The organism is Rahnella sp. Larv3_ips, assembly GCF_003697865.1.
In the GTDB taxonomy this organism is placed as follows: domain Bacteria; phylum Pseudomonadota; class Gammaproteobacteria; order Enterobacterales; family Enterobacteriaceae; genus Rahnella; species Rahnella rivi.
This window is the reverse complement of record NZ_MJIB01000004.1, coordinates 326,483-384,153: the sequence shown is the minus strand read 5'-3', so window position 1 is coordinate 384,153 and position 57,671 is coordinate 326,483. Positions and strand designations below refer to the sequence as shown.

53 protein-coding genes and 1 other annotated feature (1 of these 54 cut by a window edge) are annotated in these 57,671 nt (G+C 48.7%); of the genes, 15 read left to right on the top strand and 38 right to left on the bottom strand.

Annotation, left to right across the window (positions count from 1 at the left end; all coding sequences use genetic code 11):
• The 5 genes from ED901_RS04185 to ED901_RS04165 all read right to left on the bottom strand — a co-directional run.
• On the bottom strand, positions 1-55 hold the 5' portion of the coding sequence (locus tag ED901_RS04185) for a methyl-accepting chemotaxis protein (RefSeq protein ID WP_122094981.1). The gene continues 1,616 nt to the left of window position 1, outside the view; the window shows 55 of its 1,671 coding nt (coding positions 1-55); it begins with the start codon at positions 53-55; the stop codon falls past the left edge of the window.
• A 68-nt stretch (positions 56-123) separates the two neighbouring features.
• Complete coding sequence (locus ED901_RS04180) at positions 124-1,818, bottom strand: methyl-accepting chemotaxis protein (RefSeq protein WP_122094979.1); 1,695 nt, start codon at positions 1,816-1,818, stop codon at positions 124-126.
• 192 nt (positions 1,819-2,010) lie between these two features.
• On the bottom strand, positions 2,011-2,604 hold the full coding sequence (locus ED901_RS04175; RefSeq protein WP_122094977.1) for a hypothetical protein: 594 nt from the start codon (positions 2,602-2,604) through the stop codon (positions 2,011-2,013).
• A gap of 8 nt (positions 2,605-2,612) precedes the next feature.
• Entirely contained in the window at positions 2,613-2,909 is a 297-nt protein-coding gene (locus ED901_RS04170) for a hypothetical protein (protein ID WP_122094975.1), read from the bottom strand.
• 197 nt (positions 2,910-3,106) lie between these two features.
• Positions 3,107-4,582 (bottom strand): MFS transporter, encoded by a 1,476-nt coding sequence (locus ED901_RS04165; protein ID WP_122094973.1) that lies wholly within the window; start codon positions 4,580-4,582, stop codon positions 3,107-3,109.
• 116 nt (positions 4,583-4,698) lie between these two features.
• Between ED901_RS04165 and ftrA the strand changes: the two genes are divergently transcribed.
• Positions 4,699-5,709, top strand: coding sequence for a transcriptional regulator FtrA (ftrA, locus tag ED901_RS04160; protein WP_122094971.1), 1,011 nt, complete (start codon positions 4,699-4,701; stop codon positions 5,707-5,709).
• 522 nt (positions 5,710-6,231) lie between these two features.
• Positions 6,232-6,522 carry a Bor/Iss family lipoprotein gene (locus tag ED901_RS04155; RefSeq protein ID WP_122094969.1) on the top strand — a complete coding sequence of 97 codons (291 nt, stop codon included), beginning with the start codon at positions 6,232-6,234 and terminating at the stop codon, positions 6,520-6,522.
• Positions 6,523-7,002: 480 nt separating this feature from the next.
• Here the strand turns inward: ED901_RS04155 and cheW are convergent, their stop codons facing one another.
• The 7 genes from cheW to ED901_RS04120 all read right to left on the bottom strand — a co-directional run bounded on the left by cheW (position 7,003) and on the right by ED901_RS04120 (position 14,922).
• Positions 7,003-7,500, bottom strand: coding sequence for a chemotaxis protein CheW (cheW, locus tag ED901_RS04150; protein ID WP_056769601.1), 498 nt, complete (start codon positions 7,498-7,500; stop codon positions 7,003-7,005).
• A 97-nt stretch (positions 7,501-7,597) separates the two neighbouring features.
• The gene (gene cheA, locus ED901_RS04145) at positions 7,598-9,616 is read right to left on the bottom strand and encodes a chemotaxis protein CheA (RefSeq protein ID WP_122094967.1); all 2,019 of its coding nucleotides are present in this window, start codon (positions 9,614-9,616) and stop codon (positions 7,598-7,600) included.
• Positions 9,617-9,620: 4 nt separating this feature from the next.
• A complete protein-coding gene (motB, locus tag ED901_RS04140) occupies positions 9,621-10,775 on the bottom strand; it encodes a flagellar motor protein MotB (RefSeq protein WP_122094965.1) in 1,155 nt (384 codons plus the stop codon).
• Complete coding sequence (gene motA / locus ED901_RS04135) at positions 10,772-11,662, bottom strand: flagellar motor stator protein MotA (RefSeq protein WP_056769595.1); 891 nt, start codon at positions 11,660-11,662, stop codon at positions 10,772-10,774. The genes motB and motA overlap by 4 nt, the downstream gene beginning before the upstream one ends.
• 182 nt (positions 11,663-11,844) lie before the next feature.
• The gene (flhC, locus tag ED901_RS04130; RefSeq protein WP_056769593.1) at positions 11,845-12,453 is read right to left on the bottom strand and encodes a flagellar transcriptional regulator FlhC; all 609 of its coding nucleotides are present in this window, start codon (positions 12,451-12,453) and stop codon (positions 11,845-11,847) included.
• 22 nt (positions 12,454-12,475) lie between these two features.
• Positions 12,476-12,820 (bottom strand): flagellar transcriptional regulator FlhD, encoded by a 345-nt coding sequence (flhD, locus tag ED901_RS04125; protein ID WP_056769592.1) that lies wholly within the window; start codon positions 12,818-12,820, stop codon positions 12,476-12,478.
• 1,277 nt (positions 12,821-14,097) lie between these two features.
• The gene (locus ED901_RS04120; protein WP_122094963.1) at positions 14,098-14,922 is read right to left on the bottom strand and encodes an SDR family oxidoreductase; all 825 of its coding nucleotides are present in this window, start codon (positions 14,920-14,922) and stop codon (positions 14,098-14,100) included.
• 327 nt (positions 14,923-15,249) lie between these two features.
• Positions 15,250-15,371, top strand: a sequence feature (His leader region).
• 95 nt (positions 15,372-15,466) lie between these two features.
• Between ED901_RS04120 and hisG the strand changes: the two genes are divergently transcribed.
• Genes hisG through hisIE form a run of 8 tightly spaced genes read left to right on the top strand, consistent with a single transcriptional unit; the run spans position 15,467 to position 22,616 of the window.
• Positions 15,467-16,366 carry an ATP phosphoribosyltransferase gene (hisG, locus tag ED901_RS04115; RefSeq protein ID WP_056769589.1) on the top strand — a complete coding sequence of 300 codons (900 nt, stop codon included), beginning with the start codon at positions 15,467-15,469 and terminating at the stop codon, positions 16,364-16,366.
• A gap of 4 nt (positions 16,367-16,370) precedes the next feature.
• Positions 16,371-17,687 (top strand): histidinol dehydrogenase, encoded by a 1,317-nt coding sequence (gene hisD / locus ED901_RS04110; RefSeq protein ID WP_056769587.1) that lies wholly within the window; start codon positions 16,371-16,373, stop codon positions 17,685-17,687.
• The gene (gene hisC, locus ED901_RS04105; protein ID WP_122094961.1) at positions 17,684-18,811 is read left to right on the top strand and encodes a histidinol-phosphate transaminase; all 1,128 of its coding nucleotides are present in this window, start codon (positions 17,684-17,686) and stop codon (positions 18,809-18,811) included. Before hisD ends, hisC begins: the two co-directional genes overlap by 4 nt.
• A gap of 14 nt (positions 18,812-18,825) precedes the next feature.
• Positions 18,826-19,890, top strand: a complete 1,065-nt coding sequence (gene hisB / locus ED901_RS04100; RefSeq protein ID WP_371414295.1) for a bifunctional histidinol-phosphatase/imidazoleglycerol-phosphate dehydratase HisB — start codon at positions 18,826-18,828, stop codon at positions 19,888-19,890.
• Complete coding sequence (gene hisH / locus ED901_RS04095; protein WP_122094960.1) at positions 19,890-20,480, top strand: imidazole glycerol phosphate synthase subunit HisH; 591 nt, start codon at positions 19,890-19,892, stop codon at positions 20,478-20,480. The genes hisB and hisH overlap by 1 nt, the downstream gene beginning before the upstream one ends.
• Positions 20,481-20,485: 5 nt before the next feature.
• Positions 20,486-21,223, top strand: a complete 738-nt coding sequence (gene hisA / locus ED901_RS04090) for a 1-(5-phosphoribosyl)-5-[(5-phosphoribosylamino)methylideneamino]imidazole-4-carboxamide isomerase (RefSeq protein ID WP_122094958.1) — start codon at positions 20,486-20,488, stop codon at positions 21,221-21,223.
• Positions 21,205-21,978 carry an imidazole glycerol phosphate synthase subunit HisF gene (hisF, locus tag ED901_RS04085; RefSeq protein WP_056769579.1) on the top strand — a complete coding sequence of 258 codons (774 nt, stop codon included), beginning with the start codon at positions 21,205-21,207 and terminating at the stop codon, positions 21,976-21,978. Before hisA ends, hisF begins: the two co-directional genes overlap by 19 nt.
• A 23-nt stretch (positions 21,979-22,001) precedes the next feature.
• A complete protein-coding gene (hisIE, locus tag ED901_RS04080; protein WP_122095611.1) occupies positions 22,002-22,616 on the top strand; it encodes a bifunctional phosphoribosyl-AMP cyclohydrolase/phosphoribosyl-ATP diphosphatase HisIE in 615 nt (204 codons plus the stop codon).
• A gap of 68 nt (positions 22,617-22,684) precedes the next feature.
• On the opposite strand, the gene wzzB is transcribed toward hisIE, so the two are convergent.
• The 18 genes from wzzB to galU form a co-directional block, all read right to left on the bottom strand.
• Entirely contained in the window at positions 22,685-23,677 is a 993-nt protein-coding gene (gene wzzB / locus ED901_RS04075) for an LPS O-antigen chain length determinant protein WzzB (RefSeq protein ID WP_122094956.1), read from the bottom strand.
• 194 nt (positions 23,678-23,871) lie between these two features.
• Positions 23,872-25,281 (bottom strand): NADP-dependent phosphogluconate dehydrogenase, encoded by a 1,410-nt coding sequence (gene gndA / locus ED901_RS04070; RefSeq protein ID WP_122094954.1) that lies wholly within the window; start codon positions 25,279-25,281, stop codon positions 23,872-23,874.
• 146 nt (positions 25,282-25,427) lie between these two features.
• Positions 25,428-26,798 (bottom strand): phosphomannomutase CpsG, encoded by a 1,371-nt coding sequence (gene cpsG, locus ED901_RS04065; protein ID WP_122094952.1) that lies wholly within the window; start codon positions 26,796-26,798, stop codon positions 25,428-25,430.
• A 4-nt stretch (positions 26,799-26,802) separates the two neighbouring features.
• On the bottom strand, positions 26,803-27,546 hold the full coding sequence (locus ED901_RS04060; RefSeq protein ID WP_122094950.1) for a glycosyltransferase family 2 protein: 744 nt from the start codon (positions 27,544-27,546) through the stop codon (positions 26,803-26,805).
• Between the two features lie 2 nt (positions 27,547-27,548).
• Positions 27,549-28,964, bottom strand: a complete 1,416-nt coding sequence (locus ED901_RS04055) for a mannose-1-phosphate guanylyltransferase/mannose-6-phosphate isomerase (RefSeq protein WP_122094948.1) — start codon at positions 28,962-28,964, stop codon at positions 27,549-27,551.
• Between the two features lie 7 nt (positions 28,965-28,971).
• A complete protein-coding gene (locus ED901_RS04050) occupies positions 28,972-29,430 on the bottom strand; it encodes a GDP-mannose mannosyl hydrolase (protein WP_122094946.1) in 459 nt (152 codons plus the stop codon).
• A 4-nt stretch (positions 29,431-29,434) separates the two neighbouring features.
• Positions 29,435-30,397, bottom strand: coding sequence for a GDP-L-fucose synthase (locus tag ED901_RS04045; RefSeq protein WP_122094944.1), 963 nt, complete (start codon positions 30,395-30,397; stop codon positions 29,435-29,437).
• A gap of 2 nt (positions 30,398-30,399) precedes the next feature.
• Entirely contained in the window at positions 30,400-31,506 is a 1,107-nt protein-coding gene (gene gmd / locus ED901_RS04040) for a GDP-mannose 4,6-dehydratase (RefSeq protein WP_122094942.1), read from the bottom strand.
• Entirely contained in the window at positions 31,503-32,549 is a 1,047-nt protein-coding gene (locus ED901_RS04035) for a glycosyltransferase family 1 protein (protein ID WP_122094940.1), read from the bottom strand. The genes gmd and ED901_RS04035 overlap by 4 nt, the downstream gene beginning before the upstream one ends.
• 30 nt (positions 32,550-32,579) lie before the next feature.
• Positions 32,580-33,761 (bottom strand): EpsG family protein, encoded by a 1,182-nt coding sequence (locus tag ED901_RS04030; RefSeq protein ID WP_122094939.1) that lies wholly within the window; start codon positions 33,759-33,761, stop codon positions 32,580-32,582.
• The gene (locus ED901_RS04025; protein ID WP_122094937.1) at positions 33,758-34,669 is read right to left on the bottom strand and encodes a glycosyltransferase family 2 protein; all 912 of its coding nucleotides are present in this window, start codon (positions 34,667-34,669) and stop codon (positions 33,758-33,760) included. The genes ED901_RS04030 and ED901_RS04025 overlap by 4 nt, the downstream gene beginning before the upstream one ends.
• Positions 34,656-35,906, bottom strand: coding sequence for a flippase (locus tag ED901_RS04020; RefSeq protein WP_122094935.1), 1,251 nt, complete (start codon positions 35,904-35,906; stop codon positions 34,656-34,658). The genes ED901_RS04025 and ED901_RS04020 overlap by 14 nt, the downstream gene beginning before the upstream one ends.
• A gap of 7 nt (positions 35,907-35,913) precedes the next feature.
• Positions 35,914-36,474, bottom strand: a complete 561-nt coding sequence (gene rfbC, locus ED901_RS04015; RefSeq protein WP_122094933.1) for a dTDP-4-dehydrorhamnose 3,5-epimerase — start codon at positions 36,472-36,474, stop codon at positions 35,914-35,916.
• A 3-nt stretch (positions 36,475-36,477) separates the two neighbouring features.
• The gene (rfbA, locus tag ED901_RS04010; RefSeq protein ID WP_122094931.1) at positions 36,478-37,356 is read right to left on the bottom strand and encodes a glucose-1-phosphate thymidylyltransferase RfbA; all 879 of its coding nucleotides are present in this window, start codon (positions 37,354-37,356) and stop codon (positions 36,478-36,480) included.
• Positions 37,357-37,404: 48 nt separating this feature from the next.
• Complete coding sequence (rfbD, locus tag ED901_RS04005; RefSeq protein ID WP_122094929.1) at positions 37,405-38,304, bottom strand: dTDP-4-dehydrorhamnose reductase; 900 nt, start codon at positions 38,302-38,304, stop codon at positions 37,405-37,407.
• Positions 38,304-39,389 (bottom strand): dTDP-glucose 4,6-dehydratase, encoded by a 1,086-nt coding sequence (gene rfbB / locus ED901_RS04000; protein ID WP_122094927.1) that lies wholly within the window; start codon positions 39,387-39,389, stop codon positions 38,304-38,306. The genes rfbD and rfbB overlap by 1 nt, the downstream gene beginning before the upstream one ends.
• A 54-nt stretch (positions 39,390-39,443) precedes the next feature.
• Complete coding sequence (wecA, locus tag ED901_RS03995; RefSeq protein WP_122094925.1) at positions 39,444-40,484, bottom strand: UDP-N-acetylglucosamine--undecaprenyl-phosphate N-acetylglucosaminephosphotransferase; 1,041 nt, start codon at positions 40,482-40,484, stop codon at positions 39,444-39,446.
• An 891-nt stretch (positions 40,485-41,375) separates the two neighbouring features.
• Entirely contained in the window at positions 41,376-42,263 is an 888-nt protein-coding gene (galU, locus tag ED901_RS03990) for a UTP--glucose-1-phosphate uridylyltransferase GalU (RefSeq protein ID WP_056769545.1), read from the bottom strand.
• Between the two features lie 462 nt (positions 42,264-42,725).
• On the opposite strand from galU, the gene ED901_RS03985 reads away from it, so the two are divergent.
• Positions 42,726-44,315, top strand: a complete 1,590-nt coding sequence (locus ED901_RS03985; protein ID WP_122094923.1) for a TerC family protein — start codon at positions 42,726-42,728, stop codon at positions 44,313-44,315.
• Between the two features lie 59 nt (positions 44,316-44,374).
• On the opposite strand, the gene asmA is transcribed toward ED901_RS03985, so the two are convergent.
• From asmA to apbC, 4 genes are all read right to left on the bottom strand, one after another.
• Positions 44,375-46,225, bottom strand: coding sequence for an outer membrane assembly protein AsmA (gene asmA / locus ED901_RS03980; RefSeq protein ID WP_122094921.1), 1,851 nt, complete (start codon positions 46,223-46,225; stop codon positions 44,375-44,377).
• A gap of 43 nt (positions 46,226-46,268) precedes the next feature.
• The gene (gene dcd / locus ED901_RS03975) at positions 46,269-46,850 is read right to left on the bottom strand and encodes a dCTP deaminase (RefSeq protein ID WP_056769537.1); all 582 of its coding nucleotides are present in this window, start codon (positions 46,848-46,850) and stop codon (positions 46,269-46,271) included.
• Between the two features lie 38 nt (positions 46,851-46,888).
• A complete protein-coding gene (gene udk, locus ED901_RS03970; RefSeq protein ID WP_056769536.1) occupies positions 46,889-47,530 on the bottom strand; it encodes a uridine kinase in 642 nt (213 codons plus the stop codon).
• A 146-nt stretch (positions 47,531-47,676) separates the two neighbouring features.
• Positions 47,677-48,789 (bottom strand): iron-sulfur cluster carrier protein ApbC, encoded by a 1,113-nt coding sequence (gene apbC, locus ED901_RS03965; RefSeq protein ID WP_122094919.1) that lies wholly within the window; start codon positions 48,787-48,789, stop codon positions 47,677-47,679.
• A gap of 161 nt (positions 48,790-48,950) precedes the next feature.
• Between apbC and metG the strand changes: the two genes are divergently transcribed.
• Positions 48,951-50,981, top strand: coding sequence for a methionine--tRNA ligase (metG, locus tag ED901_RS03960; RefSeq protein ID WP_122094918.1), 2,031 nt, complete (start codon positions 48,951-48,953; stop codon positions 50,979-50,981).
• A 43-nt stretch (positions 50,982-51,024) separates the two neighbouring features.
• Here the strand turns inward: metG and ED901_RS03955 are convergent, their stop codons facing one another.
• Positions 51,025-51,297, bottom strand: a complete 273-nt coding sequence (locus ED901_RS03955; protein ID WP_056769531.1) for a DUF1127 domain-containing protein — start codon at positions 51,295-51,297, stop codon at positions 51,025-51,027.
• A 168-nt stretch (positions 51,298-51,465) separates the two neighbouring features.
• Here ED901_RS03955 and ED901_RS03950 point away from each other — a divergent pair, with 168 nt between their 5' ends.
• The 3 genes from ED901_RS03950 (at position 51,466) to ED901_RS03940 (ending at position 54,965) form a co-directional block, all read left to right on the top strand.
• The gene (locus ED901_RS03950; RefSeq protein WP_122094916.1) at positions 51,466-52,884 is read left to right on the top strand and encodes a PLP-dependent aminotransferase family protein; all 1,419 of its coding nucleotides are present in this window, start codon (positions 51,466-51,468) and stop codon (positions 52,882-52,884) included.
• A gap of 239 nt (positions 52,885-53,123) precedes the next feature.
• The gene (locus ED901_RS03945; protein ID WP_162997808.1) at positions 53,124-54,074 is read left to right on the top strand and encodes a hypothetical protein; all 951 of its coding nucleotides are present in this window, start codon (positions 53,124-53,126) and stop codon (positions 54,072-54,074) included.
• A 201-nt stretch (positions 54,075-54,275) separates the two neighbouring features.
• Complete coding sequence (locus ED901_RS03940) at positions 54,276-54,965, top strand: fumarylacetoacetate hydrolase family protein (RefSeq protein ID WP_122094912.1); 690 nt, start codon at positions 54,276-54,278, stop codon at positions 54,963-54,965.
• 20 nt (positions 54,966-54,985) lie between these two features.
• Here ED901_RS03940 and ED901_RS03935 read toward each other — a convergent pair whose 3' ends face one another.
• From ED901_RS03935 to ansP, 3 genes are all read right to left on the bottom strand, one after another.
• The gene (locus ED901_RS03935; protein ID WP_122094910.1) at positions 54,986-55,792 is read right to left on the bottom strand and encodes a hypothetical protein; all 807 of its coding nucleotides are present in this window, start codon (positions 55,790-55,792) and stop codon (positions 54,986-54,988) included.
• A complete protein-coding gene (locus ED901_RS03930) occupies positions 55,792-55,989 on the bottom strand; it encodes a hypothetical protein (RefSeq protein WP_056769520.1) in 198 nt (65 codons plus the stop codon). The genes ED901_RS03935 and ED901_RS03930 overlap by 1 nt, the downstream gene beginning before the upstream one ends.
• A 174-nt stretch (positions 55,990-56,163) precedes the next feature.
• On the bottom strand, positions 56,164-57,645 hold the full coding sequence (ansP, locus tag ED901_RS03925) for an L-asparagine permease (RefSeq protein ID WP_056769517.1): 1,482 nt from the start codon (positions 57,643-57,645) through the stop codon (positions 56,164-56,166).
• Positions 57,646-57,671: the final 26 nt, after the last annotated feature.

Below are 57,671 nucleotides of genomic sequence, written 5' to 3'. Positions count from 1 at the left end.
AAAACACTAACAACAGTAAAAACATGCAGGTGGACACACGGATGTGCTTAAACATGGATAACCTCTTTATGTGCCGGCCCTGACCGGCACAGTATTTCTTATAATTATTGCGATGTACGTGGCTTAAAAAGTTTCCCAGTTTTCAGACAACTTGCTCTGTGCCGCTCCACCTGTACCGGCCTGAGAACCTGACAGGTTCGGAGTCAACAAAGGCAGTCTCGTCGAAGACGAAGTCACCGGGCGCACGCTGTTATTGACGGATTGACTCAGTGTGAATACCGCCACAGATTGCGTCAGCAGGCTCGCCTGCTCTTCCAGCGCCGCCGAGGCGGACGCGGATTCTTCAACCAGTGAGGCGTTCTGCTGCGTCACCCGATCCATTTCGGTAATCGCCTGCGCGACCTGCTCAATCCCGCGGCTCTGCTCGTCAGAGGCCGACGTGATTTCGCCCATGATGTCGGTGACGCGGGTGACCGCATTCACCATGTCGTTCATGGTTTCACCGGCACTTTCTGCCAGTACCGAGCCGGTATTAATGCGGCTGACAGAATCATCAATCAGCCCTTTAATCTCTTTGGCAGCCTGCGCGCTGCGCTGTGCCAGGCTGCGAACTTCGCCCGCCACCACCGCAAAACCGCGCCCTTGCTCACCGGCACGCGCTGCTTCAACCGCGGCGTTCAGTGCCAGAATGTTGGTCTGGAAGGCAATCCCGTCGATCACACCGGTAATGTCAGTGATTTTCTTCGAGCTGCTGGCGATGTCGTTCATGGTATCGACGACGTTGGCCACCACTTTGCCGCCCTTCAGCGCCGTTTCCGATGCGCTCAGCGCCAGCTGGCTGGCCTGACGGGCGTTTTCGGCGTTCTGTTTCACGGTCGCGGTCAACTGCTCCATGCTGGCTGCGGTTTCTTCCAGTGCTGATGCCTGCTCTTCGGTACGCGAAGAGAGATCGCTGTTACCGGCAGAAATTTCGCTCGCGCCGCTGTAAATCGCGTCGGCACCGTGGCGCACGCCGGAGACAGTTCGAATCAGTTCTTCCTGCATGTACTTGAGACTATCGGCAAGCTGGCCGATTTCATTACGGCTTTTCACCACTATTTCGTGTGTCAGATCGCCGGTAGCGATTTTACGGATGGTGACGACGATATTTTTCAGCGGATGGATCAGGATGCGTTGAACGCCGACCCAGGCCAGAATGATGAAAATCGCCAGTACAATCAGTACGGTACCCAGCATCCACATCGCATGCGTGAAAGAACTTTCGCTGACGTGAACCGCCTGGTCATACAAATGGTCGTTCTGATCGATATAGGTCACGAACGCTTTTTCGAAATTGTCCTGATACTGCTGCGTCGGCTGTTCGAAGAAATCGTTGATACGGCCAAGGCCGATCAGCTCGATAAGTTCTGAAAGCGCGTCGTGAAGCACCTGATATTGTTTTTTAGCATCTTCAGCAAACGCCGGGTTCTGGCTGGCATCCGCAGGAATTTTTTGATAATTAGCAAAATGCTGGTCAGCAATTTTCAGATCTTCGGTCGCCGTGTCGATCAGTTCTTTGACCGTCGCGCCGCTGCCCATCTGGTTCGCATCGAGCATGAAACGGATCCCGGCACGGTTGAGCGTGTTACGGGTTTGCAGAAGGTAAATCCAGCTGGCGTTGAATTCCGCCTGCTGTAAACGGATCTGCTGAGAGGTGGTGAAATTGTCTTTGTCCGTCTTTAAGGATTTAAAGAACAGGCCGCCGGATACCAACTGTAAAGCACCGAAGACCATCAGTAAGATCACGATGCCCGTGACCACTTTCATACGGTTAAACATGTTGTTCCTTTTTAAATGAGAATTATCTGGAAGGGTTATCGGCAGAAATGAGGGGAACTTTATGTGAAGGGGATCAGATTTTTTGGCTAACGCAGGGCACCCTCCCCGGCAGGCTTCAGAGGCCCGGCATCGCGAGCGATAAGATCAGAAAGGACGTCAAGGCACAGAGTGTGATTCGGTGGTCTGCGGGAATTACGCCACCGTGGCGACAAAACTTTTTAACAGGGCAATGCGATGCGCATCAGGGCTGACCATCAGGTCATGGTGGATCATCAGCACCACGGCTTTTAATAACTCAGTGGTGGTGTCGATGTGTGACAGCGATTTTAACTTATCGATGTCATTGCCGATTTCACGCCCTTTCAGGGACAGGCGTTTATTGGCCGGACCGCTCGCCAGTTCTGACGTCAGCAAGGTGACCAGCTGCACTGCGGCTTCCGGGTTGGACGCCAGCTGATGAATGTAATATTTCAGCAGTAACGGCACGAAATCGGGGGTGGCGCCTAATTCCGCACTGGCAAGATTTAACAAATCAATCATGTGCGCCGGAACACGGCTTTCCACGGCTTTGCGCTGCAACTGCAGTTGCTTTTTAATCGCGGGCACCGACTGATAAGGGATCACCGCGACGCTGTCGCAGGTCTTACAGACGCCCGCGATAATGTTTTTCACGATGCCGCTGCCGTCATCAAACGGCACATCGCGCAACTGATAGCTGACCATCCTGAAAGCCTCACACACTCCGCATGCGGCTCTTTCTTCATCCCCTACTTTAACAATAATCATATTTTCCCTTAATGATGAACGCTGATGAAAACACTGTTGGGTTCGGCAAAATACCATTTGATGTACCAGTTAACCCCGGCATACCAGAGGGTAATAATGTGGACATCAAGACTGCTGTCTAGATGGTGGCGGCGACCCTGGTAGTGTTGCCCGGTAGCCAGACCGATCACCCTCTCCAGTTCCTGTGACGTCACCTCCCCCGTGCTTAAAAGATTTTTGAGATGAATTTCACGTCTTACCGCAAACCTGACTTGCCCATTCTTTAAACACACGATCACCTTCCCTTTGATCTCTTTGAAACTCATGCCGCCTCAATGTACGCCACGTGTCGTACTTAATCAAATTATCATTTTGCCCACGTCTATTTGCGTGAAGCCCCGTCCCACCGGGCTATCACGCCATAACTCGCAAAAAGATGCTCAGATAAAATGATGAATTTTCAGGCAACTGGAAGGTGTTACGCAAAAACGTGCTGCACGAAATGCAACACGGATATTTACGGTCAGTACGGCTCGCAGGTTGCGCTTTTGCGCCGCCCCCTGACGTTAAACAGCAAATAACTCGCCACTGCCAGCACCCAGACCCCGGCTGCGCCATAGAGCAGAATGCCTGCAAACCCTTGCGTCAGGGCCTGTTCAACCTGCCCGCGGTGCAGAGTTTCAACGGCAGAACCTCCTGCGATACGCCCGGCCAGTGAAGAGATATCTGTTGCCGCTGGCATGGATCCTTTCAGGCTCGCGGCAATTCCCGCCACCAGCAGGCTGCCCATCAGGGCAATGTTGACGGAAAGCGTGATAAGCCGTGCGCTGATATCAATACCCGACGCCATTCCCGCCCGGTTTGCTGCAACGGAACCGGTGGTGGTGTTGGTTACCGGCGTATTGGTCAGCCCGAGAGCGATACCTGCCAGAAGCGCACCTGGCATCAAACTCATGTGATGCACCACGGCGATTTGCATCAGAATGAAACCTGCGCCGATGGCGAATAATCCCAGCGGGATCAGACGTGATGCGCCAAAACGGGTGGTCAGCTTTTCACCCAACGGCGGCATCAGCAACGTGGGCAACGTGTAAGCCAGCAGTGCCAGGCCGGTAGCAACGCTGCCATACCCCAGCCCGGCCTGGTAGTACACCGGCAGGTAAATCATCAGCGGCCAGAAGCTGAAATTCATGCCCACCGATCCCATCAGCGCACCGGAAAATGCCCGCACGCGGAAGACTGAAAAATCGAACATCGGATGCGAATGGCGTTTTTCAATCCAGATGAACAGGGCAGCGCTGACCGCGGTGATCAGCATCACGGCGCGCGCGATGACGCTGTGCCAGCCCAGGCTGCCGCCCTGCGTGATGAGATACGTCGCGCCCATCACCGTCAGCGATAACGTGACAAGCCCGCCGAGATCCAGTTTTTTAGCCTGCGCATCGCGGGATTCCACCACGTTTTTCAGCGCCAGAATCAGCGTCAGTAATGCGATAAACCCGTGTACCAGAAACACCCATTGCCAGCTCAGCCACGCCACTAACATGCCGCCGATGATCGGCCCGAAGCCCAGCCCGAAGCCGAAGGTTATCCCCCAGGCGGCAAATGCGCGGCTGCGTGCTTTCCCTTGCGGAAACTGGGATGACAGTATCGCAATCAGGCAGGTCAGCATCGCGCCGCCGCTCAGCCCTTGTAAAAACCGCCCGACGATGAGCCACGCCGCAGTGGACGCCAGCCCGCACATCAGAGACGTCACCCCGAAGGCGAAAATGCTGATGATGAAAACGCGCTTACGCCCGTATTTGTCCGCCAGTGTACCGGTGGCCATCAGCACTGTGGTGCAGGCCAGCGTGTAGGCATTCATAATCCACTGCAACTCCCTGAAGCTCGCGTGCATCTCCTTTTCGAGCACCGGCAAAATCACCGGCACGCTGGAGATTTCCAGCCCTGACATCAGCGCGGCAAGACAAACCGCCATCAGTGCCAACATGTTTTTCATATCTGGTCCCTGCAAAACGTTAAGAGAGTGCCAGCATGGAAGATTGGCGGCGTGCTGGAAATCCATCCGGATGCCATGTATCGTCAAGATCATGCCAAAATCACCGGTAACCCATCATGCGCATTACTTCCCCTTCTCCGCTCCCTGCCCGCTCGCCCGCGCCCCTGAACCGGCGTCTGGTGTTGCTGGCCTATGAGTGCCTGTGTACGTTCGAGTTCGGTATTGCGGTCGAAGCTTTCGGGCGGGCCGACGATGTTTTTGGTGAGCCTTTGTATGACCTGTGTGTCGCTTCGGTGGAAGAAGGTACTTTCGGCGCGCAGGGCGGCGTCCGGCTGGTGGTCGATGGCGGGCTGGAACTGCTGGAGGATGCAGGTACGATCGTGATCCCCGGCTGGCGAAGTGTTCACGAACCGGCGTCAGAGGCGCTCATCATCGCGTTGCAAAAAGCGCACCGCAACGGCACCCGCATTGTCTCGATCTGCGCAGGCAGCTTTGTGCTCGGCGCAGCCGGACTGCTCGATGGCAAACGCGCTACCGCGCACTGGAACAGTACGGAAATTCTGGCGCAGCGCTTTCCTGAGGTGCAGGTCGAACACGGGATGATTTACGTGGATGAAGGCAGCATTATTACGTCTGCCGGCGGCGCGGCGGGTGTCGATTTGTGTCTGCATCTGATCCGTCGTGATTACGGTATTGAAGTTGCCAACCGCACGGCGCGCCGCATGGTGACGCCGCCGCTGCGTGAAGGCAATCAGGCGCAGCTGATCCGGCAACCCGTTCCACGGCGTCAGACCAAAAATCTCGCCCCGCTGCTGGACGATTTACGCAGTCATCTCAATACCCCGCTGGTGATTGAGCAGCTCGCCGCACAAGCCGGTATGAGCCGCCGGACTTTTCTGCGGCGTTTTCACGATGCAACGGGCACGACGCCCGGCGAATGGATGCTGAGCGTCCGGCTGGAAAAAGCCTGTGCGCTGCTGGAAAACGGCACATTAAGCATTGACCGCGTCGCCGAACAAGCCGGTTTTGGATCACCGGAAACCCTGCGCCATCACTTCCGCCAGCGTCTCGACACCACCCCGACGAAGTGGCGAAAAGCCTTCATCGAAAGGCGCTTGGCGGGCTAACGTGGCAGGCGGTGCCGGGGTTTTTGAGCTGCCTGTGCGGCAGTGAAACGTTCAATTGTGAGGGTTAGGTATTGAACGGCAAAAGATTTACGCTGTTCGGTGGAAAATACCCTCTTTTTTTAGGGGTATTTGTGAGATAAAAATCAATGGGTTAGCGAAGGCACGGAAAAGAAGGTATCGCTGAGAAGTCCTTAATACCCTGTCCCAATCCTTCGCAGGAGAGGCAAAAACGGGTGGGATTTTACAAACGGACTGCCGTCAATCATCATCTGCATAAATGCACCGCGTTTATTATAAATTTGGGATCGGAATATTATTGATTCTCATTTATCTGAAAAATGCAACCTGCTAATAACCTTTACGCTCCGTTAATACAACATATATAAGTCTCAGTCCTCACATAGTTCAACGCCGGGTAAACCATCTGCTTTAATAACTAATAATAGTAAGTGGTCGGATTTGTAAAAAAACTAATAAGTCAGAAGATGTGATTTCACTTCCTTATTATCAATATGAGTTATTATGAAAAAAATAATTATTGCGGCTGTCGCTGCAACGGTATTATCAGGGTGTGCTCAACAGACATTTAACTTAAGGGATGATATTGCAGAACAACCAGCTCATGTCACCAAGCAAGCTTTCTTCGTTAATGGTATTGGGCAGGAACAGACCATAGATGCAGCGAAGATTTGTGGTGGCGCAAATAAAGTTGTTCGTACAGAAGTTCAGGAATCAGGTATGGATGTATTCCTGCATGTTGTAAGCTTAGGTATATATACACCTCGCGAAGCACGCGTTTATTGCGCGAAATAGTTATTAAAGATAATTTTCATTAAAGCCTGCTGTCATTCATATTGATTACCAGCAGGCTCTTTTTAACAACGCAACGAGATTATTATAATAACTCCCTATTCTCCTCAAAAATTTCATTAATTCTCTTTTCATCCAGCTTTAATTATCCGTTAATGTTCCACTGTCTATGGAATTCAGCAATCTTGCCCGGCGGGTATTGGATCATTCGGTCATTTCTGTGAAATTGTTTTTATTTTTAAATCGCGACTGGCGCGTTCAAAAATCTTGCTGAACGGAGCGGCCTGAAGATCGGAGGTTTCAGGGCCGGGGAAAGGAACCGCGCAGCGGCAGGAATTTGCGCCATATACGGCGATTGCAGGACATGACCTTGGTGCCTGCGACTGTGCGAAGAAGAAAAACGCAGGATTGTTAAGGGGCGCGTTTACGCCCCTTAACCCGGTGTGGGCCGGCGCCCACGACCTTGACGTTAATGAACGAAAATCAAATTTTCGTCACGCTATCCACTAACGCCATCTCTTCACTGCTCAGCAGCTTCTCAATATCCACCAGAATCAACATACGGTCACCCAGAGAACCCAACCCGGTCAGGTATTCGGTTGACATGGTCACTGCAAATTCTGGTGCGGGACGGATCTGATCTTGCGTTAACGACAGCACATCGGATACGCCGTCAACCACAATACCCACCACGCGGTTTTCGAAGTTGAGGACGATCACTACGGTGTTTTCATTGTAGATCACATCTTCCTGCGCGAATTTCACCCGCAGATCGAGAATGGGTACGATGACGCCACGCAGGTTGGTGACACCTTTAATGAACGCCGGAGTGTTCGCAATACGGGTGACCTGATCGTAACCGCGGATTTCCTGCACTTTCAGGATATCGATGCCGTATTCTTCGTCGCCCAGGGTAAAGATCAGGAACTCCTGTCCTACCGTTTCGCCCGCAATTTTTGCCACAGTTGCAAGTCCTGCCATGTTGTTCACCTTAAATCAGCCTGAGTTTTTACGCCCGGTGGCCGTCACCTGACGGGCCAGCCACCGGCGGTTTTGCATGCTTTTATTGTTAATCACATCAGGCGGCAGATGCGCCAGTTGCACGCTTGTCACGGTTCAGTGCCTGCAATGCAGACACATCAACAATCAGCGCCACGCTGCCGTCACCCAAAATAGTGGCGGCGGAAATGCCCGGCACTTTGCGATAGTTGCTTTCCAGATTCTTCACCACCACCTGATGCTGACCGATCAGTTGATCAACCAGTAAGGCGTAGCGGCGGCCTGCACTTTGCAGGATCACGACAATGCCCTGAGTGGCTTCAGTTTTCGCGCCTTCAACGTCAAACACGTTGTAGAGCTCGACCAGCGGCAGATATTCTCCGCGCACCTGCAGAACGCGCTCGCCACCGGCCAGCGGGTGCAAATCTTCCGCCAGCGGTTGCAGCGATTCCATCACCGCATTCAGTGGCAGAATGAAGACTTCTTTCCCCACTTTCACCGACATGCCGTCGAGGATCGCCAGCGTCAGTGGCAGCAGGATACGGATGGTGGTGCCTTTGCCTTGCTGGGAATGGATTTCAACGTGACCGCCCATTTCCTGAATATTTCGCTTCACCACGTCCATGCCTACGCCACGGCCTGAGACGTCGGTGACTTTTTCCGCCGTCGAGAAGCCCGGTGCGAAGATCAGCATGCCGACATCTTCGTCACTCATGCTTTCGCTGACGTTCATGCCTTGCGACAGGGCTTTCGCCAGAATACGTTCGCGGTTCAGACCGGCACCGTCATCCACCACTTCGATGCAGATGTTGCCGCCCTGATGCTCCGCAGACAGCGTCAGGTTGCCGGTTGGCGGTTTGCCGTTGGCAACACGCGTTTCCGGCGTTTCGACACCGTGATCGAGGCTGTTGCGCACCAGGTGCGTCAGCGGATCGATAATGCGTTCGATCAGGCTCTTATCCAGTTCGGTAGAGCTGCCGAGCAGGGTCAGTTCGATTTGCTTATTCAGTTTGCTCGCCAGATCACGCACCAGACGCGGGAAGCGGCTGAAAACGTATTCCATCGGCATCATACGAATCGACATCACCGATTCCTGCAAATCACGGGCGTTACGCTCAAGCTGCCCCATGCTGTTGAGCAGGTCGCTGTGCGCCACCGGATCCAGCAGATCGGAACGCTGCGCCAGCATCGACTGGGTGATCACCAGTTCGCCGACCAGGTTGATCAGCTGATCCACTTTCTCGACTGCCACACGGATGCTGGTCGATTCCGGCGCTTTTGGCGCGCGGGCTTTCGGCGGTTCGCTGCTGGGTACCGCCGTCAGGACCGGAGCGGGACGCGCCACAACAGCGGTTGCTGCCGGTTCTGCTACCGCCACCGCTGCCGATGCCGCAACGGCAACCGGTGTGGCCGGAACAGAAGCCTGGGTGAAGCTGATTTGTTCGGGTTCGAGCACGAAACACAGTACCGCGATGATATCGTCTTCGGTCACCGTGGTGACAAGCGTGGCTTCCACGCTGTCTTCGGTCTGTACCGGATCGACGATGTCGCCCAGATTCCCCAGCTCTTCCAGCATCACCGGCACTTCCTGCGGCTTCAGACCGGACAGGCGAACGCGCATCCCGCCTTTGCCCGCCGCAGGGGCTGCCGTTTGTGCAGGTTCGTCAGTGACGACGTGGAGATCCGCTGCCGGCTCCCGCGCTTGCTGCGCGTCGAGCGCCAATTGTCTCAGTGCCGCACAGATGTATTCAAAACTGTCTGCATCGGGATCCCGGGAAGATTTATAGGCGTCCAGTTGCTCCTGCATAATGTCTTTCGTTTCCAAAAACAGGTTGATGATGTCGGTGCTCAGGCTCATTTCTGCGCGTCGCGCACCGTCGAGCAGGTTTTCCAGTAAATGGGTGGTTTCCTGCAGAACCGTAAAGCCAAAGGTCGCTGCTCCGCCTTTAATTGAGTGCGCTGCGCGGAAAATCGCGTTGAGCTGCTCAACGTCGGGCGCTTGCGGATCAAGCAACAACAGGTGTTGCTCCATGTCCGCCAGCAGCTCGTCGGCTTCATCAAAAAACGTCTGATAAAAATCAGTTATATCCATGCTCACGTGATCACCTCTGCTGTGAATCGCGGCTTGTTGATGTGGTCGCAGGTGCCGGACCTGCGGCAGCAGCCGGAGCTGTCGTCGCAGGTTGAGCGTCTGCCGATGTGGTCACAGGCACCTGCGTCTCAATCCTGGTTGCAGGGACTTCTACTACGGTTGGTGCTGATAATTCTGGTGCGGCAACGGCCGGTGCCGGGCTCTGGGTCGGTGCCACGGAAGCTTGCGGTGCCTGAACTTTCGGTGCCAGCGCAGGTGCGGTACTGCGGCCAGGTACTTGTCTTTGCAGCTCGCCCGCGTCACTGATCGTAATCGCTTCGCCCTCGCTGTTTTCCCGCTCAATGGCTTCCTCAGCATGTCTGTTGAGGACCAAAATGCTGATGCGACGGTTGATCGCATCGCCTGCCGGGTGATTTTTGAGTTGCATGGTTGACCCCATGCCCATCACCCGCAGAACTTTTCCTTCGCTCAGGCCGCCGACAATCATTTCACGGCGCGACGCATTGGCGCGGTCGGTGGACAATTCCCAGTTGCTGTAGCCACGTTCACCCTGGGCATACGGCATATCATCGGTATGGCCCGCCAGGCTTATCTTGTTAGGGAAATCATCCAGTACCGGGCCAATCGCCCGCAAAATATCGCGCATGTACGGCTCGACGATGGCGCTGCCGAGCTGAAACATCGGGCGATTCTTGCTGTCGATAATCTGAATGCGTAAACCCTGTTCGGTCAGATTAATCATCAGATGCGGGCGCAAATCTTTTAAACGCGGATCCGATGCCAGCATCGCTTCCAGTTTGTCCTGCAACTTCATCAGATCGCCGGTTTCACGCAGTTCACGGGCATCGCCCTGTGACTGGATCATCTTATGCACTTCGCCGTCCTGCATGGTCGGGTCTGCCCCGCCGCCAGGGATCGGACTGGTGGCATCGCTGCTGCGCGGTCCGCCGGTAATGGCCACCGCCAGCGGCGTACGGAAGTATTCGGCAATCTGTACCAATTCTTTAGGGCTGGAGATCGAAATCAGCCACATCACCAGGAAGAAGGCCATCATCGCTGTCATAAAGTCAGCGTAAGCAATCTTCCATGAACCGCCGTGATGCCCGCCGCCGTGCTTACTCTTTTTCTTACGTACAACAACGATGGGATGGCTCTGATGCTTCATACTTTTTCTTCTTCAGTTTGTTGCTGGTTAGGCGATTTAACCTGACGAACGTGCTCCTCCAGTTCGATAAACGAAGGACGTTCTGAGGTGTAGAGCGTCTTACGGCCAAACTCGACAGCGATCTGCGGGGCATAACCGTTGAGGCTCGACAGCAATGTCACTTTGATGCATTGCATCATTTTGGTGTTTTCAGCACTTTTCTGACGTAACACGCTGGCCAGTGGTGAAATAAACCCGTACGCCAGCAAGATGCCGAGGAAGGTACCGACCATCGCATGGGCAATCAGCGCCCCCAGCTCTGCGGCCGGACGGTCGGCGGCGGCGAGGGTATGAACAATCCCCATCACCGCAGCAACGATCCCGAATGCCGGAAGTGAATCCCCGACCAGCGCCAGACTGTTGGCCGGCACTTCGCTTTCGTGTTCGTAGGTTTCGATCTCTTCATCCATCAGCGCTTCGATTTCAAACGCGTTCATATTGCCGCTGACCATCAGACGTAAGTAGTCAGTCAGATATTCCACTAAATGTTTATCGGCAAGGATGCGCGGATAATTAGCAAAAATGTCGCTTTCAGCGGGATTGTCGATGTCATTTTCCAGCGACAGCATCCCCTGTTGGCGCGACTTGGCTAACAAGCGGTAAAGCAAGGCCATCAAATCCATATACAACGCTTTGTTGTATTTAGACGCGCGGAACAGCTGCGGCAGCGCGCGCAAGGTGGATTTAATCGCTTTACCGTTGTTACCGACAAAGAAGGCACCGATACCGGCACCGCCGATGATCAGCAATTCTGCTGGTTGGTATAACGCGCCCAGTTCCCCGCCGACGAGCATGAAACCGCCAAACACTGAGCCCAGCACCACGATGTAACCTATTATCACTAGCACGATGAATCCTTAATTCGATGTGGTTTTAGGGCGAGGAAAAGCGCACCGCCATGAGCCTGCCGTTTTCTATGCAACCCGGATGATTTGCATAAAAAAAGTGCCAGACAAAGGCTGAGAGATGAGGGGGAAAATAGGGAGCGGTGTTACCACCGCCCGGGCATTCTTACTGCGACCCTGACATCTCAGACTGCGCGCTTGACCTTTTCGTCCAGCTCTTGAGATGTTATATCGGCAACCTGCGGGGAAAGTTTACGTTTTTTTACTGCGCGGGATGGGGGTTGGCAGAGACTGCAAACAAACCCGTGACGGGGCTGGTGTGCATGGGTAATAAATGATCCGTCACAGCAGTTACAGGCAGAAAGCTGCAACATACCGCTGTCCACGAACCGGACCAGCGTCCAGGCGCGGGTCAACGCTAAAATCGGCGCTTCTCCCGGCTGTTCAGGACACTGCTCAAGATACAAACGATAGGCGCTGATCACCGCTTCGACACCATTACAATGCCCGCTCTTCATCAGAAAAGAGTACGCGTTATAAAACATCGAAGAGTGAATGTTTTGTTCCCAGGTCATGAACCAGTCTGTCGAGAATGGCAGCATGCCTTTCGGTGGCGGGCTGCCACGTAATTCTTTGTACAGTTTAATCAGACGGCCACGGCTTAACTGCGTCTCGCTTTCCAGCATCTGCAATCTTGCGCCCAAAGAAATCAGCTCCATGGCGAGCTGAATATCGCGGGCTTCCTGAACAATACTTTTTTCTGCCGGTTTGGCTGGCGTCTCTTTGATTAGCATGTTGCGCCCTTAATAGACATGGCTACGCCCTTTTCTTCATGGCGCCGCTGTCTCTCGCCGCCAGACCTTTAAGCAGGTGGCTCGACAGCAGGATACCGGTGTGGATTTGTTGCAAATCATCTACACGGGATTCCTGGGTCAGGCGTTCGATGGTCTTACTGTCATCAAAGCGGAACTGACAAAGAAGCTGATTCGTTTCAGCTAATTTAACCATTTGTGGCAACGTAAGTTGGCCTAAGGCGTCTGCCATAACGTCGTCAATCCCCAGCCGGAACATCGCGGAGGCTTTCTCGTCATTAATCAAACGCTGTGCCAAAAGTAAATATGACAGGTTGATATCATATATGTGCTTAAGCAATTCGGACATGCTGTTCTACCCCATTACCGATGCCACATTTTTAATGTGGCTGATTGATAGACATATTCCATGCAGCAAGAGTTTTACCCGGCCTGTCAGGGAGTATTTTTTCACTATCAAAACAATTAGTTCATTGGCTGATTAATAAATCTCACGATGACAAATGGATTTATCCCGCGGTATTTACTTCACCGCCAATACAAGTTTGTTCCTGATGTAAACTAAATTAAGTGTGACAATTGCAATGCTAAGTAATCTTCAAACATATCAGTTTTGTTGTACTGGCAGGGTCCGTTGCTGTGATGGCATCTCATTCAGTGAAACGCTTTTACATACATTATTAGGAATAATCTTACTACGACGCAACTCTACCCCTGTTCCCTTTATACATACAATCTAACTGATCACAAATTTTGAATAAAATGTGACGCACATCACACTTTAGAAATTTATTTTATCCTAAAAAGCGCACTTTATCGTAAAAATTTGCGCAGTTTTAACGCAAAAGTAAAAAAGCATCTAAAAACCCTTCCCCAGACTGCCTTTTTTCGCCTTTTTGAGATCAATTTGTACAAAGACCAGCTAAAGCCAAATGATAAGAACATTCACTGATTAAGCATAGCTTGTGCAGTGAAATGTGCTGGTAATTTCCGATAGTGTGATCAATGTGCTATCGCGTTAAAACCCAGTAATTACGCGGTTTGCAGAGGAAGTGTGTTGCGGGATTTTGGTTAAATTTGATTCAAAAGGTTTTGAAAACGTGAACAACTACACGATTTGAAAAGTAAAAAGACAATGAGTGTAAGGGAATGTGTTCAGGGACGGGAAGTCATCCGGTCAGCAGACCAGATTGATAAGCAGATATGATGAAAAGAGGACAATGTCCCGTGCTTCTCTATCGGCAACTCTTCACGAAAACTTTAGTGATTGGGCTTAAAAAAGTGGTTTATTCCGGACAATCGCAAATAAAAAGAGAGTGATTAGGAATATTATTACCTAATCAGCAGCCTGCTCCTCGTAAACCTGCTAACAGAGCATAAAGAACATCTTTCATTACTCCATGAGCATGGGGATTTAATTAACCAGCGAAATAAAGGGTTATTCGCGGGGTTTTATAAATAAAGAAAGCACTGCTTTAACAAAAAACAGGGTTTTGGAGGCGGGAGACTTTCATTCAAAAGCAAAAACGAGGAGGCGGGAGTTAAGGTTCACAAATAAAACCTGCCGCAAAATCCGGCAGGTCATCACATATTATTATTACCCTCAGGGTAATGAAGGATTATCGATTAAAAAGGCATCGTCCGTGGATCGGGATACTGATACTCGAACCCCAGCTCCTTGCAGATACGCTCACCGTCGACGATTTTTCCTTTGGTTGCTGAAGTTTCTTCAGCAAACGTCGGCGCCTCAAGCCCCATCTGGCGGGCCAGCGCCGGGTAAAACTCGGCTTTTGCCGGATGTTTAAGGGCGCACAGATTATAGGTGTGCCCACCCTTTGGCAGACTGAGCAATAAGGTGATGGCGGCGACAACGTCATCCTGATGCACCAGGTTGACGCCATTCTGCCCCCCCTTCACGTCCGTTTTGCCTGCCATGAAGCGCCCCGGATGACGATCGCCCCCCACCAGACCGGCCAGCCGTAACACATCCACCGAGGTATGCGGCAGGCTGTGCAACCAGCTTTCTAATTCTTTCAGCACTTTTCCACTGGAGGTCACCGGCTCAAGGGCGGAACCTTCGCGCACGATGTCGTCCCTTTCACCGTAAACAGACGTGGAACTGGTGAAGATGATGCGTTTTACGTTGTGCGCCAGCGCGCTGTCTGTCAACTGCTGCACGGCCTGGAAGTAAAGCTCGCTGCCTTCGACGGTTCTGCGTGCCGGTAAGGTGATGATCAGCGCATCAACGTTCAGCAGTTTATCCAAATCTTCCGCTTCGCATTCCATCTCCGGGGTGAACACTAACGGATAGCAGTCAATGCCGACCATTCTGGCGGCATCTACACCGTCAGGCGTGGTTTTGCTGCCCACTACGTCGTAGCCTCTGCCCGCCAGCGCCATCGCCAGAGGCATTCCCAGCCAGCCCAATCCAATAATAGAAACCTTTTTCATCTGTTACTCCCTCTGCTCGGTGGCCGATGGTCACCACTGCGCCATCAGCCGTTCGCGTTCTCGCTTCTCTTTATACTAGCCTTTCTCTCCTTATAGATGCGTAAGCTTTTCCAGGAGACTGTGAACAGATCATTCATTTTTTCGATGAAACAGCCCATGAAGATAAGAAAAACTCATCATCCGAAAAAAAGGTTGCGCACTTGCCGCCCGATAGTTTAGTTTTATTGGCAACCGAATTTGATTTGTGTGGCGCAGACTTCGTTATGAATAACGCCGCACCGAATGAACACTCAGAGAGACTGACATGACAAACGTTCTGATTAACCACCATCATCACCATCACCCTGACTAGTCTTGCAGGCGATTGGTGCTGGAAGACTGTCTAGATCTTCCAGTGGAGCAGAACGCAGAGAAAGCCCCCGGAAGAACACTTCCGGGGGCTTTTTTTTTGGCCTAACGAATTGAAGTAAAAGCATTTGTACAAAACTCTGCACACAACATTTACCAAAACATTAAAACTGAAAACAAAGAAATTGAGGTCATCATGCTGGATAAAACACGTTTACGGATAGCAATGCAGAAATCGGGTCGCCTGAGCGATGAGTCACGCGAATTGCTGGCACGCTGCGGGATTAAAATCAATCTGCAGGAACAACGCCTGATCGCCTTCGCAGAAAACATGCCGATCGACATTCTGCGTGTCCGTGATGACGACATTCCGGGGCTGGTAATGGACGGTGTGGTTGATCTGGGCATCATCGGTGAGAACGTGCTGGAAGAAGAGTTGCTGGCACGCCGTGCTCAGGGCGAAGATCCGCGTTATTTCACGCTGCGTCGCCTGGACTTCGGCGGTTGCCGTCTGTCGCTCGCGACCCCGCTTGACGCAGAATACACCGGCCCGCAAAGCCTGCAAAACTCCCGCATCGCCACCTCGTATCCGCACCTGCTCAAGCAATATCTCGACAAACAGGGCGTCGATTTCAAATCCTGTCTGCTGAACGGTTCTGTTGAAGTCGCGCCACGCGCCGGTCTTTCTGATGCAATTTGCGATCTGGTTTCCACCGGCGCCACGCTTGAAGCCAACGGCCTGCGCGAAGTGGAAGTGATTTACCGATCTAAAGCCTGTCTGATCCAGCGCGACGGCGAAATGCCGGAAGCCAAGCAGCAACTCATCGACAAAATGATGACCCGTATTCAGGGCGTCATTCAGGCCCGTGAATCCAAGTACATTATGCTGCACGCGCCAAGTGAGCGTCTGGACGAAATCGTTGCCCTGCTGCCAGGCGCTGAACGCCCGACCATTCTGCCGCTGGCCGGCGATCAGCAACGTGTGGCGATGCACATGGTCAGCAGCGAAACGCTGTTCTGGGAAACCATGGAAAAACTGAAAGCGCTGGGCGCCAGCTCAATTCTGGTTCTGCCAATCGAAAAAATGATGGAGTAATGCCATGCAGCCTAACGCGTTCACTACCCCGATTGACTGGCAGCAATGCGACGAACAACAGCGTCGCGATTTACTGACCCGTCCGGCGATTTCGGCATCCGACCGTATTACCGAATCTGTCAGCGAAATCCTGCGCCGCGTGCGCAGTGAAGGCGACAGTGCGTTGCGCGAGTTTTGCGCCCGCTTTGATAAAACTGAAGTGCAAGAGCTGCGCGTCACTGCGGCACAAATCGAGGCAGCATCCGCGCGTTTAGGCGATGACGTTAAACAGGCAATGGCGCACGCCGTTCGCAATATCGATACGTTCCACCAGGCGCAAAAGCTGTCCATTGTGGACATCGAAACTCAGCCGGGCGTGCGTTGCCAGCAACTGACCCGCCCGATCCAGTCTGTAGGTTTGTACATTCCGGGCGGATCTGCGCCGCTGGTATCCACGGTATTGATGTTAGCGACGCCCGCGCGGATTGCCGGATGCCAGAAAGTGGTGTTGTGCTCGCCGCCACCTGTGGCTGACGAAATTCTTTATGCCGCGAAGCTCTGCGGCGTGGAAGAGGTGTATCAGCTCGGCGGCGCACAGGCGATTGCCGCTCTGGCATTTGGCACAGAAAGCGTGCCACGCGTGGCGAAAATCTTCGGGCCGGGCAATGCCTATGTGACCGAAGCCAAACGTCAGGTCAGCCAGAGTCTGGACGGCGCGGCAATTGATATGCCAGCCGGGCCTTCCGAAGTGCTGGTGATTGCCGACAGCGGCGCGACACCTGACTTTGTCGCCTCTGATTTACTTTCTCAGGCAGAACACGGCCCGGATTCACAGGTCATTTTGCTGACGCCGGACGTTAACATGGCGCAGGCCGTTGGCGAAGCCGTTGAGCGCCAGCTGCAAACGCTGTCCCGCAGCGAGATTGCCCGTCAGGCACTGGCCAGCAGCCGTCTGATTGTCGCGAAAGACATCGCCCAGTGTATTGAAATCAGCAACGCCTACGGCCCGGAACACTTGATTCTGCAAACCCGTGAACCGGAACAGCTGGTTGACAGCATCACCAGCGCAGGTTCGGTGTTCCTCGGCGACTGGTCACCGGAATCGGCGGGCGATTACGCTTCCGGCACCAACCACGTTCTGCCAACTTACGGATACACCGCCACCTGTTCCAGCCTCGGTCTGGCGGATTTCCAGAAACGGATGACCGTTCAGCAGTTAACGCCGGAAGGTTTACTCGGTCTGGCGACCACCATCGAAACCCTGGCGCAGGCGGAGCAACTGACTGCACATAAAAATGCTGTGACACTGCGGGTCAATGCCCTGAAGGAGAAAGGATTATGAGCGATGAAAACACGCTGAGCATTCAGTCTCTGGCACGCCAGAACGTGCGCGAACTGACACCCTATCAGTCCGCCCGACGTCTCGGCGGTAACGGCGATGTCTGGCTTAACGCCAACGAATACGCCATTGCACCGCAGTTCGAACTTACCGCGCAGACCTTCAACCGGTATCCGGAGTGTCAGCCTGCGCTGGTGATCAACCGCTATGCGGCTTACGCCGGTGTTGATCCGGAACAGGTGCTGGTCAGCCGTGGCGCTGACGAAGGCATTGAGCTTTTGATCCGCGCATTCTGTGAGCCGGGCAAAGATGCCATCCTTTATTGTCCGCCAACTTATGGCATGTACAGCGTCAGCGCGGAGACGATTGGCGTGGAAGGCCGTACCGTTGCGGCAAAAGCTGACTGGTCTTTGGATCTTCCGGCAATTGAAGCTGCTCTTGACGGCGTAAAGCTGGTTTATATCTGTAGCCCGAATAACCCGACCGGCAATGTTATCAGCCCGGATGAACTTCGCACTGTATTAGACCTGACCCGTGGCCGCGCCATTGTGGCAATTGATGAAGCCTATATTGAGTTTTGCCCGCAGGCGACAGTCACCGGCTGGTTGCAGGAATATCCGCACCTCGCGGTTTTACGCACGCTTTCCAAAGCCTTTGCACTTGCCGGTCTGCGCTGCGGATTTACGATTGCCAACAGCGAACTGATTGCCTTATTAATGAAAGTGATCGCGCCCTATCCGTTATCTACGCCGGTGGCAGATATCGCGGCACAGGCGCTGAGCCCGGAAGGGCTGGCGATTATGCGTCAGCGCGTGACCGAAGTGACCCAAAATCGCGAATGGTTGCTGGCAGAGCTGAGAAAATGCGATTGCGTTGAACAGGTCTTCACCAGTGAGACGAACTATGTTCTCGCGCGTTTTACCGCATCAAGCGCAGTATTTAAAAACCTCTGGGATCAGGGCATTATCTTACGTGACCAGAACAAGCAACCGGGGCTTTCCGGCTGCTTACGTATCACTATCGGTACACGGCAGGAACTGCAGCGCGTCATTGATGCCTTGCAACCGCTACCGGGCGCCAATGCCCCTCTTATTCAACAGAACAGCCCCCGCAAGGAGCACATGTGAGCCAGAGTCCTTTATTGCAAAAAACGCTCTTCATCGACCGTGACGGCACCCTGATTTCAGAGCCGCCAGAAGATTTCCAGGTCGATCGTCTGGACAAACTGGCACTGGAACCGGGTGTGATCCCTGCCCTGCTGGCACTGCAAACCGCGGGATTTAAACTGGTGATGATCACCAATCAGGACGGGCTGGGTACCGACAGTTTCCCGCAGGAAACCTTCGATCCACCGCATGACCTGATGATGCAAATCCTGACCTCTCAGGGCATCGTTTTTGATGAGGTGCTGATTTGCCCTCACCTTCCGGCCGATCACTGCGACTGCCGTAAACCTAAAACCAAACTGGTGCAGGGCTACCTTGAAAGCGGGCTGCTCGATACGGCCAACAGTTATGTGATCGGCGATCGTGACACCGATATCCAGCTGGCGGCCAATATGGGCATCGCCGGGCTGCGTTATCAGCGCGACACCCTGAACTGGGCGGCCATCGCCGATCAGCTCACCAAACGCGACCGCCACGCCAGGGTGAACCGCGTGACCCGCGAAACGGCGATTGATGTGGATGTCTGGCTGGATCGCGAAGGCGAAAGCAAAATCCGCACCGGCGTAGGCTTTTTTGATCACATGTTGGATCAGATCGCCACGCACGGCGGTTTCCGTATGAACATCGAAGTGAAAGGCGATTTGTATATCGACGATCACCACACCGTGGAAGACACCGCTCTGGCGCTGGGCGAGGCCCTGAACAAAGCCCTCGGCGACAAGCGCGGGATTGGACGTTTCGGATTCGTGCTGCCAATGGATGAATGTCTGGCACGCTGCGCGCTGGATATCTCCGGGCGTCCGCACCTCGAATACAAAGCCGAGTTTAATTATCAGCGCGTCGGCGACCTGAGCACCGAAATGGTCGAGCACTTCTTCCGTTCACTGTCCTACGCTATGGCCTGTACCCTGCATCTGCGTACCAAAGGTAAAAACGATCATCACCGCGTCGAGAGCCTGTTCAAAGCCTTTGGCCGCACACTGCGCCAGGCAATTCGCGTTGATGGCAACACCCTGCCGAGTTCCAAAGGAGTGCTGTGATGAATGTCGTTATCCTTGATACCGGCTGTGCCAACCTCTCTTCGGTGAAATATGCGGTTCAGCGGCTGGGCTACGAGCCTACGGTGAGCCGGGAAGCCGAGATCGTGTTGCAGGCTGATAAGCTTTTTTTACCCGGCGTCGGGACTGCGCAGGCCGCGATGCAACAGCTGGAAGAACGTTCGTTAATCGAACTGATCAAAGCCTGTACCCAGCCTGTTCTCGGGATCTGTCTGGGTATGCAGTTGCTGGCATCCTCGAGTGAGGAAAACGGCGGGGTTGATACTCTCGGTATCATTGAAACGCCGGTGCAGCGCATGCCAGATCTCGGGCTGCCTCTTCCGCACATGGGCTGGAACCAGGTTATCGCCAACGCCGACAGCCATTTATTCCGCGGCATTGATGAAAATGCTTACTTCTATTTCGTCCACGGATTTGCCATGCCGGTATGCGAAAACACAGTCGCTCAGACACTTTACGGCGAGCCCTTCAGCGCCGCCGTTCAAAAAGACAACTTCTTCGGCGTGCAGTTTCATCCCGAGCGGTCCGGTGCCGCGGGCGCGAAGTTGCTGAAAAACTTTCTGGAGATGTAAACAGCATGATTATTCCCGCTTTGGATTTGATCGAAGGCAGTGTGGTGCGTTTGCATCAGGGCGATTACGGTCAGCAACGTGACTACGGCAACGATCCGCTGCCGCGATTGCAGGATTATCAGCAGCAGGGTGCGCAGGTTTTACACCTTGTCGATTTAACCGGCGCAAAAGACCCGTCGGCACGACAGATCCCGCTGCTGACGACATTACTGGCCGGTGTGTCCGTGCCGGTGCAGGTCGGCGGTGGCATCCGCAATGAGCAGGACGTCGAAGCGTTGCTGAATGCCGGTGCCACACGCGTGGTCGTCGGCTCAACGGCGGTCAAAGATCCGGCTACGGTTCAGGGCTGGTTCAGCCGTTTCGGCGCTGATGCGCTGGTGCTGGCGCTGGATGTTCGCATCGACAGCAACGGCACCAAAAACGTCGCCATCAGCGGCTGGCAGGAAAACTCAAACGCCACCCTGGAGCACATCGTCGAACAGTATTTGCCCTTTGGGCTGAAACATGTGCTGTGCACGGATATCTCCCGCGACGGTACACTGGCCGGTTCCAACGTCGAGCTTTATCGCGAAGTGACTGCACGCTATCCGCAGGTTGCATTTCAGGCCTCCGGCGGCATCGGCTCGCTGGATGATATTGCAGCTTTACGTGACAGCGGCGTTGAAGGCGTGATTGTCGGGCGCGCATTGCTCGACGGTAAATTTAATGTGACGGAGGCAATCTCATGCTGGCAAAACGGATAATCCCCTGCCTCGACGTAAAAGACGGTCAGGTAGTGAAAGGCGTGCAGTTCCGTAATCACGAAATCATTGGCGATATCGTGCCGCTGGCGCAGCGTTATGCCCAGGAAGGCGCGGACGAGCTGGTGTTCTACGACATCACCGCATCCAGTGACGGGCGCGTCGTGGATAAAAGCTGGGTGTCACGCGTGGCAGAAGTGATCGATATTCCATTCTGCGTGGCTGGCGGCATTAAAAGCCTCGAAGATGCAGGACGTATTTTGCAGTTCGGAGCGGACAAAATCTCCATCAACTCCCCTGCTCTGGCCGACCCGACGTTGATCAGCCGTCTCGCCGACCGTTATGGTGTACAGTGCATCGTGGTGGGCATCGATACCTGGCACGACGCAGCGACCGGAACCTATCAGGTTCATCAGTTCACCGGTGATGAAGCGCGCACCAAAATCACTACCTGGCAAACCATCGACTGGGTGAAGGAAGTTCAGGAGCGTGGTGCGGGTGAAATTGTGCTGAACATGATGAATCAGGACGGCGTGCGTAACGGCTACGATCTGGAGCAGTTGAAGATGATCCGCGAAGTGTGTCACGTTCCGCTGATCGCCTCCGGTGGCGCGGGCACCATGCCGCACTTCCTCGATGCCTTTACAGAAGCACGCGTCGATGGCGCACTGGCAGCCTCAGTGTTCCACAAACAAATCATTAATATTGGCGAGCTGAAAAGCTTCTTGGCCGAAAATGGCGTGGAGATCCGCTTGTGAGTAATCAGGATGTAAAAACCGGTCTGCTGACCGGAGAACAAATCAGCCAGCTCGACTGGGAAAAAGTGGATAACCTGATGCCGGCTATCATCCAGCATGCCGTGTCGGGTGAAGTGCTGATGCTTGGTTATATGAATCAGGAAGCGCTGAGCGTTACACAGTCTTCCGGCAAAGTGACTTTTTATTCCCGCACGAAAGAACGTCTGTGGACCAAAGGGGAGACATCAGAAAACTATCTGAATGTTGTCAGCATCACCCCGGATTGCGACAACGACACCCTGCTGGTTCTGGCAAATCCCGTCGGCCCGACCTGCCACAAAGGCAATAACAGCTGCTTCCATCCGGCAGAAACCGACTGGGCATTCCTCTATCAGCTGGAAGAGTTGCTCGCCTCACGCAAAACAGCCGACCCGGACAGCTCTTACACCGCGAAACTTTACGCCAGCGGCACCAAGCGTATTGCACAGAAAGTCGGTGAAGAAGGCGTCGAAGTTGCGCTGGCGGCAACGGTCAACGATCGCTTTGAACTGAAAAATGAAGCATCGGATCTGGTTTATCATCTGCTGGTCTTACTGCAGGATCAGGATCTGAACCTCAGTGCTGTGATTGAGAATTTACGTCAGCGCCATAAGAAGTAACGCTGGATTTCGGACACAAAAAGCCGCCTTTGCAGATGCATTGGCGGCTTTTTTTGTATGGCAATCTATCAGTTACGGGGGTTGTAACTCTTCACCATGTTTCGCCCCAGGACAATCACAGAACCCAGAATAATACCCAGAACGGCACCAAGCAGTAAAATTAACACTTTCTTAGGGCTGTCTCTATGTATTGGCAGATCAGGTTTCATAACGTAGCGAAGCGAATAAGTTGAATCAGGTTTAGATTTTAATGCAGCGATAGCTAACAACGTTTGACGAGCCTGAAAATAAGAAGCATCTAATGGCAATGGCCGTGTGGCTTCATTTTTAATGGTGGCAGACAGTGCATCGCTACCAAGAACAAAAAGAGTGTCTTCGGAGAGTGTTTCAGCCTGCTGAACCAGAGTATCTTTAATATTGGCCTGTTGGGCAACCAGCAATGCCTGATTCAACATTTTCAAACGAAGATCTTTCTTCTCCTGAGCGACCTTTTCCTGAGTTGCTAAATCCTCTTTGAGGTCTTCAACTTTAGAATTGATGCTAATTTGCAAGTCATTATCAAGTTCAGTAACTACCCGCTTGTTAATCTGCTGTATGTAAGTCGTGAGGGTTTTTTGTGCCTCCCCTGCAGTTTTAGCGGTATAACTGATTTTGAGAGGGACAGGTTGATCTTTAACGGCCGGAGTTATAATAAGCTTTTCCGGATCCGCCTGATTATCAAGCTGTTCAGATAAAGCAGAAATTGAAGCATTGAACCGGCTGAAAAAACGTTGTTGAACATCAACTACTGTTGGAGCATTTGAAGGATTCTGGCTGTACAACACACTCATCGCATTGTTGTAGTTAGCTATTTGACCAGAATCTGGATAAGTTATAATTGCATCTGAAGTCCATTTTTGTTTGGCTACCAGCACATAAACTGTCGCTAAAATAATTGCAAGTACCATAACAGAGATTATGACAACTTTCCCACGCCACAACTGCATGAGAACATCGATCAGGTCAATCTCTTCATTTTGCTTCGAAGACAGGTTATTTGTCATTTTATTATCTTGATTCATGATTACCCTACAGAAAACAGTCACATTTGGTCAGTGATATGTGTCCATCGATTATAGACAGATTTATTTCGAAATTTTCCATTAAAAGTAATAATTTTCTTAAGAATCCCCCGAAAAATAACTTAGGGTATTTATAGAAGGATATGCAAAAAAAACGCCCCTGATCTGGGGCGTAGTAGATTAAACAGCTTATATTAATCCAACCATTCCGTATGGAATACGCCGTCTTTATCAGTACGTTTGTAAGTATGTGCACCGAAGTAATCGCGTTGTGCCTGAATCAGGTTAGCTGGCAGAACCGCTGAACGGTAGCTGTCGTAGTAATTGATCGCAGCAGAGAACGTTGGCGTTGGAATGCCGTTCTGAACAGCATAAGACACCACATCACGCAGCGCTTGCTGGTATTCATCAGCGATATTTTTGAAGTACGGAGCGAGCAGCAGGTTAGCAATGGAAGCATTCTCAGCATACGCATCTGTAATTTTTTGCAGGAACTGGGCACGGATAATGCAACCGGCACGGAAGATCTTGGCGATTTCGCCGTAGTTCAGATCCCAGTTGTTTTCCTCAGAAGAGGCTTTCAACTGTGAGAAGCCCTGAGCGTAGGAAACAATTTTGCCCAGATACAGCGCGCGACGCACTTTCTCGATGAACTCAGCTTTGTCACCCTCGAAAGGTTTAACCGCCGGGCCAGACAATACTTTTGACGCAGCTACACGCTGATCTTTCAATGAAGACAGGTAACGGGCAAAGACTGATTCAGTGATCAGGGTCAGTGGCTCGCCGAGATCCAGAGAGCTCTGGCTGGTCCATTTACCGGTGCCTTTGTTGGCCGCTTCATCAAGAATAACGTCAACCAGGTATTTACCTTCTTCATCTTTCTTAGTGAAGATATCTTTGGTGATGTCGATAAGGTAGCTGTTAAGCTCACCTTTATTCCAGTCAGCAAAAGTAGCAGCAAGTTCTTCATTGTTCAGGTTGAGAGACTGTTTCAGCAGAGAATAAGCTTCAGCAATCAGCTGCATGTCACCGTATTCAATCCCGTTGTGAACCATCTTGACGTAGTGGCCTGCACCATCTGCGCCAATGTAAGCGACACAAGCATCACCATCATCAGCACGTGCTGCGATTTTCTCGAGGATTGGAGCAACCAGTGCATACGCTTCTTTCTGACCACCAGGCATGATAGATGGGCCTTTCAGTGCGCCCTCTTCTCCGCCGGAAACGCCAGTACCGATAAAGTTGAAGCCCTGCTCGGACAGTTCACGGTTACGACGAATGGTGTCTTTATAGTAAGTGTTGCCGCCATCGATGAGGATGTCGCCTTTATCCAAATGCGGAGTCAGGGATGCGATGGTTTTGTCAGTTGCTTCACCGGCTTTCACCATCAGCAAGATACGACGTGGTTTTTCCAGCGAGTCAACAAACTCTTCGACGGTGTAGTGCGGGACCAGATTTTTACCCGGGTTTTCAGCGATGACTTCATCAGTCTTGTCGCCGGAACGGTTAAAAATGGAAACGGAATAACCACGGCTTTCGATGTTAAGCGCGAGGTTACGGCCCATGACCGCCATACCGACAACGCCGATCTGTTGTTTGGACATTACAAACTCCTGTCTTTAGGATGGGTGCTACGACTACGATGCCGTACTGAATGCATTTCTGATGTTAACTCAGGAGATGTGAAGTGGATAGAGTTAGATGCCGCATTGCATTCAGTTGGTGGACTATCATTCAGAAAGGTGAAACCTTATGAAGAAAGAAGTTTCATAATTTCTGCAGTCTTTTGCTTCATCAGCAACTCATCACCGCGGGATTCAACATTTAACCGCACAACAGGCTCAGTATTAGAACTTCTAAGATTAAATCGCCAATTCTCAAAGCTCATACTTATTCCATCAGTATGATCAATCTCCTGAGCCAAAGGAGCAAAATGTTGATAAACATGGTCTATAGAAACTTTAGGATTAGCTAATTTACTGTTTATTTCCCCACTCGCTGGCCATGCAGCCACTCTATCTTCAACCAGTTGACTAAGTGTCTGACCCTTTAAACATAAAAGCTCAGCCACTAACAGCCAAGGGATCATTCCACTATCACAATATGCAAAATCGCGGAAGTAATGGTGAGCACTCATTTCACCACCATAAATAGCATCTTCTTCGCGCATACGTTCTTTGATGAAAGCATGCCCCGTCTTCGACATAATCGGCGTACCACCGCCTTTAGTCACAATATCGATAGTATTCCATGATAGTCGAGGATCGTGAATGATCTTCGAACCTGGATTTTTTTCTAGAAATGCGGCTGCGAGTAATCCGACAATATAATACCCTTCGATAAACTGTCCTTTTTCATCGAACAAGAAACACCTATCAAAATCTCCATCAAAAGCAATACCCATATCGGCACCATGCTTGACTACAGCATTACTGGTATCAGAACGGCACTCGGGCAATAATGGATTTGGGATACCATTAGGGAAAGTTCCATCAGGTTTATGATGAACTTTGACTAATGTCAGTGGAATATTTAGCTTTTTGAAACGCTTCTCGATTGCATCAATAATTGGCCCTGCAGCACCGTTGCCAGAGTTAATAACAAACTTTTTCGGAGTAATATTATCAACATTTACATAAGAAAACAGGTGATCGATATATTGGTCGACTACAGATATTTTCTCGTAACGTCCCCTATTGGAATCATCTACTGAAGAGAAATTGTTTTCCTCTGCTAAACGTTGAATATCTCGAAGTCCTGAGTCACCGCTGATTGGTCGTGAATCGCGGCGAACCAATTTCATGCCGTTATAATCCATTGGGTTATGACTGGCGGTAACTTCTATGCCGCCATCAACGTTGAGATGAGAAGTAGCAAAGTAAATCTCTTCTGTTCCGGATAAACCAATGTCCAGAACATCTACTCCTGCATCCTGTAAACCTCGCGCTAGTGCCAACTTCAAAGATTCACTGCTAAGGCGCACATCACCACCCAAAACAATTGTTTTGGGTTTCAAATATTCACCAAAAGCACGGCCAATTCTCCATGCTATATCTTCATTGAGCTCTTCACCCAAACGGCCACGGATATCGTAGGCCTTAAAACATGTTAGAGGGGGCATAATATCACTTTATAAATTGAGGTAATTTAGATAAGTTTTTAAACAAAAGTGCAATTGGCCAAAAAAGGCCATTCATTTTGATTACGTTTACGTCTTCTCTAGACTTTTGAATTATGTTTTTCAATGAACGATTGCTTATACCGCCAACGCGCATTTTAGTGAGCACCCTTGGCAAATATACAGCTTTTGCTTTGTGAACCCATAGATATCTAAGCAGGGAATCGTAATCAGCAGAAATTTTATAGTTTAAATTAAAAACACCCCATTCAATATAACGAGAGCGCTTCATATAGAAACTGGGGTGAGGTGGCATCCACCCATATTTCAGTTTATTGACGTTATAATCCCCACTTTTCCATTTTCTGACCACATGATTTGTATTGTCCTGCGAAACATATTCCAAATCTGCATAGACAGCATCGAAGTTACCTTCTGAAAATTTTGAAACAATATCAGTTATAGCATCAGGATAAGCTAGAATATCATCAGAATGTAAGAATCCTATTACATCACCAGTAGCAGCAGATATTCCCTTATTCAGAGCGTCATAAATGCCTTTATCGGGTTCACATATAACAGTTGACACACGAGTTGAGTACTCATTTATGATCTCAAGTGTATTATCTTTCGAATCCCCATCAACAATAATATACTCGATGTTATTATAAGTCTGACTTTCAAGTGATAAAATTGTATCTTGTATTGTTTTCGAACTATTAAAGGTCGCCGTAATAATAGTAACTTTCATGGTCAATATCCCACACCTCGATCATCGACACGAACAACATCATCTTCAGATAAGTAGGTCCCTGTCCTGACTTCAATAATTTCAAGGGGAATCTTACCTGGATTTTCAATTGAATGGGCGATTCCGATCGGTATATATGTAGACTCGTTTTCAGTCACTAAATATGTTTCATTACCTCTTCGAACTTTGGCTGTTCCGCTAACAACTATCCAATGTTCGGCGCGGTGGTGATGTATTTGTGTTGCGGTACGTTGTTCTGGATTAACAGTAACTTTTTTTACGTGAAATCTGGCACCCTCGGAAACTGCATCATGCGATCCCCATGGTCGGTAAACCTCACGATGCTGGAGATACTCTGTGCGATTGAGTGCTTTTAATTTATTAACAATTTCCTTTACATCTTGTACATGGCTTTTATTCGCAACCAGAAGAGCATCTTTAGTTTCAACTATGACTAAATTATCTACGCCGACAGTCGCCACTAATTTATTTTGCGAGTAAATATAGCTGTCATGCGTGTTAAACGTAATCACATCGCCACGTACTGCATTATTTGAATCATCTTTGGCATTCACGTCCCAAAGAGCAGACCAAGAACCCACATCGCTCCACTCTGCATCCATCGGCACTAGTACAGCGTCTTCTGTCTGCTCCATTACCGCGTAATCGACAGACTCCTCAGGACAGAGAAGGAATTCATCATCGTCTAGTCTGATAAAATCTAAATCAGTATGTTGCCCCGATAATGCCTTTAAGCAAGCGTTGTAAATTTCAGGGCGAAACTTTTTGATTTCAGATAAATATTTTGATGTTTTAAAAAGGAACATGCCACTGTTCCAATAATATTTTCCTGTGGATAAATATTCACACGCTTTATCCATATCTGGTTTTTCAACAAAAGCATCAACCTCATAGGCAGAATTACCCACTGGTTCGCCTTGCTTAATATAACCGTAACCCGTTTCAGGATATGATGGCACAATTCCAAAAGTAACTAGCTTTCCATTTTCAGCATGTGGCAAAGCAACTTCAACTGCCCTTAAAAAAGCATCCTCATCTTTAATGACATGGTCTGCTGCTAAGATAAGCAGAAGAGGATCATTTTGATTCTGTTGTGCCTGTAGTGCGGCAAGTGTAATTGCGGGAGCGGTATTACGACCAACAGGCTCTAAAAATATGCCACCGTATGATATATTTTTTGAACGAAGCTGTTCAGCAACTATAAAGCGGTGCTCTTCATTACAGATGAAATAGGCGGGTAGATGTGACACATTTTCCAATCTCGAAATAGTATTTTGCAACATAGTGCTTTCCGAGGTTAAAGCAAGAAATTGTTTGGGATAAAGTGCACGTGACAAAGGCCACAAACGACTACCAGCACCACCAGCCATAATTATTGGCAGCAATTTAGATGACATATCATTATTACCTATTCTGAAAATAGTTTTTTGTATACAAATGAACATCATCAGATTTCATGAGTTCATTTATGTCAAACCATTTATAACTATTATGTTGTTCTAAAGGCAAGCGTTCTAAATTAACATCTTCATTTACATCATATGCGAGCACAACATAATGAGTGGAAATCTTGTCACTAGCATAGCTATCTTCATAATGATGCTGATATACACCTCGGAGAGCAGCACCATTAAATTCAAGAGGTGTTTTTAACTCATCGAATGTCAACCGAAGAAATGCATCTTCAATTTTTTCATTTTTACGGATACGACCACCAGGGACAAACCAAAAATTCTTTGCTGGTTTATTAAGCCGTTTCCCCAAAAGAAACTCGCCGGAGCTATTTTGTATAATGAAGTCAATGGAAACGAGAGGTGTATTTTGAATAACTCTCAGAAAATCATCATCACTTAACAGATTCATAATACTATTTTCTTATCAGTTGCTGATTTTCCAAAAACCAGGCGTAGGTTTTTTCCAACCCTGTTTTCAAAGCGGTTGTGTAGGTCCAACCCATGTCGGCCAAGCGCTCGACATTCATCAATTTACGTGGTGTACCATCAGGTTTGGAGCTATCAAAGGATACTTTTCCTTTGAAATTAACAACATCTGCAATGGTCAAGGCCAGCTCTTTAATAGAGCAATCTTTTCCGGTTCCTACGTTAATATGGGATAACATTTCATGAGTATTTTCATTATAGGTAGACTGGGACAAATTCATTACAAAAATGCTGGCGTCAGCCATATCATCTACATACAAAAATTCTCTCATTGGCTGTCCGCTCCCCCAGACAACAACTTCTTCATCACCATTAAGCATTGCCTCATGAAAGCGACGTAACAAAGCAGGAACGACGTGCGAGTTTTCAGAGTGAAAATTATCATTCTCCCCATACAAATTTGTAGGCATTACACTGCGGTAGTCTCTGCCATATTGCCTGCTGTATGACTCACACATTTTTATTCCGGCTATCTTTGCTATTGCATAGGGCTCGTTCGTCGGTTCAAGGACACCAGTAAGTAAAGCGTTCTCTGCCATTGGTTGATCAGCATTTTTAGGATAAATGCAACTTGACCCCAAAAATAATAATTTCTGAACTCCTGACAAGTGAGCAGCATTTATAACGTTGCATTCGATCATCATATTTTCATATATGAATTCAGCGGGAAAAGCATTGTTAGCATGTATCCCACCCACTTTGGCGGCTGCCAAATAGACCTCATCTATATTCTCAGTTGAAAAGAATTCACTTACATCTTTTTGTGAAAGAAGATCAAGTTCCTGATGAGTACGGGTAATTAATTCGACATTTGAGATGGATGACAACTTTTTATAGATAGCCGAACCTACCATGCCACGATGACCTGCAATAAATATTCTTTTTTTCATCTTTAACTTTCCACAGAAATTGAAACGTCATAACCATTTGCTTTCAGTAACGCATGCTGTTTTGCCTTGCTGAGATCATGTCTTATCATTTCTGTACACATCTCCTCAACAGTAATAAGAGGTTCCCATCCTAATACATTCTTAGCTTTACTCGGGTCACCTAATAAGGTTTCAACTTCTGCAGGACGGAAATATCGAGGATTAACAGAAACAATAGTATCCCCAATTTTAACACCCGGTGCATCTTCTCCAACAACCGAAACTACTGTCGCAATTTCATCAATCCCGGTGCCACTAAATTGCAACTCGATGCCGAGCTGAGCAGCTGACATACGGACAAATTCTCGGACAGAGATTTGTTTGCCTGTTGCGATTACAAAATCATCGGCTTCATTTTGCTGCAGCATCATCCACTGCATACGGACATAGTCTTTTGCATGCCCCCAATCCCTCAAAGAATCCATATTGCCTAATTGGAGAGTAGTTTCTAAACCTTGAGCAATATTAGAAAGCGTACGGGTGATCTTGCGGGTGACAAATGTTTCTCCACGACGCGGAGACTCATGATTAAAGAGTATGCCATTGCAGGCATACATCCCATAAGATTCACGATAATTCACAGTGATCCAATAAGCATACATTTTAGCGACAGCATAGGGTGAGCGTGGATGGAAAGGGGTTGTCTCTTTTTGAGGAATTTCTTGCACCAAACCATATAACTCCGAAGTGGAAGCCTGGTAGAAGCGAGTTTTATTTTCCAATTTGCAAATACGGATCGCCTCTAAAAGTCTCAAAGTGCCAATCGCGTCGACGTCTGCGGTATATTCTGGGGACTCAAATGAGACGGCAACGTGGGACATAGCCCCCAGATTGTAAACTTCATCAGGTTCAATTTCTTGCATTAAACGGATCAAGTTAGATGAGTCTGTGAGGTCACCATAATGCAGATGAACATTTTTACTATTGCTCAGCGCGCTATCAATACGTTCTGTGTTAAAAGACGAAGTCCTGCGAATGATACCATGAACCTCATAGCCCTTTTCTAATAAGAGTTCAGCTAAATAAGAACCGTCTTGACCAGTAATACCTGTGATTAATGCTTTTTTCATTTTGGATCTCTTATTTCATTATAGAAATTTAAAGTTTGCTCTGCCATTTTCGACCATGAATATTTTTGAGAATGCTCAAATCCGGTAGCGATCAAATTACTGCGATAAACATCATCTTTTAGTACCACCAATGCATCACTAATCTTATCACTTGTAATATCGTCTATTAAAATTGCAGCGCCTGAAGCTATCTCACTTACTGAAGAACTATTACTACCGATGACCGGACAACCAGATTTCATAGCCTCAATAACTGGAATACCAAATCCTTCATACAATGACGGATAGATTAAACAATAGGCTTGTGAATATAAATCATTAAGAAGGACTTCTGTTACATAACCGGCATGTCGATATCTTCCAGGAACATTTTCTTCCAAAAAATTAATCTCGTCATTAGTAAACTGCCCGCCACCTACAACAACAAGATTTAGGTCAGAATGAGTCGACAATGACTGGACACAGGCGCTAAAGTTTTTATATCCATTTCGTGCACCGACGAAAAGCACATATTTCTCTGAAGATTTTTTGTTTGCTGCAGGCTTAAAATCACCCACACCATTATATATTACTTTAATTGGTATATTGGCTGCTTCTGGAATGAATTTTAATAAATCTTTTTTTGTACATTCTGAAATGCAAATAATACCATCGCTCCCTAAGATAGCTCTCTTCTTTTGCCAATGATGTACATAACTTTTAGCGCCACGAGAAAAAATCTCTTCAGTGAAGTCATGAACTGTTGTGATTACAGTTAACTCGCTCCTGATTTTTTTATTCGGCAAGCGATAATAACTTGAATGGAAAATAGAACTTCCTTTTTCGAAAAAACCCAGATCAACATCAAGAAACCGTTCAATGTTCATATTTAATCGAGTCTTAGTATTTACAGGCAACCCTTTAACATAAGGATTATTATTATCGTAAACAATCAAACTATAGGAAATATCGTTTTTTTTGATTTCTTTTATCAACTCATCGAAATAAACAGAAATCCCACCCGACTGTTGCAGGGAGAAAATAATACCGTCAATTATAATCACAAGCTCTCCAAGTAATTAGCCAGATAATCTTTAAATTGAACAAAGAAAAGTTAGCCCCATTTTATGCAGTACTTGACATTTTTGCTCTGCACGGGCGTAAAGACCACGGTCATCTAAATAGTTAATTTGCTGAAATATTGTTGTTTGATTTAAAATCCCGTATCTTGAATGGTCGTAAAGCAAAGGGCGTGCAATTTGAGATATTAAGAATAAGTACAACCATATTCTAATAAGTGGTATTTTTGCCCTATAATTTATCTTTTCAATAAATATTGAGTTAGAAATATTTGCACTCAACAAAATAACTAAAAATGGTACACCATACCAACCAATACGAGTCATTACTGGCATCATCTTTCCAATAATGATGCTAAAGCTAAAATACAAAACCACGCCAGGTATTATTATATTTAGAGAGGATTTTTGGAAATCATTATGCTTGTTAATATTGAGATAGGTTTTTATGACTATAAATAATAACAAAAAGTCAAAAATGGTACCAATACCCGCCGAAAATTGTGGTTGGTATGCTTCAGAACTCAGATAGTAACTAAGTTTTTGCTGTGCAATACTACCAGGCTGCAAAAGCATATACACCATATTTAAAGTTACAACAGGCATTACCAAAAATATAATTGATACAATTAACACACCGAATGAACTCAGCTTAGATAATCTTACTGAAATCATTGGAATTAGAAAAATCAAACCAATTAAAGCAGTAGTGTGAAATGTTGTTGCCAATATGATTAATAATGCGTACTTGTACTTTTCTTTACTAAATAAGTAAGGAATGGCAATTAATAATAATGAAATAGCTATCGATTGTCGTATAGCCTCAATATAAATAACCCAACTAAAAAAACTCATTAACGCGAAATATATAAATGCTGGATTTTCGAATTTCTTTGAGAATCGATTGATTGCATAAACATTAAAGGCAACAATTAGCGCGTTATACCCAAGAAAACCAAGCCCACCAAATGCTGAAACAAATATATTAAAACCGAACTCGAAAGTCGGTGTATTTACAGTACAAATACTATTTTCAATACAGTCATAATTCAGAAAATATCCTATCCAATCACCTCCAGCTGGGTAGGTACATGCAAATGTTATAAAGGTGATGATTAAAGATAATATTCTTCCTTGTCTCTGAAAACCATAAGCCGCTATGAATAACAACAAAGTAAAATAGATAAAATAGATCATCGTTTTACCATGAAAATAATGAAAATTAAGATTGAATAAGCTTTTTTACTTTGAAAAAAAATCGCTGGAAATATTTCTTTAAAAGCAAAACCAACGCTTTCTTTACCTTTGATATCTACTCCCTGGAGAATATCATTCGATGGTATATTTTTTGCTTCGTCAAGTAGAGTGTTTATACTTCCACGATACTTTATCATCTTAACAACATTCTTATTTAATGATAAAAGTTTTTTAATAAAGCCTTTATTTCCACCACCAACAACGTTGTTGCTATGTTGTCTATACCGAATAGTTCTAACGTCGAGGTATTCGAGACCGTTTTCAGTGGCGGCGTTTAGTGCCAACCAATTATCATGCATTGTTATTCCTGCAGGTATTGGCAGACATTTATCTAACAATCTTCTATTAAGTATAGTAGTACAACCATAAACGCTACATTTCCACAATAGTTGCACAGGGTTTAAATTCTTCAGAGGATCGATATAATTACTTTTATAAAAGCTCTCAGATATCATGACTAACTTGTCGTCTACAATTTCTAAGTCACTAAAAACCATCAGTGGTTTATCAAACGTATCTCTTGCAGAGATATAAGAAAACAGTTTCTCAACTCGATCATGATTCCAATAGTCATCTTGGTCTGCTAAAAGGACATAGTTTGCACGAGTCGCACTGAGTGCACAGTTGAAATTGTTAACAACCCCTCCCTGCCTTTCAGTATTAATCAGCTTTATTCGCGGATCTATTTTTTCGTATTTGTTAATAATGTCGAGTGTTTTGTCAGTTGATGCATCATCACTTATGTAGAGAGTCCATGAAGAGTATGTTTGATTAATAATAGAAAGTATTTGCTCTTCAATATAAGACTCTCCATTATAGGTTGCCATAGCTATATCAACGTGAGACATATTTCTTCCTAGACAAAATATATAATGCAAAAAAATCCAAACTAACTCTTAAGGTCCAGGCAATTGCTGTCCCAATAAGCGAAAAATGGTTCGTAAGATAATACAACGCTATTAAATATGGGACCAACTCACACATGTGAAGGGTAGCAGTAATTTTGGCGTACCCTGCTGCCTGAATTTTTGAAAATGGTATTTGCGCTAATGCGTTGAATATAAAGCCGATTAAAAGAATTCTTAATATAGTAGCAGGTTCACCCGCATAAGCACTCCCCATCCAAACAGTCATAATAGTATTTGCGAAGACAAAACCTACAATGACTATAGGTAAACACGCCCCGAGCATAAGATAAAAGCTCAGCTTCTCAAGTTTGTTTTTATCAGACGCCAGACTATTACTGCTCAACTTAGGAAACAATGCTCTCGACAAGGCCGCAGGTATGTTTAGGAGTCTTGCCACAGCCTCAGATGGTGCCGTATAAAATGCAACTTTATTCGCACCTAAAACGTGAGAAATTACAAAGCGATCGAAATAGACCATAATAGGACTAATAATATTACTGATAGTAATCCAACCACCAAACATAATTAGACGTCGCAATGTTTTATAATTGAAACGTATACCTGCACTGACAATGAATTTTTGTGCGAAAAAGAAGCTAATTGTTAGTGAGGCAATTCTACCGATTACCAAACCTAAAATTGCTGAATATAATGTATGATTATAGTATGCAAATATTGCAGGGAGTATTGCAAGGGCTGAGCTGGTTATAGTTCTCTGAATGTTTATATTAGCAAAGCGTTCCATCCCTTCCAGGGAGGCAAGCCAAATCTGATTTACCAAAAATACAGGCACTGCTATTGATAGTAATTTAAAAGATTTTTCAAAATTGCTAGTGAGATCATTCGAAACGTTTAGAAAACCGGCTATTTCACCTACTGATAAAAATATTAATATTGCAGCAAATAGCCCAAGAATTGCTACGGTAATAGTTGCTGTCGATATTATATTTTTTCTTTCTTGCAAATCCTCTCTAAATATTGAGATTTCTCTAATCACTGCTCTTGTGAGGCCAGCATCGAAAATGCTTGCATATCCCACTACAGCAAACGCAAGGGTAAATAAACCAAAACTCTCTGTTCCCAGCGTTCGAGCCAATATACCTAGACTAGGAATTGCTACTAATGTAGGGATAACAAAACCAGCTAGATTGTATATACTATGTTTTATTAGGCTCATATCTGCCTTAAGAATTTACATTTTTTGTATTTATATCTGCAAATTTATTACCTAAGAGATCTTTTGAAGATAGCTCAGGTTTTGAATTTTCAATTGGCCATTCAATTGCTAGGGTTGAGTCATCCCAAGCGATGCATGATTCATCTTTTGGAGAATAGTAATCCGTCGTTTTATATAAAAATTCTGTATTATCTTTAAGTGCATAAAAACCATGTGCAAAACCTTCAGGTATCCAAAGCTGACGTTTATTTTCAGCGGATAAGTAAACACCTACCCACTTCCCAAATGTCGGAGATGATTCCCTGATATCAACGGCAACGTCATATACCTCACCTTGCGCGCACCGAACAAGTTTACCTTGTGCATGCGGTGTACGCTGGTAATGCAATCCTCTAAGCACACCCTTTGAAGATTTGGAATGGTTATCTTGGACAAAATTCACTTTACCACCAACGGCTTCTTCAAATATCTTCTGGTTAAAACTTTCAAAGAAGAACCCACGGTCATCACCAAATACTTTTGGCTCGAAAATTAATACATCTGGAATTTCAGTTTTTATAACATTCATAAATCAATGACCTTTGACCATTTTCAGCAAATATTGACCATAGTTATTTTTTGATAGTGGTTCGGCTAATACCCTAACCTGTTCAGCTGTTATGAAACCTTTGCGGAAAGCGATTTCTTCGGGGCAAGCAACTTTCAGTCCTTGGCGCATTTCAATTGTTTGAATAAAGTTACTTGCCTCAATGAGGCTCTGATGTGTACCTGTATCCAACCATGCATAGCCCCTGCCCATCATTGCAACCTGAAGTCGGCCTTCTTCCATATAGATACGATTGATATCGGTAATTTCATACTCACCACGCTTAGACGGTTTTAATCCTTTTGCCATTTTAACAACGCTATTGTCATAAAAATATAAACCCGTAACTGCATAATTACTTTTAGGCTCTACAGGTTTCTCTTCTAAAGAGATGGCTACTCCTGCTTTATCAAACTCAACAACACCGTAGCGCTCAGGATCATGAACATGGTATGCAAATACCGTGGCACCAGACTTTTTAGCCACCGCTGTTTCTAGTTGTTTTTGAAGATCATTTCCGTAGAAAATATTGTCACCAAGTACCAGGGCACAATCATCGTCACCAATAAACTCTTCACCAATTACAAAAGCCTGAGCCAGACCATCCGGGGTTTCTTGAACTTTATATTGCAGGTTCAACCCCCACTGGCTACCGTCTCCCAGCAATTGTTCAAAACGCGGTGTATCTTGCGGGGTACTAATAATCAATATATCCCGAATGCCCGCCAGCATGAGTGTGCTGATCGGGTAATAAATCATAGGCTTGTCATAAATAGGTAAGAGTTGTTTACTCACTGCCATTGTTACAGGATATAAACGTGTACCAGATCCGCCTGCGAGAATAATTCCTTTACGAGTGGTCATATTAAGCTCTCAATTTTTTAATCTGCCCCTTGAGACAGTACAATCATTTTATAGGCCTGAAGGTGTGAATAACTCTGCAAGCATGCGTTTAACGCCGATATCCCAGGATGGCAAGGTTAAATTAAAGGTGTCCTGGAATTTACGGTTATCGAGCCTGGAGTTATTTGGGCGACGTGCGGGTGTTGGATACGCGCTTGTCGCAACAGGTAGCGTTTGCTTTAAGGCCAGTTTAAAGTCGTTATTCTGAGCTTCAGCAAAAACCAAATTTGCGTAGTCAAACCAGGTTGTTGAACCCGAAGCTACAAGATGGTAAAGACCCGCGACTTCAGGCTTACTAAGCGCTGCTCTGATTGCATGAGCAGTACAATCGGCAAGCAGTTCTGCACCTGTAGGCGCGCCAAACTGATCATTGATGATTGACAGTTCTTCTCTGTCTTTAGCAAGTCGAAGCATAGTCTTAGCAAAGTTGTTGCCTTTACCGGCATACACCCAACTTGTACGAAAAATCAGATGTTTCGGGCAATACTTCTGAACGGCCACTTCTCCGGCAAGTTTAGTCTCACCGTAAGTATTTAACGGCCCGGTTGTATCATCCTCAGACCATGGAGTTACACCATCACCAGGGAAAACGTAATCTGTGGAATAATGGACTAACCAAGCGCCGATGGCAGCCGCCTCTTTTGCAATAGCTTCAACACTTGTTGCATTTAATAGCTGTGCGAAATCCCGTTCTGATTCCGCTTTATCAACAGCTGTATGGGCAGCTGCGTTGACTATCACATCAGGTTTAATTCGGCGAACTGTTTCTGCAACGCCTTCAGGATTACTGAAATCTCCGCAATATTCTTGCGTATGTACGTCAAGCGCAATAACCTTTCCCAGCGGTGCGAGTGCTCGCTGTAATTCCCAACCTACCTGACCCGTTTTACCGAACAGAAGAATATTCATTATTTGCGCTCTCCATAATTCTGCTCAACCCAGGACTTGTAGGCCCCGCTTTTTACGTTGTTCACCCACAACTGATTATCTAAGTACCACTGAACAGTTTTGCGGATACCGCTTTCAAAGGTTTCGACCGGTTTCCAGCCAAGTGCATGATTAATTTTCTCTGCATCAATCGCATAACGACGGTCATGACCCGGGCGGTCAGTCACATACGTGATCTGTTCGCGATAGGATTTTTCTTTAGGAACCAGTTCATCCAGCAGATCACAAATAGTCAGAACCACATCGAAGTTTTTCTTCTCATTATGTCCTCCGATATTGTATGTCTCGCCAACTTCGCCGTTAGTGACCACGGTATAAAGCGCGCGAGCATGATCCTCTACATATAACCAGTCGCGAATCTGATCGCCCTTACCGTAAATCGGCAAACTCTTTCCTTCTAATGCATTTAAAATCACTAAAGGAATGAGTTTCTCCGGGAAATGATACGGCCCGTAATTGTTAGAACAGTTGGTGACAATACAAGGGAGGCCATACGTGCGCTGCCAGGCGCGAACCAGATGATCGCTTGATGCCTTCGATGCTGAATAAGGGCTGCTCGGTGCGTAAGGCGTTTTTTCAGTAAACAGAGGAAGTTTTTCCTCAGCATTCCACTCATCCGGATGAGGCAAGTCTCCATAAACTTCATCGGTGGAGATATGATGAAAACGAAATGCCTCTTTTTTATTGCCCGTCAGTTGTGACCAATAAGCACGCGTCGCTTCAAGTAAGGTATAAGTCCCTACAATATTGGTTTCAATAAATTCAGCCGGCCCCGTAATTGAGCGGTCAACATGACTTTCGGCAGCCAGATGCATGACGGCATCAGGTTGGTGCACCGCAAAAATCTGATCAATTGCCTCTTTATTGCAGATATCAGCCTGGACGAAAGCATAACGGTCATTTTGAGCGATCATGGAAACAGACTCAAGATTACCTGCGTAGGTCAGCTTATCGACATTAATCACGCTATCTTGAGTATTATTTATAATATGGCGAACTACCGCAGATCCTATGAACCCAGCACCACCTGTCACTAATATCTTCATTTAACTTTCTCTTTTTATCCATCTTAAATCTGAATTTTAAGTTTTAAAATATCGCTATGATCTATTATTTTCTTTAAGCGACCCTATCTTAGCCAGCTTATTTATAAACAACACAAAAGCGCCAAAACAAGCAATAAACAAAATGAGAACACCAAGCTGGTTATAATTCATCATATCAGCGTAGATGCCTACTGCAGAGAATGATATTGCTATGGCCAATACAACACCTAACGCAGTTGAATGCGTAAAACCATATTTCAATAATATGTGGTGTAAATGCTCACGATCGGGTTTGAAGGGACTGTCACCTCGTCTGACCCTTGAAATCATAACGCGAATCATGTCCATCAAAGGAACAGCGATAATCCATAATGCTGTAACCGGATGCAATATGGCAGTTGTACCCTGTGTCGCAAGAATAATTAACCAGATTACGGTAAATCCAATTAATGTACTCCCGGCGTCTCCCATGAACACTTTAAATTTACGTCCCCACGGGATGCCAAGATTGAGAAGAATATAGGGGAAACAGGCTATGGTTAAACAAATACACCACTGTGCGAGTTCATATTTTCCATGTAAAGTGAAGGCGATACCTAGGGAGGCGAAGCTTACGCATGATAATGCCCCCAAAAGTCCATCAATACCGTCCACCATATTGAATGCATTTATTGCACACATAACAGCAAAAATAGTAATCAGATATCCTAGTATGCCCAATCCAACAGCATAACCCAGGAATATATCGCCTAAAGAAGAAAGATGTAACCCACTGAACATCATAACAATAGCCACAAAAGCCTGGAGCAAAATTCGCGGCGTAACTGGCAAATCAAACCTGTCGTCTAATACACCAACAAATAACAGAAGACTCACACAGATAATGTAGTATTCAAAATTTGGAAACCAATTTGGTTGTAAAATAAACAACACCCAAATTGATATATATATTGAAACTCCGCCCACAAGAGGAATATGCCCGTTATGATGTTTCCTTGCATTAGGTTTATCTACTAATCCTACGCGCCGGGCAATCTTACGGGCAATAAATAATGAAGCTAACGCACTAAAAAATATTATAATATATTCTTGCATGACCGCACCATGTTCAATAGATTAATGTTTTATACACCCTAAATATTATTAATATATGATAAATACTTATGAAACTTCATGAACGTAGTTTTTTAGCCATTTAATAAATTTTGCTTCCGGTAAACTGACGACCTGAACAACCCTATCTGTCTTGGTGATGGAGACAAAAACGAAGTAAATTTGTACTGCGGGCAAACAGTGTACAGTAAAAATCCACGCTACCGCCCCTGGCTCTGAAGCTACCAATGTGCTTATCTTGATAAAAAACTAAATATCAAACACTTATAAGAGTAACATCTTCCACTCTTACTAACCAGGGAACCTCCCCTGACTGACTTAATCGGTAATTTTTATCCTAAACGTATGCGATAGCAAGACCTAATCATCTTAAAAGACATCGCGATAATCTTCAGAACACATTGATTTCGTTTAAAAACGTAACAGGTTAACGCTGAACTCAAATCGGTTAATAACAGTCACTCTACTTTTCCATCGTTAATTCAGTAATATATAATCTACAGAGTTGCCATAATATGATTTTCAGCCACGGTTTAATGTTGATTTATGTTTGTGCACATAGCCTAGCTCAATACTCTGATTAACGCAGCCTAAACACACGTATTTTGTGAATAAATGCCTGTTTAAACAACAACATTGTACAGATAACGTACTGTAGGTAATCGATGCATAAATGCTTCGGTCATGATTACTTTATAATAGGATTTCGATTAATAAATAAGTGACTGCTTGTCTATTTTTCAGGCATAAAGACGTAAATCACTCTTTCATAGAAGTCTTTTTAGCTGTGCGGTCATGTTCAAAAGCAGGATCTCTTCGCTCATAAAAAAGCACCATAAAAATGGTGCTTTCAGAACCACAAAAGTCAGTAGATTACTCGCCAGCAAACTCTTTAAGCCAGGCTTTGAAAGCGTCACCTTGTGAGTTATGGCGCACGCCGTACTCCACAAAGGCTTTCATGTAACCCAGCTTATCGCCACAGTCATGTGAACGACCGGTCATAGTGAAAGCTTCAACGGTTTTTTTCTTCATTAACAGTGCAATTGCATCTGTCAGCTGAATTTCGTTGCCTGCACCGTAAGGTGTGATCGCCAGCAGCGGCCAGATATCTTCAGAGAAAACATAACGTCCTACGACAGCCAGGTTGGATGGCGCATCTTTACGCTCTGGCTTTTCAACGATTGCCGTCATTGGTGTGCTTTTACCTGGCTCACCCTCAACGCCGTTACAATCGACAACGCCATATTTAGAGACGTCTTCTTCCGGCACTTCTTCAACCATAACCTGACTGTTACCGGTTTCTTTAAAACGGGTCAGCATGGCGGCAAGGTTATCTTTGCGCAGATCGCTGGTGGAATCGTCCATCAGAACGTCTGGCAGGATAACTGCGAAAGGTGAATTACCAATCAATGGCTTGGCGCACAGAACAGCATGACCCAGACCTTTGGATTGCCCCTGACGCACGTTCATGATGGTCACACCTTTAGGACAGATGGACTGCACCTCTTCCAGCAACTGACGCTTGACGCGTGTTTCCAGCATGCTTTCCAGTTCGAATGAGGTATCGAAGTGGTTTTCGATCGCATTTTTGGAGGAATGCGTAACCAAAATAATTTCTTTGATGCCCGCTGCAGCACATTCATTAACGATGTACTGGATTAAAGGCTTATCGACGATAGGCAGCATTTCTTTTGGAATGGCTTTCGTCGCTGGCAACATGCGTGTGCCCAGACCGGCAACAGGGATAACAGCTTTTAACATTGTAAAGGATACTCCTTGAAACCTATTGTGTGTAAATTCAGTCAGTTAGCACCAAAGTAAGTCAGGTAGTTCACCAGGCTGAAAATGTAAATGCAAACTTATTACCCAGCACGATATTTTCTTCCGTGAGTATAGACCCTGTGATGTCATTTAGGGGACCATACTGCTCACCCGGAACATCAAATACATATTCTGTATATGTGATTACGATACCAGTAAGCAGCACCAAACGGTAAGCCTAAGACGCAAAATTAGGAATGTTGAACCTGTTCGGCGGTTTTATCATCACAATTTGCTGCATTCCAAATCATTTGGTTTAACCACTCTAACTTAGCGGTCCCTGATGTGCCAATCCTCCCATCAGGCAGGGTACCCCACTGTTTTAGATTTGAATTTTCCTCCTCTGGCGCCCATTATTCAACGTGCGGCAACCGCCGTGTGACTAAAGGTGAAAAAAGTAATATGGAATGGATCGCCGATCCGTCGATTTGGGCCGGGCTGGCTACCCTGGTAGTACTCGAAATTGTTCTGGGCATAGACAATCTCATTTTTATCGCCATTCTTGCGGAAAAACTTCCTCGTCAGCAACGCGACAAGGCGCGTGTCACCGGGCTTTTACTGGCATTAGTGATGCGGTTACTGTTGCTGGCCTCGATCTCCTGGCTGTCTACACTCACCCGCCCTCTTCTGACGGTGCTGGGCCATGCATTCAGTGCCAGAGACATGATCATGCTCACCGGCGGTGTGTTCCTGCTGTTCAAAGCCACGATGGAGTTAAATGAGCGGCTTGAAGGGAAAGACGAAGAGCAAACTCAGCAACATACTGGGGCAAAATTTTGGCCCGTTGTCGCGCAAATTGTTGTGCTCGATGCCGTCTTCTCGCTGGACTCGGTCATCACGGCCGTCGGGATGGTCGATCACCTCGCCGTGATGATGGTTGCGGTATGTATCGCCATGGGTCTGATGTTGCTGGCAAGCCGTCCGCTGACGCGCTTTGTTAATGCGCATCCGACTATTGTGATTTTGTGCCTTAGCTTCCTGCTGATGATCGGGTTCAGTCTGGTTGCGGAAGGCTTCGGCTATGCGATCCCTAAGGGCTATCTTTACGCTGCAATTGGTTTTTCGGTAATTATTGAAGGCCTGAACCAGCTGGCACAGTTTAACCGTCGACGTTTTTTGTCCTCTCGCCGTTCATTGCGTGAACGCACTGCCGAGACGGTTCTGCGTGTTCTGCGCGGTAAGCATGAAGAAGCGGAACTGGATGCACATTCCTCGGGCATGATTGCCGACAGCACAAATGAAGAGGATGCGATTTTCAATCAGCAGGAACGTCACATGATTGAACGCGTTCTGGGCCTCGGACAACGCACCGTCAGCAGCGTGATGACCTCACGCCATGATGTTGACAACCTGGAGCTTAACGACCCGGTTGACGTGTTAACGCAGCAAATTGCCAACAATCAGCACACGCGTATTCTGGTGACAGAAGACAGCTCAACAGATGAACCGCTGGGCGTGGTTCACGTGGTTGATCTGCTGAAACAGCAATTGTTACAAAATGAACTCGACCTTAAAGCGCTGATTCGTCAACCGCTGATTTTCCCCGAACAACTTTCTTTGCTGATGGCACTCGAGCAGTTCCGTCAGGCCAAAACGCACTTTGCTTTCGTGGTCGATGAATTCGGTTCCGTTGAAGGCATTGTGACGCTGACGGATGTGATGGAAACCATCGCCGGGAACCTGCCGGAGTCGGATGAAACCCCTGACGCACGTCATGACATTCAGCAACTGGAAGACGGCACCTGGATTGCCAACGGCTATATGCCGCTTGAAGATTTGGTGATGTATATCGCCCTGCCGGTTGACGAGAAACGTGAATACCATACGCTGGCGGGGCTGCTGATGGAGCATACGCAAAGCATCCCGCAGGTGGGCGCACAGATCACAATCTATGATTATTTGTTCGAACCACTGGAAGTCAGCAGTCACCGGATCCTGAAAGTGAAAATCACATCACTGAAGCCGCAAAACGACAACGACTACGAAGTTTAATCATTGTTGTAAAAAAAACGGGTGCCCTGTTAAGGCACCCGTTTTTTATTCGTAAGACATTACTTATTCAGAAGCTTTTGTACTTCGTCATTTCCTTTGCTGTCTTTACGTTTATCTATCCAGTTCTGAATCGCGCTGCGCGCGCTCTGTTCCAGCGTCTGTCTCAGCACCTGATCAACCTGCAACTGATAACCCATCTGAGCCCACGGCCCATAAACCCGCAGGGGGATATCGGTGGTTTTCAGTGTATTAATCAGATTGCTGTCACCCTTCCAGCCACCGGTCACACGGATGAGCAAGTTCATGTCAACCTGCTGGTCTGCCATGTTAATGGTGCCGTTACCTTTCGCTGTCACCATCGGCGACTGACCTTCAAGATTTTTCAGGGTTAAGGTACCCGCGGCAAGTTGTCCCTGAGCTCTCAGCGTATCGATCTGACTGTAATGATCATAACGCTCAAGCCCCTGAACCTTGTCGCTGCTGCGGGCGACGGCCTGCTGGATAAGCTGCTGAATATTGATGCCATTCAGATGCGCATTATCCATTGAGAGTTGCCCTTCTCCCTGCCAGCGTCGCGCGAAATCTGCGGCGGAAAGCCCTTTGCCATTTACGTCACCTTTGAGTGAGAAGCTCCCGGTCAGCGCTTTTGGCAGGCCATAGGCAGCCAGTACATCACCCAACTCAATCTTGTTCACGTCAGGCACCAGATGAACCTGAATCTGTTTCCCGGTGACATCCATATCGCCAGGCAATGAGAAGGTACCTGTGCCCATGTTGCCGCTAAAGGTGGATAAACCGACCTGACCCTGCTGATTAACCGCATTCAGTACCAGATTTTGAATTTTCAAACCACGATAGGTCAACTCTGCCACCTTCAGCGCCAGGCTGGCATCAAAGTTTTGCAGATTACTCAAACCATTGGGTTGATTGTCCACATCACGGGCAATGACCGGTGCTGAGGTAACAGCAGGCGTGCTTTCACCGGATGTCTCATCCGTTTTGGGCTGCCAGCCGGTAAGGGCATCGAGATCGAGCTTATTGGCGGTTAAATTCAGCTGATAATCTGGACTATCGCCCAGCGTTGCAGATGCGGTTCCGGCGATCTGATTATCGTTCGCCGTTAAGTTCAGCTGGCTCAGTTTGACGGTATCCGTATCGCGCTGATAACTGGCCTGCATAGCACCGTTACCCTGAACGCCCTTCACCGGAATATCGGCACCGCTGAGTTGATAGGTAAATTTGCTGATATTCGCCGCGAAGGCCTGAGGATAATGCTGCATATCCAGTTCGGCAGTCATGGTGAATGCCAGATCACGCTGATTGCGGCTGATGCGACTGGAAACCTGAAGAGTGGCCTGGCGGTTATCGTTCTTGTCCATTTCCATGTTGATATCACGGACATTAATTTGATCATCGTTGCCACGCTGCCAGATAAGCAAACTGTCGACGATGCTCAATTTATCGATATCAAATTTCCAGCCAGCCTCAAGATCGGGCGCAGCCGGCGCCACTGGCGTCGGGGTGGAAGGGGCAACCGGCGCGCCGGGCTGATTTTCTTCACTGTCAGGCGTTAACCGCACAACCGCATTTTTCAGCAGCACTTGTTTTACCGCAAGCTGATGAGAAAGCAGCGGCCAAAGTTTGACGTCCAGCCGCATGTTTTCCGCGCTGACCACCGGCGCTTTCGCACCCGGCGCAGTCAGGGAGGTTTGCCCTGCGATAATGCTCATCTGAGGCCAGACATGCCAGCGCAACGGACCGTTAATCGCGAGCTGATAACCGCTTTTCATCTCAACCCGCTCCACCATGTACTGGCGGAAGTCGTTTGGATTGATCAGAAATACCAGCGAAGTCATGCCGGCAATGATAACCACCAGTAAAATAACCAGTGTCGTCAGTAGTCTTCTCATGCCTTCCTCACGTTTTTATCCGACCTGCGGATAAAAAGCTGAATCAGTCTTCATCAATACGGCTGGCAACCGCGCTTTGCTGGTCGCGATATTTCGCATCCTGACGGCTGTTATAAGGGCGTGCCGCCGGGCCGGAAAGCGGCTCGAAGCTCAATGCACCAATCAACATGCCAGGGCGAAGCGCCAGTGGCAATTTACCTGAATTATAGAACTCCAGCACGATGCGTCCCTGCCAGCCCGGATCGATACGGTGTGCCGTCACGTGAACCATCAACCCCAGACGTGCGAGGGAGGAACGCCCGTCCAGCCAGCCGACCAGATCGTCGGGAATAGAAACGGTTTCAAACGTCACGGCCAGCGCAAGTTCGCCCGGATGAAGGAAAAACGCCTCGCCTTCCGGCAGGACGATCTCATCACTCATCACTTTATCGAGAGAAGCACTGACTTCGTCCTTCGGGCCACTCAGATCGATAAAACCTGCGTTGTGCCCGAGGAAAACGCGAAATCCATTACCCAGACGTACATCTACTGTAGCACCGTTAATACGTTCAACAGGCGGACGCGGGGAAATGCCTAATTTGCCACTGTCCAGCCAGGCTTCTATATCTCGATCGCAAAGTCTCATCGTTTCTCCGGTATGGTTTTCTACGGCTGCATCCGCGATTAGTTAAAGAATTGGCTGATTTTCGCCTTGAGGATATCAATCGCAATCCGGTTCTTGCCGCCACGCGGCACAATGATGTCTGCGTATTGTTTGGAGGGTTCGATAAATTGCAGGAACATTGGGCGGACGGTTTTCTGATACTGCGCCATCACGGAATCCATTGAACGGCCACGTTCGTTGACGTCACGCTTCATGCGGCGCATGAGGCAGATATCCAGCGGCGTATCCACGAAGATGGAGAAGTTCATTTCCTGACGCAGACGCACATCCGTCAGCAGCAGGATCCCTTCCAGAATGATGACTTTCTTAGGTTTCAGCGTCACCGTTTCGGCAAGCCGTGTGTGCTCAATAAAGCTGTAGCTCGGCAATTCGATTGCCTGGCCTGATTTCAGCGCCTGTAAGTGCTGAAACAGCAAATTGTGGTCCATCGCACTTGGATGGTCGTAGTTGGTTTTGACCCGCTCTTCCATGGTCATGTGACTTTGGTCTTTATAGTAGCAATCTTCAGGGATCACCCCGATGTGCTCATCGCCTACCTGATCACGAAGTTCACGGTATAACGTACTGGCGATAAGGCTTTTTCCCGAAGCAGATGCGCCAGCGATACCTACGATGACACACTGATGGAATTTGTCAGACATAAAATTAAAGACCTGATTTGGAAGTTGGAAGGCAAGCACAGACGTGTGCTTTGAACGCGCCAATTATAAGTTCAAGACAGCGCCTGATGCCAGCGTTAAGGCTGTGTAATCGCTGACATCAGGCAATAAATCGCAGAGTTGAGAGATTAAACTGCGCGGAAAGCGATTTCTGTAGGAATTGCATCGCCTTTCCAGAACAGCTGTGATGCGACTTTTGACGCCAGTTCACGGTAAATCGTTGTAAATTCACTCTCCGGGTTAGACACCACCGTCGGTTCACCGCGATCTAAATCTTCACGAAGCGAGATGTGTAACGGCAATTGTGCCAGCAATTCACAACGGTATTTTTCTGCCAGCCGTTGCGCCCCGCCGGTGCCAAAAATCGGTTCGTGGTGACCGCAATTGCTGCAAACGTGCATGCTCATATTTTCAATAATGCCTAACACCGGCACATGCACTTTCTCGAACATAACGATGCCTTTCATCGCGTCGAGCAGCGCGATGTCCTGCGGCGTGGTGACAACCAACGCGCCGGTAACAGGAATATTTTGCGACAGCGTCAGCTGTATATCACCGGTACCCGGTGGCAGGTCGATGACCAGATAGTCCAGATCCGGCCACAGCGTATCCTGCAACATCTGCATCAATGCTTTGCTGGCCATCGGGCCACGCCAGACCATGGCGTTCTCATCGGTAACCAGATAACCAATTGAATTCGTTGCCAGCCCGTGCGCCATAATGGGCGACATATGCACACCATCCGGCGATGTCGGGCGCTCATCTTCAGTGCCCAGCATGTTTGGTACTGAGGGGCCATAGATATCAGCATCCAGAATCCCGACCTTTCCACCCTCGGCCGCCAGCGCCAGCGCCAGATTGACAGCGGTGGTGGACTTCCCTACGCCGCCTTTCCCCGAACTGACCGCGAGAATATTACGCACACCTTTAATACCCGGCTGCTCGTTGGCCCGTTTCATGGTGGCGATGTCGTGATGCAGGTTCCACTGAATGGCGGAGGCACCCGTCACGCGCAGCAGTTCGCCGCTGGTTTCATCTTTCAATACTTCGAAACCGCTTTTCCAGGCGAAGGGCAGCGTCAGATCGATATGCAAAACCTCATCCATTAACACGCAGTGATGCAGTGCTTTAATGGCGTTGAGATCTTTTTGCAGAGTGGAATGGCGGAAGGTGGCCAGTACGCCGGTCACTAGTGCGCGCAGCCCCGCGGGGGTGGTCTGCTGTGGGGATTGAGATGTCATCCCGGCTCCTTGAAAGGGGTTGTCAGACTATTTATTAAACGACTTATTCTCTAAATAGCATAACAGAAGAGATGTAGAGATCCCCCGTTTGTTTACGCGGGGCGGCGCTTTCGGTTAACATCAATACCCCTGATTTCAACAACAGAAAGCAAGCTCTTACTATGGCTCAAGTCGCGAAAAAAATTTTGGTAACCTGTGCACTTCCGTACGCCAACGGATCCATCCATCTTGGTCACATGCTCGAACACATCCAGGCTGACGTCTGGGTTCGTTTCCAGCGAATGCGCGGCCATGAGGTGCACTTCATCTGTGCGGACGATGCGCACGGCACGCCGATCATGCTGAAAGCACAGCAACTCGGTATCAAGCCGGAAGAGATGATTGCCGAAATGAGCCAGGAGCATCAGAAAGATTTCGCCGGCTTTGGCATCAGCTACGACAACTATCACTCCACGCACAGCGATGAAAACCGTGAGCTGTCCGAGCTGATTTATGGTCGTCTGAAAGAAAACGGCTTCATCAAGAATCGCACCATTTCTCAATTGTACGATCCGGAGAAAGGCATGTTCCTGCCTGACCGTTTCGTCAAAGGCACCTGCCCGAAATGTAAATCGCCCGACCAGTACGGCGATAACTGTGAAGTCTGCGGTGCGACCTACAGCCCGACCGAACTGATCGAGCCGAAGTCCGTGGTGTCTGGCGCTACACCGGTCATGCGTGATTCCGAGCACTACTTCTTCGATCTGCCAGAATTCAGCGCGATGTTACAGGCGTGGACCCGTTCAGGTGCATTGCAGGAGCAGGTCGCCAACAAAATGCAGGAATGGTTTGAGTCCGGTCTGCAACAATGGGATATCTCCCGTGATGCGCCATATTTCGGTTTCGAAATTCCGGATGCGCCGGGCAAATTCTTCTACGTCTGGCTGGATGCGCCTATCGGTTACATGGGTTCATTTAAGAATCTTTGCGACCGTCGCGGCGATCTGAACTTCGACGAATTCTGGAAGAAAGATTCAACGACCGAGCTGTATCACTTCATCGGTAAAGATATCGTTTATTTCCACAGCCTGTTCTGGCCAGCCATGCTGGAAGGCAGCAACTTCCGCAAGCCTACCAATCTGTTTGTTCACGGTTACGTGACGGTGAACGGCGCGAAGATGTCCAAATCACGCGGCACGTTCATCAAGGCCAGCACCTATCTGAACCATCTGGATGCCGATTGCCTGCGTTATTACTACACCGCCAAACTGTCTTCCCGTATTGATGATATCGATCTGAATCTGGAAGATTTCGTGCAGCGCGTGAACGCCGACATCGTCAATAAAGTGGTCAATCTGGCTTCCCGTAACGCTGGCTTCATCGCCAAACGTTTCGACGGAAAACTGGCGGATACACTGGCTGACGAAGCCCTGTTTAAAACCTTCACCGATGCCGCTGAGAGCATTGCGCAGGCGTATGACAGCCGCGAATCTGGTCGTGCTATCCGTGAAATCATGGCGCTGGCCGATTTGGCAAACCGTTACGTGGATGAGCAGGCACCGTGGGTTGTGGCGAAACAGGAAGGCCGCGACGCCGACCTGCAGGCTATCTGCTCAATGGGTATCAACCTGTTCCGCGTGCTGATGACGTATCTGAAACCTGTTCTGCCATCGCTGGCCGAGCGCAGTGAAGCCTTCCTTAACACCACGCTGAGCTGGGATTCCATTGCGCAGCCTTTACTGTCGCATCAGCTCAATCCGTTCAAAGCGCTGTTTAACCGTATCGAGCTGGATAAAGTGGCCGCGATGGTTGATGCGTCAAAAGAAGACATTGCGGCAGCGAAAGCGCCGGCAACAGGTCCGCTGGCGGATGACCCGATTCAGGACACCATCACATTTGATGATTTCGCTAAAGTGGACATGCGGATTGCGCTGATCAAAACCGCAGATTTCGTGGAAGGTTCGGACAAACTGCTGCGCCTGCAACTGGATCTGGGTGGCGAGACGCGTCAGATTTTCTCCGGCATTCGCTCTGCGTATCCTGATCCAAAAGCGCTGGAAGGCCGTCTGACCATCATGGTCGCTAACCTCGCACCGCGTAAAATGCGCTTCGGTATTTCTGAAGGAATGGTGATGGCGGCTGGCCCTGGCGGGAAAGAGATCTTCCTGCTCAGCCCGGATTCCGGTGCACAGCCTGGTATGCAGGTGAAATAAGAACGTATGACGACTCCTCCCCCGTCAGGGGGAGGACGTTAAATCACTTCGGCCAGTTCGGCCATACACTGCGTGGATATTCTCTGTCGATATCCGATTTCGCCAGCCCGATATCTTTCAGCTGATCCGCACTCAGTCCGTGTAAAATTTTGCGGCTGACCCGGCGCTCATTCCAGCCATGTACCACGGCAAACAACTGTTTTAACCATCCGCCTTTTTTAACCGGCATCTGTACTGCACGCTCAGCCACCCCGACATCCGCACAAACCCTTGCCTCACACCCTGCAAACTGACGTTCTTCAATGATATTTTTCATATTCTTCTCCCGTTAACGACCTGACAACAGGATCGGATAAACGGCAAAAACATTACAGATTCAGTTTTTTAGTATTTCAACCATACAGATCTGGATCCAATCACAGATACGGGGTTAGATTGTATGCATCTGTACTGTTTTGTTTGCGCCGAGGTTGAGGAAAAGATAATGAACCGTTATGAAAATCTGGCGAACGTATTGAGTGACCGCATCGAACAGGGGTTGTATCCCGCCGGGATCCGTCTGCCCTCCGTGCGTGTTTTGAGCAGTGAGCATGGCGTCAGCGTGAGTACGGTTCAGCAGGCTTACCGCGTGCTGGAAGAGAAACAGCTGGTGGAAGCGCGCCCTAAATCCGGCTACTTCGTGAAAGGCGCGAGGATACAGGCCGCCCTGCCCTCGGGATGCCGCCCGGCACAACGACCCGTTGAGATCTCACAGTGGGATCAGGTGCTGGATCTCATCACTTCCCCGCATCGTCCCGGCGTGGTGCAACTCGGGCGCGGCTCTCCGGATGTTACCGCGCCGACGCTCAAACCGCTCAGTCGCCTGATGGGGCGCGCCGGTCAGCATCAGAATCTCAACGCATTTCATTACGACAGCATCTACGGCTCGGAGGATTTACGCGAGCAGATCGCCCGGCTGATGATCGACAGCGGCAGCCATATGGATGCCAGCAATATCCTGATCACCACCGGCTGTCATGAAGCGCTGTCGATCGCCATCCGCTCCGTGTGCGAACATGGCGATATCGTCGCGGTCGATTCCCCGAGTTTTCACGGTGCAATGCAAACCCTGAAAGGCTTCGGCATGAAAGCACTGGAAATTCCTACCGACCCGGTCACCGGAATCAGCCTGGAAGCGCTGGAAATGGCGCTTGAACAGTGGCCCATCAAAGCGATACAGCTGACGCCTAACTGCAATAACCCGCTCGGCTACAACATGCCGGATGATCGCAAAAAAGGCTTACTGCGTCTGGCACAGCGTTACGATCTCGCGATTATCGAGGACGACGTCTATGGCGAACTGGCGTATCAGTATCCCCGCCCCGCCACCATCACCTCTTTCGATGAAGATGGACGCGTTCTGCTGTGCAGTTCGTTTTCAAAAACGCTGGCGCCCGGTTTGCGTGTCGGCTGGATTGCACCGGGCCGCTATCATGACCGCGCCATCCACATGAAATACATCACCACCGGCGCCTCCGCGACGCTGCCGCAAATTGCCATCGCCGACTTCATCAAACAGGGACACTATCTGCAACATATGCGCCGTATGCGCAATCAGTACCAGCGAAACCTGTGCGTAATGACCGACTGGGTCATGAAGTATTTTGCCTGCGGAACACGGGTCAGCCGTCCTCAGGGGGGATTTTTGCTGTGGATAGAACTGGATGAGCGTATTGATACGCTGCGGCTAAACCGAATGCTGGAAGAATATAACGTGCAGATCGCCATCGGTTCGATATTCTCCGCATCGGGAAAATACCGCAATTGCCTGCGGATGAATTACGCCCAGCCCCTGACGGCAAAAACCGAACGTGCGGTACAGCGGGTAGGGATGTTGGTTTCGCAGATGCTCGAAGAAAGCTGAACGTCATGACACCGCCAAGGCTGATCATCCGAGACTGTCAGCCCTGAAACCCTGCGCACCCTAATAAAAAGACGTTGGTGATTTTCTCCCCCCCAAAATCCGTGGCCTGTTTCTCGGGCTCGGATTTTTCTCACCTCAGGTTGATATAGCGCATAAAGCGTTTCCTCCGAAGCTTATATCTTGCCCAACGCCCGGCACGGGTTGCACAGCGAATAAAACAATAAAAACTTCCAAAGGAATTGGATATGAAACACCTCATGACTGCGCTGATTCTGTGCGCACCTCTCGCCACCACGGCATATGCTTCATCAGTAACACCACAAACACTTCATGATTCCGTCAAGAAAATCGGCGCTGCACAGGCCATCAGCCATCTGAATGAACAAGAATTTCAAACACTGACGTCCGGTATTACAAAGGCCGATCCTGAATGGCTAAAATTGGTACCGGAAATCGCACCGGGGATTGAAGGAGGCAACGCCAGTACCCTCGTCGAAGCGCTGGCAAGGGCTTTATCAAAGGATCCCAAAAACGTCATCAGCGCCCTGTCCGAGCCCGCATCCGCCAGTTTGCCGGGTAAAGAAAAGGTCTGTACGCTGCCTTTCCCCGGTGAAGCAGATGCTTATCTCGCACGCTATTATCGTCTGACCGAACCGGCACTGAAAAAAATGGGAGAAAAGGGAAAATCTTGCCTCAATGAGTTGCATGAAGCCTTTGGGAAAATAAGAACCACCGCCCAGGATCAGCAGAATTTTTCACTGAACCGGCAGAAAATTACGCCCGCTCTGCTGTGGGCTGCGATGGAGAAAAACGGTGCTGAAAAAGTCGCCAGCTCACTCTCCGTTGCCAGCCGAAAGACCCTGCAGGACGGAATTTCTCAGGGGGATCGTGAATGGCTGATGATTGCCGATGCTCTGGTCAATGTGACGGATCCGCAAACCCACGCGATGCTGATGCCCGCATTGGCGACAGCGCTCAGCCAGAATCCGGGGGATGTCCTCAAAGTGGCCGAAGGAAATATTGAAACCGAGATCCTCTGCGCCATGCCCTTCCCCGATGCCAGCACAAGTGCGCTCTCCGCGTACTATCAAAAAACGCAAACTGCACTGCTCAGGCTGCATCGCCGGGGAGAAAACTGCCTGAAGGTACTCCAGAGAGAACATGATTTGATGGTGAATAAATCCCGTTAAACCGCAAATCACGCGGCAGGGATCTTCCCCGTCATGTCCCGGCTTTCAGAAATAAACAGCAGCTGATGGTTTTTTATGACGATGAACCGGGGCGCGTTACACATCGTGACCGTCAGACATTGACCAGTAACAACAATTTGCTGGTCAACCGGGGTGTGCTTTGCAAATATAACAATACGTTAACTTTGTGAAGTGAATACGATGACCGAATTTGTAATTGCCGTACCTCAAACGCCGTCTCTGGCCGTTGAAGGCCAGAGTGCACGTTTCCCGCTACGCCGCGTCTACTGCGTTGGACGTAACTATTCTGAGCACGCCCGCGAAATGGGTCACGACCCCGATCGCGAGCCGCCTTTCTTCTTCTCCAAACCTGCCGATGCGGTTGTGCCTGCCAGCGGCAGCGTTCCCTATCCAGGACTGACGGAAGATTTGCATTACGAAGTCGAGCTGGTGGTCGCCATCGCCAAAGGCGGTAAAAATATCGCCGCCGCCGATGCTCTTTCGCACGTCTGGGGTTATACCGTGGGCGTCGATCTGACCCGCCGTGATCTTCAGGCACAGGCGAAGAAAATGGGCAGGCCGTGGGATTTCGCAAAAGGATTTGATGCCTCAGCACCCGCCAGCCCGCTGCTGCCGGTCAGTCAGACCGGTCATCCGGCGTCGGGTAAAATCTGGCTGGACGTCAACGGAGAGAAGCGCCAGCGCGGTGATCTGAGCGATCAGATCTGGCAAGTGGCAGATGTCATAAGTTATTTGTCGCAGGCCGTTGAATTGCAGCCGGGCGATCTGATTTACACCGGTACGCCAGCAGGCGTCGGTGCCGTGCAGCGCGGTGATGTGATCACCGGCGGCATTGAAGGCCTGAGCGATTTCAGCTTCACGATGGCCTGAAGATAACCGGACGCCTGATCTCAGGCGTCCTTTTCCCCGATTTTCTTCTGCATATCTTCTTCGATCAGCGGGATCAGCTTCTCAAACGCACAGGCACTCGCCGGGTCAAACAACGACAATGTCTCAATCTGGCTGAGCAGGATCACTTTGCGAAAATTCAGGGCATCCACCGGCTTCGATACCGGCGTGATGCCATGTTCGCTGTAATAGCGGGCGTAATTGTGTTCCACACGAAGTTCCAGCGTGTCCTTGTCGCAATAGCCACTGACCATCGGGATCACCACGACATTATCGGAGGAGGACGTTTCGCATCGTGCAGTATGCACCATGCCGATATAAACCCGGCGCGATTGCAAAGTGATGAACACCATGTCGCCCTGCTCCATACACTGGTACAAAATGCCTTCCACACCGTTGGCGCGCGTCAGTTGCTTGTAGAGTTCCTTGCGTCCGGCGGTGTTGAGCCGTAACCCCTGCGACCAGGTCGTGCGCATTAAACACAGCATCACCGACACCGCGAGCATAATGACCACCGGCGCCTGGATCCCGAGGAAACTCCAGTTGATAAAATCACGGTGGTAGTGCACATCCTGATGTAAATGCGACAGCTCAGGCAGCCAGTTCACCACGGTGGAAATGCCCCACAGCGCCAGATACACCAGTGCAATCACCAGTACGCCCTGTAAGACAAATATGCAGCCGTACAACGCCACCAGGAAATAGACATCCCAGCCGAACGTGCGTTTGAGTTTGAAACGAGATGAGATGTCGCGGGTGGTGTACCAGTACCCGCAGACCATTAACACCATAAATACCGCCGTTGCCATTACAACACGCTCATGCGTTTGACGTGACGGGCGAAATCTTCCTGCATCTCCTGATTGGCAGGATTAACCGAAGCGGTGCCATTTTCGTCGATCAAAATGCGCTCCCCTTCTTCAAGCGTATTTTCAATATCGGCAGCGCTGAACAACCCTAAAAACTTTTCAGGGCTGGAAAAAATTTGTAGCAGGATCTTAAACATGCGTCTCTCTTGTCTTTGCAAAGACCTAAGACTAGTCAACTGATGGGGAAAAAGGGACAAAGGCCGGGCAGTTTAGGAATAATTACTTGTGCTGGCTTAAAAAGCCGCAATGATAAAAAGGGCCGCCTTTGCGGGCAGCCCTTGGTCGTTTTTCACAGCAAGACGCGGAAGGAATTACTTCACTTCTGCGCCGTCATGATGTGCTTCTTCGTGCGCGTCCTGCGCTTGTTTGACTTCTGCAGCGCGTTTGCGCAGGCCTATCCAGCCCAGCACCAGCAGAATGATCAACACCGGAATGGTTGCAATGGTGTAGGTGCCGTTCGGGTAGTCAAACGCCATCAGCACCAGCACACTCGCCAGGAAGGCCAGCGTCAGCCAGGAAGTCACCGGCGCCCACGGCATTTTAAAGGACACGTCTTTCGCACGGCCTTCTTTAATCGCGGTACGCAGCTTCATCTGGCAGACGATGATAAATGCCCATGAACTGAGGATGCCCAGAGAGGCGACGTTCAGGACAATCTCAAACACCTGCGAAGGCACGTAGTAGTTCAGCACGACGCCGATAATATAAATCCCAACGGTAACCAGAATGCCCGCATAAGGCACCTGCTGCGCACTCATTTTCGACATGAATTTCGGCGCAGAACCGCCCATCGACAGAGAACGCAGGATACGGCCAGTGGAATACAGCCCGGAGTTCAGGCTCGACAGCGCCGCCGTCAGCACCACGATGTTCATGATGGTGCCGATGTAAGGCACGCCCAGTTTGCTGAAGAAAGTCACGAACGGACTTTGCCCCGCCTGATAGGCATTCCACGGCAGCAGCAGCACAAGCAGCACCACCGAACCCACGTAGAATAAGGCGATACGCCAGATCACGCTGTTGATGGCTTTTGGCAGCACTTTCTCAGGATCTTTGGTTTCGCCCGCCGCCGTCCCGACCAGTTCGATCGCGGCGAAGGCGAAGACCACGCCCTGCACAAGCACCAGCGCCGGCAAGAGGCCGTGCGGGAATATTCCGCCGTTATCTGTGATCAGATGCAGGCCGGTCGAATTGCCATCAAGCTCCTTACCCGTACCGAGGAATACCACGCCGACCACCAGGAAGATGGCGATGGCCGCGACTTTGATCAGCGCGAACCAGAACTCCATTTCGGCGAACCACTTCACACCAATCATGTTCATGGTGGCGACAATCGCCAGTGCGCCCAGCGCGAACATCCATTGCGGAACATCACCGAAGGTTCCCCAATAGTGCATATACAGAGCCACTGCGGTGATATCGACAATCCCGGTCATCGCCCAGTTAAGGAAATACATCCAGCCAGCAACGTAAGACGCTTTTTCGCCAAGAAACTCACGTGCATAAGAAACGAAACTGCCGCTGGTCGGACGGTGTAACACCAGTTCGCCAAGCGCACGCAGGATAAAGAAAGAGAAAATACCGCACACGGCGTAAACAATCGCCAATGCCGGACCGGCCATCTGCAAACGTGCGCCTGCACCGAGGAACAAACCGGTACCGATAGAGCCGCCGATAGCAATCATCTGAACCTGACGATTGCCCATGCTTTTGTGATACCCGTCGTCGTGCGAATCCAACCAGCGTCTTTTAGCAGCGCGTTTGGCCTCTGCCGACTTTTTATGAGACTTCATTCGATCTTGTTCTCCAAAAATGACCT

What these genes read in the sequence shown, in the direction of transcription:
- ED901_RS04020 (WP_122094935.1), bottom strand. Translation starts at nt 35,906, where the DNA reads ATGAGCCTAATAAAACATAGTATATACAATCTAGCTGGTTTTGTTATC.
- dcd (WP_056769537.1), bottom strand. Translation starts at nt 46,850, where the DNA reads ATGAGACTTTGCGATCGAGATATAGAAGCCTGGCTGGACAGTGGCAAA.
- ED901_RS04120 (WP_122094963.1), bottom strand. Translation starts at nt 14,922, where the DNA reads ATGAAAAAGGTTTCTATTATTGGATTGGGCTGGCTGGGAATGCCTCTG.
- ED901_RS04165 (WP_122094973.1), bottom strand. Translation starts at nt 4,582, where the DNA reads ATGAAAAACATGTTGGCACTGATGGCGGTTTGTCTTGCCGCGCTGATG.
- cpsG (WP_122094952.1), bottom strand. Translation starts at nt 26,798, where the DNA reads ATGCCCCCTCTAACATGTTTTAAGGCCTACGATATCCGTGGCCGTTTG.
- gndA (WP_122094954.1), bottom strand. Translation starts at nt 25,281, where the DNA reads ATGTCCAAACAACAGATCGGCGTTGTCGGTATGGCGGTCATGGGCCGT.
- motB (WP_122094965.1), bottom strand. Translation starts at nt 10,775, where the DNA reads ATGAAGCATCAGAGCCATCCCATCGTTGTTGTACGTAAGAAAAAGAGT.
- ED901_RS04180 (WP_122094979.1), bottom strand. Translation starts at nt 1,818, where the DNA reads ATGTTTAACCGTATGAAAGTGGTCACGGGCATCGTGATCTTACTGATG.
- rfbD (WP_122094929.1), bottom strand. Translation starts at nt 38,304, where the DNA reads ATGAATATTCTTCTGTTCGGTAAAACGGGTCAGGTAGGTTGGGAATTA.
- galU (WP_056769545.1), bottom strand. Translation starts at nt 42,263, where the DNA reads ATGTTAAAAGCTGTTATCCCTGTTGCCGGTCTGGGCACACGCATGTTG.
- ED901_RS03930 (WP_056769520.1), bottom strand. Translation starts at nt 55,989, where the DNA reads ATGTTTAAGATCCTGCTACAAATTTTTTCCAGCCCTGAAAAGTTTTTA.
- gmd (WP_122094942.1), bottom strand. Translation starts at nt 31,506, where the DNA reads ATGAAAAAAGCATTAATCACAGGTATTACTGGTCAAGACGGTTCTTAT.
- ftrA (WP_122094971.1), top strand. Translation starts at nt 4,699, where the DNA reads ATGCGCATTACTTCCCCTTCTCCGCTCCCTGCCCGCTCGCCCGCGCCC.
- flhC (WP_056769593.1), bottom strand. Translation starts at nt 12,453, where the DNA reads ATGCTAATCAAAGAGACGCCAGCCAAACCGGCAGAAAAAAGTATTGTT.
- udk (WP_056769536.1), bottom strand. Translation starts at nt 47,530, where the DNA reads ATGTCTGACAAATTCCATCAGTGTGTCATCGTAGGTATCGCTGGCGCA.
- rfbB (WP_122094927.1), bottom strand. Translation starts at nt 39,389, where the DNA reads ATGAAGATATTAGTGACAGGTGGTGCTGGGTTCATAGGATCTGCGGTA.
- hisC (WP_122094961.1), top strand. Translation starts at nt 17,684, where the DNA reads ATGAGCGATGAAAACACGCTGAGCATTCAGTCTCTGGCACGCCAGAAC.
- ED901_RS03955 (WP_056769531.1), bottom strand. Translation starts at nt 51,297, where the DNA reads ATGAAAAATATCATTGAAGAACGTCAGTTTGCAGGGTGTGAGGCAAGG.
- asmA (WP_122094921.1), bottom strand. Translation starts at nt 46,225, where the DNA reads ATGAGAAGACTACTGACGACACTGGTTATTTTACTGGTGGTTATCATT.
- ED901_RS03985 (WP_122094923.1), top strand. Translation starts at nt 42,726, where the DNA reads ATGGAATGGATCGCCGATCCGTCGATTTGGGCCGGGCTGGCTACCCTG.
- hisD (WP_056769587.1), top strand. Translation starts at nt 16,371, where the DNA reads ATGCAGCCTAACGCGTTCACTACCCCGATTGACTGGCAGCAATGCGAC.
- ED901_RS03935 (WP_122094910.1), bottom strand. Translation starts at nt 55,792, where the DNA reads ATGGCAACGGCGGTATTTATGGTGTTAATGGTCTGCGGGTACTGGTAC.
- ED901_RS04045 (WP_122094944.1), bottom strand. Translation starts at nt 30,397, where the DNA reads ATGAAAAAAAGAATATTTATTGCAGGTCATCGTGGCATGGTAGGTTCG.
- ED901_RS04030 (WP_122094939.1), bottom strand. Translation starts at nt 33,761, where the DNA reads ATGATCTATTTTATCTATTTTACTTTGTTGTTATTCATAGCGGCTTAT.
- wzzB (WP_122094956.1), bottom strand. Translation starts at nt 23,677, where the DNA reads ATGAATCAAGATAATAAAATGACAAATAACCTGTCTTCGAAGCAAAAT.
- hisH (WP_122094960.1), top strand. Translation starts at nt 19,890, where the DNA reads ATGAATGTCGTTATCCTTGATACCGGCTGTGCCAACCTCTCTTCGGTG.
- ED901_RS03950 (WP_122094916.1), top strand. Translation starts at nt 51,466, where the DNA reads ATGAACCGTTATGAAAATCTGGCGAACGTATTGAGTGACCGCATCGAA.
- ED901_RS04170 (WP_122094975.1), bottom strand. Translation starts at nt 2,909, where the DNA reads ATGAGTTTCAAAGAGATCAAAGGGAAGGTGATCGTGTGTTTAAAGAAT.
- ED901_RS04175 (WP_122094977.1), bottom strand. Translation starts at nt 2,604, where the DNA reads ATGATTATTGTTAAAGTAGGGGATGAAGAAAGAGCCGCATGCGGAGTG.
- rfbC (WP_122094933.1), bottom strand. Translation starts at nt 36,474, where the DNA reads ATGAATGTTATAAAAACTGAAATTCCAGATGTATTAATTTTCGAGCCA.
- hisG (WP_056769589.1), top strand. Translation starts at nt 15,467, where the DNA reads ATGCTGGATAAAACACGTTTACGGATAGCAATGCAGAAATCGGGTCGC.
- ED901_RS04060 (WP_122094950.1), bottom strand. Translation starts at nt 27,546, where the DNA reads ATGAAAGTTACTATTATTACGGCGACCTTTAATAGTTCGAAAACAATA.
- ED901_RS04055 (WP_122094948.1), bottom strand. Translation starts at nt 28,964, where the DNA reads ATGTCATCTAAATTGCTGCCAATAATTATGGCTGGTGGTGCTGGTAGT.
- apbC (WP_122094919.1), bottom strand. Translation starts at nt 48,789, where the DNA reads ATGACATCTCAATCCCCACAGCAGACCACCCCCGCGGGGCTGCGCGCA.
- rfbA (WP_122094931.1), bottom strand. Translation starts at nt 37,356, where the DNA reads ATGACCACTCGTAAAGGAATTATTCTCGCAGGCGGATCTGGTACACGT.
- ED901_RS04025 (WP_122094937.1), bottom strand. Translation starts at nt 34,669, where the DNA reads ATGTCTCACGTTGATATAGCTATGGCAACCTATAATGGAGAGTCTTAT.
- cheW (WP_056769601.1), bottom strand. Translation starts at nt 7,500, where the DNA reads ATGGCAGGACTTGCAACTGTGGCAAAAATTGCGGGCGAAACGGTAGGA.
- hisA (WP_122094958.1), top strand. Translation starts at nt 20,486, where the DNA reads ATGATTATTCCCGCTTTGGATTTGATCGAAGGCAGTGTGGTGCGTTTG.
- ED901_RS04155 (WP_122094969.1), top strand. Translation starts at nt 6,232, where the DNA reads ATGAAAAAAATAATTATTGCGGCTGTCGCTGCAACGGTATTATCAGGG.
- ED901_RS04050 (WP_122094946.1), bottom strand. Translation starts at nt 29,430, where the DNA reads ATGAATCTGTTAAGTGATGATGATTTTCTGAGAGTTATTCAAAATACA.
- ED901_RS03940 (WP_122094912.1), top strand. Translation starts at nt 54,276, where the DNA reads ATGACCGAATTTGTAATTGCCGTACCTCAAACGCCGTCTCTGGCCGTT.
- metG (WP_122094918.1), top strand. Translation starts at nt 48,951, where the DNA reads ATGGCTCAAGTCGCGAAAAAAATTTTGGTAACCTGTGCACTTCCGTAC.
- ansP (WP_056769517.1), bottom strand. Translation starts at nt 57,645, where the DNA reads ATGAAGTCTCATAAAAAGTCGGCAGAGGCCAAACGCGCTGCTAAAAGA.
- wecA (WP_122094925.1), bottom strand. Translation starts at nt 40,484, where the DNA reads ATGCAAGAATATATTATAATATTTTTTAGTGCGTTAGCTTCATTATTT.
- flhD (WP_056769592.1), bottom strand. Translation starts at nt 12,820, where the DNA reads ATGTCCGAATTGCTTAAGCACATATATGATATCAACCTGTCATATTTA.
- hisF (WP_056769579.1), top strand. Translation starts at nt 21,205, where the DNA reads ATGCTGGCAAAACGGATAATCCCCTGCCTCGACGTAAAAGACGGTCAG.